General features: G+C 61.7%; 47 protein-coding genes and 1 pseudogene (1 of these 48 only partly in view). 12 read left to right on the top strand and 36 right to left on the bottom strand.

Annotated elements, in window-relative coordinates; all coding sequences use genetic code 11:
* Window positions 1-15 precede the first annotated feature (15 nt).
* The gene (locus J2X19_RS08920; protein ID WP_310372545.1) at window positions 16-489 is read left to right on the top strand and encodes a hypothetical protein; all 474 of its coding nucleotides are present in this window, start codon (window positions 16-18) and stop codon (window positions 487-489) included.
* A 251-nt stretch (window positions 490-740) separates the two neighbouring features.
* On the opposite strand, the pseudogene J2X19_RS08915 reads toward J2X19_RS08920, so the two are convergent.
* From J2X19_RS08915 to J2X19_RS08890, 6 genes and pseudogenes are all read right to left on the bottom strand, one after another.
* Window positions 741-942 (bottom strand): annotated as a pseudogene (locus tag J2X19_RS08915) (IS21 family transposase); the annotation flags it as partial.
* Window positions 943-989: 47 nt separating this feature from the next.
* Entirely contained in the window at window positions 990-11,228 is a 10,239-nt protein-coding gene (locus tag J2X19_RS08910; protein ID WP_310372543.1) for a LysM peptidoglycan-binding domain-containing protein, read from the bottom strand.
* A 20-nt stretch (window positions 11,229-11,248) separates the two neighbouring features.
* Complete coding sequence (locus tag J2X19_RS08905; RefSeq protein WP_310372541.1) at window positions 11,249-12,631, bottom strand: endonuclease/exonuclease/phosphatase family protein; 1,383 nt, start codon at window positions 12,629-12,631, stop codon at window positions 11,249-11,251.
* Window positions 12,628-16,290: a hypothetical protein gene (locus tag J2X19_RS08900; RefSeq protein ID WP_310372539.1), complete on the bottom strand. Its 3,663-nt coding sequence runs from the start codon at window positions 16,288-16,290 to the stop codon at window positions 12,628-12,630. The genes J2X19_RS08905 and J2X19_RS08900 overlap by 4 nt, the downstream gene beginning before the upstream one ends.
* Window positions 16,291-16,294: 4 nt before the next feature.
* Window positions 16,295-17,140 carry a hypothetical protein gene (locus J2X19_RS08895; protein WP_310372537.1) on the bottom strand — a complete coding sequence of 282 codons (846 nt, stop codon included), beginning with the start codon at window positions 17,138-17,140 and terminating at the stop codon, window positions 16,295-16,297.
* Window positions 17,141-17,204: 64 nt separating this feature from the next.
* Window positions 17,205-17,540, bottom strand: coding sequence for a hypothetical protein (locus J2X19_RS08890; RefSeq protein WP_310372535.1), 336 nt, complete (start codon window positions 17,538-17,540; stop codon window positions 17,205-17,207).
* Between the two features lie 658 nt (window positions 17,541-18,198).
* Between J2X19_RS08890 and J2X19_RS08885 the strand changes: the two genes are divergently transcribed.
* Window positions 18,199-19,221, top strand: a complete 1,023-nt coding sequence (locus J2X19_RS08885; protein ID WP_310372533.1) for an RES family NAD+ phosphorylase — start codon at window positions 18,199-18,201, stop codon at window positions 19,219-19,221.
* A gap of 190 nt (window positions 19,222-19,411) precedes the next feature.
* On the opposite strand, the gene J2X19_RS08880 is transcribed toward J2X19_RS08885, so the two are convergent.
* Window positions 19,412-20,029, bottom strand: a complete 618-nt coding sequence (locus tag J2X19_RS08880; RefSeq protein ID WP_310372531.1) for a pYEATS domain-containing protein — start codon at window positions 20,027-20,029, stop codon at window positions 19,412-19,414.
* A 358-nt stretch (window positions 20,030-20,387) separates the two neighbouring features.
* Between J2X19_RS08880 and J2X19_RS08875 the strand changes: the two genes are divergently transcribed.
* Entirely contained in the window at window positions 20,388-20,894 is a 507-nt protein-coding gene (locus tag J2X19_RS08875) for a hypothetical protein (RefSeq protein ID WP_310372529.1), read from the top strand.
* A gap of 92 nt (window positions 20,895-20,986) precedes the next feature.
* Here the strand turns inward: J2X19_RS08875 and J2X19_RS08870 are convergent, their stop codons facing one another.
* Together J2X19_RS08870 and J2X19_RS08865 are read right to left on the bottom strand one after the other, a co-directional pair.
* Window positions 20,987-21,727: a hypothetical protein gene (locus J2X19_RS08870; RefSeq protein WP_310372527.1), complete on the bottom strand. Its 741-nt coding sequence runs from the start codon at window positions 21,725-21,727 to the stop codon at window positions 20,987-20,989.
* 701 nt (window positions 21,728-22,428) lie between these two features.
* A complete protein-coding gene (locus J2X19_RS08865; RefSeq protein ID WP_310372525.1) occupies window positions 22,429-22,734 on the bottom strand; it encodes a hypothetical protein in 306 nt (101 codons plus the stop codon).
* Between the two features lie 629 nt (window positions 22,735-23,363).
* Between J2X19_RS08865 and J2X19_RS08860 the strand changes: the two genes are divergently transcribed.
* Together J2X19_RS08860 and J2X19_RS08855 are read left to right on the top strand one after the other, a co-directional pair.
* Complete coding sequence (locus J2X19_RS08860) at window positions 23,364-24,011, top strand: DUF6988 family protein (RefSeq protein ID WP_310372523.1); 648 nt, start codon at window positions 23,364-23,366, stop codon at window positions 24,009-24,011.
* A 494-nt stretch (window positions 24,012-24,505) separates the two neighbouring features.
* On the top strand, window positions 24,506-24,958 hold the full coding sequence (locus tag J2X19_RS08855) for a DUF4231 domain-containing protein (protein WP_310372520.1): 453 nt from the start codon (window positions 24,506-24,508) through the stop codon (window positions 24,956-24,958).
* A gap of 504 nt (window positions 24,959-25,462) precedes the next feature.
* Here J2X19_RS08855 and J2X19_RS08850 read toward each other — a convergent pair.
* Window positions 25,463-26,521, bottom strand: coding sequence for a tyrosine-type recombinase/integrase (locus tag J2X19_RS08850; RefSeq protein WP_310372518.1), 1,059 nt, complete (start codon window positions 26,519-26,521; stop codon window positions 25,463-25,465).
* Window positions 26,522-26,666: 145 nt separating this feature from the next.
* Between J2X19_RS08850 and J2X19_RS08845 the strand changes: the two genes are divergently transcribed.
* From J2X19_RS08845 to J2X19_RS08830, 4 genes are all read left to right on the top strand, one after another.
* Entirely contained in the window at window positions 26,667-27,641 is a 975-nt protein-coding gene (locus J2X19_RS08845; RefSeq protein ID WP_310372516.1) for a DNA-binding protein, read from the top strand.
* A 196-nt stretch (window positions 27,642-27,837) separates the two neighbouring features.
* Window positions 27,838-28,161 (top strand): hypothetical protein, encoded by a 324-nt coding sequence (locus J2X19_RS08840; RefSeq protein ID WP_310372514.1) that lies wholly within the window; start codon window positions 27,838-27,840, stop codon window positions 28,159-28,161.
* A gap of 152 nt (window positions 28,162-28,313) precedes the next feature.
* Window positions 28,314-29,864 (top strand): AAA family ATPase, encoded by a 1,551-nt coding sequence (locus tag J2X19_RS08835; RefSeq protein ID WP_310372512.1) that lies wholly within the window; start codon window positions 28,314-28,316, stop codon window positions 29,862-29,864.
* Between the two features lie 20 nt (window positions 29,865-29,884).
* On the top strand, window positions 29,885-30,703 hold the full coding sequence (locus tag J2X19_RS08830) for a hypothetical protein (RefSeq protein ID WP_310372510.1): 819 nt from the start codon (window positions 29,885-29,887) through the stop codon (window positions 30,701-30,703).
* A 246-nt stretch (window positions 30,704-30,949) separates the two neighbouring features.
* Here the strand turns inward: J2X19_RS08830 and J2X19_RS08825 are convergent, their stop codons facing one another.
* The 10 genes from J2X19_RS08825 to mltG form a co-directional block, all read right to left on the bottom strand.
* A complete protein-coding gene (locus J2X19_RS08825; protein WP_310372508.1) occupies window positions 30,950-31,570 on the bottom strand; it encodes a PIN domain-containing protein in 621 nt (206 codons plus the stop codon).
* A 10-nt stretch (window positions 31,571-31,580) separates the two neighbouring features.
* Entirely contained in the window at window positions 31,581-32,768 is a 1,188-nt protein-coding gene (locus J2X19_RS08820) for an ImmA/IrrE family metallo-endopeptidase (RefSeq protein WP_310372507.1), read from the bottom strand.
* Entirely contained in the window at window positions 32,765-34,147 is a 1,383-nt protein-coding gene (locus tag J2X19_RS08815) for a hypothetical protein (protein ID WP_310372505.1), read from the bottom strand. Before J2X19_RS08815 ends, J2X19_RS08820 begins: the two co-directional genes overlap by 4 nt.
* Complete coding sequence (locus tag J2X19_RS08810) at window positions 34,147-34,719, bottom strand: hypothetical protein (protein WP_310372503.1); 573 nt, start codon at window positions 34,717-34,719, stop codon at window positions 34,147-34,149. The genes J2X19_RS08815 and J2X19_RS08810 overlap by 1 nt, the downstream gene beginning before the upstream one ends.
* A gap of 1,623 nt (window positions 34,720-36,342) precedes the next feature.
* Window positions 36,343-37,002: an ankyrin repeat domain-containing protein gene (locus tag J2X19_RS08805; RefSeq protein WP_310372501.1), complete on the bottom strand. Its 660-nt coding sequence runs from the start codon at window positions 37,000-37,002 to the stop codon at window positions 36,343-36,345.
* Window positions 36,999-37,793 carry a TatD family hydrolase gene (locus tag J2X19_RS08800; RefSeq protein WP_310372499.1) on the bottom strand — a complete coding sequence of 265 codons (795 nt, stop codon included), beginning with the start codon at window positions 37,791-37,793 and terminating at the stop codon, window positions 36,999-37,001. The genes J2X19_RS08805 and J2X19_RS08800 overlap by 4 nt, the downstream gene beginning before the upstream one ends.
* A gap of 35 nt (window positions 37,794-37,828) precedes the next feature.
* Window positions 37,829-38,188, bottom strand: a complete 360-nt coding sequence (locus tag J2X19_RS08795) for a PilZ domain-containing protein (RefSeq protein ID WP_092754429.1) — start codon at window positions 38,186-38,188, stop codon at window positions 37,829-37,831.
* Window positions 38,189-38,208: 20 nt separating this feature from the next.
* Window positions 38,209-39,222, bottom strand: a complete 1,014-nt coding sequence (locus J2X19_RS08790; RefSeq protein WP_310372495.1) for a DNA polymerase III subunit delta' — start codon at window positions 39,220-39,222, stop codon at window positions 38,209-38,211.
* Complete coding sequence (gene tmk / locus J2X19_RS08785) at window positions 39,219-39,872, bottom strand: dTMP kinase (RefSeq protein WP_310372494.1); 654 nt, start codon at window positions 39,870-39,872, stop codon at window positions 39,219-39,221. The genes J2X19_RS08790 and tmk overlap by 4 nt, the downstream gene beginning before the upstream one ends.
* Complete coding sequence (mltG, locus tag J2X19_RS08780; RefSeq protein WP_310372492.1) at window positions 39,869-40,852, bottom strand: endolytic transglycosylase MltG; 984 nt, start codon at window positions 40,850-40,852, stop codon at window positions 39,869-39,871. Before mltG ends, tmk begins: the two co-directional genes overlap by 4 nt.
* Window positions 40,853-40,898: 46 nt before the next feature.
* Here mltG and ygfZ point away from each other — a divergent pair, with 46 nt between their 5' ends.
* Window positions 40,899-41,804 carry a CAF17-like 4Fe-4S cluster assembly/insertion protein YgfZ gene (gene ygfZ, locus J2X19_RS08775; protein ID WP_310372490.1) on the top strand — a complete coding sequence of 302 codons (906 nt, stop codon included), beginning with the start codon at window positions 40,899-40,901 and terminating at the stop codon, window positions 41,802-41,804.
* On the opposite strand, the gene J2X19_RS08770 is transcribed toward ygfZ, so the two are convergent.
* From J2X19_RS08770 to pgm, 9 genes are all read right to left on the bottom strand, one after another.
* Window positions 41,790-42,230, bottom strand: coding sequence for a GNAT family N-acetyltransferase (locus J2X19_RS08770; RefSeq protein ID WP_310372487.1), 441 nt, complete (start codon window positions 42,228-42,230; stop codon window positions 41,790-41,792). The two genes, ygfZ and J2X19_RS08770, sit on opposite strands and share 15 nt — an antisense overlap.
* A complete protein-coding gene (locus J2X19_RS08765) occupies window positions 42,227-43,156 on the bottom strand; it encodes an alpha/beta hydrolase (RefSeq protein WP_310372485.1) in 930 nt (309 codons plus the stop codon). The genes J2X19_RS08770 and J2X19_RS08765 overlap by 4 nt, the downstream gene beginning before the upstream one ends.
* A 77-nt stretch (window positions 43,157-43,233) precedes the next feature.
* Window positions 43,234-44,058: an HDOD domain-containing protein gene (locus J2X19_RS08760; RefSeq protein ID WP_116607883.1), complete on the bottom strand. Its 825-nt coding sequence runs from the start codon at window positions 44,056-44,058 to the stop codon at window positions 43,234-43,236.
* 190 nt (window positions 44,059-44,248) lie between these two features.
* A complete protein-coding gene (locus J2X19_RS08755; protein ID WP_310372483.1) occupies window positions 44,249-46,606 on the bottom strand; it encodes a Tex family protein in 2,358 nt (785 codons plus the stop codon).
* A gap of 105 nt (window positions 46,607-46,711) precedes the next feature.
* Window positions 46,712-47,491 carry an ABC transporter ATP-binding protein gene (locus J2X19_RS08750; RefSeq protein ID WP_310372481.1) on the bottom strand — a complete coding sequence of 260 codons (780 nt, stop codon included), beginning with the start codon at window positions 47,489-47,491 and terminating at the stop codon, window positions 46,712-46,714.
* The gene (gene modA, locus J2X19_RS08745) at window positions 47,488-48,222 is read right to left on the bottom strand and encodes a molybdate ABC transporter substrate-binding protein (protein ID WP_310372479.1); all 735 of its coding nucleotides are present in this window, start codon (window positions 48,220-48,222) and stop codon (window positions 47,488-47,490) included. Before modA ends, J2X19_RS08750 begins: the two co-directional genes overlap by 4 nt.
* 23 nt (window positions 48,223-48,245) lie before the next feature.
* Complete coding sequence (gene modB / locus J2X19_RS08740; RefSeq protein ID WP_310372477.1) at window positions 48,246-48,920, bottom strand: molybdate ABC transporter permease subunit; 675 nt, start codon at window positions 48,918-48,920, stop codon at window positions 48,246-48,248.
* Between the two features lie 40 nt (window positions 48,921-48,960).
* The gene (locus J2X19_RS08735) at window positions 48,961-49,308 is read right to left on the bottom strand and encodes a winged helix-turn-helix domain-containing protein (RefSeq protein WP_310372475.1); all 348 of its coding nucleotides are present in this window, start codon (window positions 49,306-49,308) and stop codon (window positions 48,961-48,963) included.
* Window positions 49,309-49,318: 10 nt separating this feature from the next.
* Window positions 49,319-50,965, bottom strand: coding sequence for a phosphoglucomutase (alpha-D-glucose-1,6-bisphosphate-dependent) (pgm, locus tag J2X19_RS08730; protein ID WP_310372473.1), 1,647 nt, complete (start codon window positions 50,963-50,965; stop codon window positions 49,319-49,321).
* A gap of 198 nt (window positions 50,966-51,163) precedes the next feature.
* Here pgm and J2X19_RS08725 point away from each other — a divergent pair, with 198 nt between their 5' ends.
* Complete coding sequence (locus J2X19_RS08725; RefSeq protein ID WP_310372471.1) at window positions 51,164-51,901, top strand: DUF1223 domain-containing protein; 738 nt, start codon at window positions 51,164-51,166, stop codon at window positions 51,899-51,901.
* On the opposite strand, the gene J2X19_RS08720 is transcribed toward J2X19_RS08725, so the two are convergent.
* Entirely contained in the window at window positions 51,898-52,122 is a 225-nt protein-coding gene (locus J2X19_RS08720; protein WP_116607891.1) for a helix-turn-helix domain-containing protein, read from the bottom strand. The genes J2X19_RS08725 and J2X19_RS08720 overlap by 4 nt on opposite strands.
* A 9-nt stretch (window positions 52,123-52,131) precedes the next feature.
* Entirely contained in the window at window positions 52,132-52,626 is a 495-nt protein-coding gene (locus J2X19_RS08715) for a hypothetical protein (protein ID WP_310372468.1), read from the bottom strand.
* A gap of 110 nt (window positions 52,627-52,736) precedes the next feature.
* Here J2X19_RS08715 and J2X19_RS08710 point away from each other — a divergent pair, with 110 nt between their 5' ends.
* The gene (locus tag J2X19_RS08710; RefSeq protein ID WP_310372466.1) at window positions 52,737-52,940 is read left to right on the top strand and encodes a hypothetical protein; all 204 of its coding nucleotides are present in this window, start codon (window positions 52,737-52,739) and stop codon (window positions 52,938-52,940) included.
* A gap of 8 nt (window positions 52,941-52,948) precedes the next feature.
* Here the strand turns inward: J2X19_RS08710 and J2X19_RS08705 are convergent, their stop codons facing one another.
* The 5 genes from J2X19_RS08705 to J2X19_RS08685 all read right to left on the bottom strand — a co-directional run.
* Complete coding sequence (locus J2X19_RS08705) at window positions 52,949-53,860, bottom strand: SDR family oxidoreductase (RefSeq protein ID WP_310372665.1); 912 nt, start codon at window positions 53,858-53,860, stop codon at window positions 52,949-52,951.
* A 20-nt stretch (window positions 53,861-53,880) separates the two neighbouring features.
* Window positions 53,881-54,810, bottom strand: a complete 930-nt coding sequence (locus tag J2X19_RS08700) for a glutathione S-transferase family protein (RefSeq protein WP_310372464.1) — start codon at window positions 54,808-54,810, stop codon at window positions 53,881-53,883.
* A 30-nt stretch (window positions 54,811-54,840) separates the two neighbouring features.
* Window positions 54,841-55,047, bottom strand: a complete 207-nt coding sequence (locus J2X19_RS08695) for a hypothetical protein (protein WP_116607896.1) — start codon at window positions 55,045-55,047, stop codon at window positions 54,841-54,843.
* Window positions 55,048-55,161: 114 nt separating this feature from the next.
* The gene (locus tag J2X19_RS08690; protein WP_310372462.1) at window positions 55,162-56,337 is read right to left on the bottom strand and encodes an acetyl-CoA C-acyltransferase; all 1,176 of its coding nucleotides are present in this window, start codon (window positions 56,335-56,337) and stop codon (window positions 55,162-55,164) included.
* A gap of 12 nt (window positions 56,338-56,349) precedes the next feature.
* Window positions 56,350-57,671 carry the 3' portion of a 3-hydroxyacyl-CoA dehydrogenase NAD-binding domain-containing protein gene (locus J2X19_RS08685; RefSeq protein ID WP_310372460.1) on the bottom strand. 778 nt of this gene lie beyond the right edge of the window, so 1,322 of the gene's 2,100 nt are visible here — the last part of the coding sequence; its start codon lies beyond the right edge, outside the window; it ends in the stop codon at window positions 56,350-56,352.

Here is a 57,671-nt window from a genome sequence, read left to right as displayed (position 1 = left end):
ATTGGAGAAGCTCAGATGGTCACAGTTGCGCGCGCGGTCCGCGCCTTGAAAACGGATGCGCAGGTGGTGGGCAACGTTGGCCTCTATTACGTCTGCTACAAGCTTTCGTTGCTGGGATGGAACGTCATGCCAACCGCCAGAAACGCCAGGGGTGTCGATATCATTTGCTACGACAAAGATGCTCGCAATTACATTGGCATCCAGGTCAAAACACTGAGCAAGCGCAATGCTGTGCCGCTTGGAGTGTCGGTGGACAGGTTGATGGGCGACTTTTGGGTCGTGGTGAACCAAGTCGCGACGGCGCCGCAAGCCTTCATCCTTACGCCAGACGAGGTCAAGGCTGGTGCTCACGGGACTAAGTCTGGCAAGCAATCCTACTGGTTGGAGTGCAAGGACTATGAGCTGGACGGTTTCAGGGAAGCATGGGGGCGCATCGGCACCGGGCACCCGAGCTCCGAGCTCCCGGCGATTGCTTCGCTTGAAACCTAGTCACGTCTTCCGCAGATCCAGGGGCCAGCCGATGCGCCACTGGGATTCGACATCCAAACTTTTGGCGTAGTTGCTCCCTGTACAGGCTCACCTATCCCATTCTCGATCTGCCAGGTAATCTGGTCCGCACGAAATCTGGACGGCAATCACCATGGGTTTCCAAGAGGATCATAGTTATTGAAGCCAATCCAATTCTGACCACCAGGGGGCGCGGCGGAATTCTTTGACTGGGTCGTGCCGTAAGTCCAAGGCTTGCTCGATATTCGAGGGGACTGATCCACCGCACCTTTTTCCCAGCCCGATGCCACGTTGCAGAAGCCCGGGTCAAGTAGGTAGTGGCTGCACATAGCCGAGAAGCGCGGGTTGAAGATATGCCCCTTGCCCTTCTTGACCTTGCCCACCCCCTGTCTTCATGTTGTCGTAGATGCCGCGCCCTGCAACACCACTCAACGCATGCCCAAAGTGAATTTCCCCAGCCGTGGGTCCCCTTCAAAAGTTACTCAAGGCAATGGCACCATCGTCGCAGTGACGGTGAATTTTTCAATCTGCAGCATCGGCTGGAGATTGCCGTGACCCGCCGGATAGATGGTGAGCGCCATGTCGATCGTCGCGCCGCCGTCCGTGGTTGGAACTGCCTTGCTCCGCCAGCCGTCCGTCATCGCGGCGAGTGGCTTCACGAAGGAAGGCGCTGTGGTCGCGGAAATCGCGGCCGGTGTATGCAGGAGAAGCGTGACCGGAACGACGGTGCGCGGCAGTTTCTGTCCTGGGTTGAGGTGGTAGGAGTAAGTCACTGTCGCCGCCACCTCGACGTCGGTCTTGCCGGTCGTGCCGAAGCCGAGTCCGGTAAAGAAGGCGTCGAGATACTCCTGGTAGCTCGGTCCCTTCGCCTTCAGTGTGTCGATCGAGAATGGGGTGTTGAAGGCCAGGCTCGCCGCGATCGGGCTGGTGAACTGCACCGCCGGGGTCGAGAAGATGAATGCCTCGTTGGTTGCCGCCGGCGGCGCCGCATCGGGCAGCAGAAGCAAGTTGCGCCGGATCCACAGGGTCGCGTTGCCGTTGCGATAGCCGAAGATGTTGAGCGCGGTCATCGTGATAGAGCGCGACGGGATCTTAACCGCTTCCTGATGGGTCATCAGCGGGGTCGGGCCCTCGCCGCTCGGGAGGATCCCCTGGTAATTGAAGCGGACGCTATCCGCGCCAATCCCGGCGCTCACCACCGGCCGCCACTGATCGGGCAACAGCTGGACGAATGGCAAGGGCAGGGTGACGCCGCTCCCAGTGATCGTCATGCTGCCAGCATCGAACGTCGCCGACTGGTGGTTGATCTTGAGCTCGTTGATCGCGACGGTGGCGTTGGCGTTGGGCGCGTCCGGCACCAGTTTGATCTGGAAGGCGATCCGCACCTCTGGCTGCTTTACCGTCGCCAGGCTGAGATTCTCCGGCGGGTGGACCCAATCGTAATAGGCGGTTTTGACCCCGGCCAGGGTCTGTAGGAACCATTGCACGGGCACCGCCGCCGCTTTGTCGGCGACGGTGCCCGTGCCGGTGACCGCTTTTAGCGCGGCGGCCATCGCCACCGAGACCGCCGGATAGACCTGCACGAACTGCGCGAGCGCCTGATAGAGGGCGGTCGCGGTCGGGTCTTCAGGGCCGCCCGGCGCATTGATGGTGCCGCCGGGGACGTTGAGGTCGATCTCGGTCGCGATCGTGTCCTGCGCGGCGAGGCCGTAGGTGAAGTCTACTTGGTAATTCCATTGCGCCAACTCGGCCGGCACGCTGGTCATCGGATGGGTGGCGGTGGCGCTCTGGCCGCGCATCGTCGGTGGTTGCGGCAACGCTCGCAACAGCACCGGCGCGTAGATCGTGTCGCCGTTATTGAACGGTACGCTAAGCAGCGGGTCCGGCAAAGCCACCGACGGCGGCTGTATGAAGCCGATCCAGTCGCTGTCGGTATAGTCGTCGATCCCTGGGATAGAGCGGATGTTGTGCTCGACATGGGTGATGTCCCAGGTTAACTTCAGCGGCAGATAGGAGGCGCCGCTGACCTGGGTTTTCGAATCTAGCAGGAAGGCGAGCCGGGCCGGATGGGCTGGGTCGAGCGGCAGCCGCCCGCTCGATACGGAGAAGGTCGCGTTATCGCCTGCATTCCCGCCGCCGGCCAGCGCCGCGCGCGGCTTGCCGAACAGCTTGACGGCGTTGCCGCTCACCTTACTCGCCTGGAAGACTGCGATCGCGGTCGTGCTGAACGCCGGGCCGAGTTGGTTAAGCAGCGCCTGGCGCAACGTGTTCCCGGCGGCGATGGCGCTGTCGTCGTCCGGTTTCGGCCAGCCACCAGCGGCTGGCGCGGTGCCGACGGGGGCCGGCTTGGGGGACGGCTCGATGATCGCCTCGACCGTCTCAGCGATGGTCTCGGCGAGCGCCTTCTTGATCGCTAGCAGCTGACCGAGCGTGCCGGCATCCGACAGCGGATCGGCGACGCCGGTGCTCAGATCGTAGAGATAAAGCGCAGCGGCGAGATCGGGGGCGAGCGCAGTGTCGATCGCGTCTAGCACCGACTGGAACCAGACGTTGGGATCGACCCCGGTGAAGTGCTGGCTGACGGTAGCGCAGGCCGGCGGATAGCACGTGCCGTCATAACTAGCATAGAGTTCGATGTTGGCGCTCACCAGCGACCGGGCGAGCGGGCGCGGTGCATAATAAAGCGGCAGGTCGCTGAGCACGAAACCGAGTCCCTGGGGCGACGCCGGCAGTTGCGAGGCGGCGAAGCGCACCGCCCATAGGCTCTGCCTTCGCTTGTCGCCGATACCGGCTGCACCCGCTGTCGCGGCAGAGGTTCCGAGGCGCATCGTCCAGCCACCGGTATTCGAGACAAACATCGCCTCGAACAGCTTAGCGAAGTTGGAATAGCCACTGCCGGAAGTATCTAGAGGGTCCGGCATTGGCAAAAGGTCGACCGACGAGGTTTCGCCGCCGGCGAGTCCGGCTAAGGCGGAATCGACTAGCAGTCCCGGCCGGCTGAGCGTCAGGGTCAGCGCCAGCGGCAGGATGTTGCCGGCGGCGATGCCGCTGGCAACATCGATCGGGATCGCCAGCAACGGCAATGCCGGCACTGCCGGGAACTGACCCTGCCGGCGCAGGTCAAGATAGCCCAGCGCCTTGGCGACGAAGTGGCGAAACGGCTGGGCCTGGCTGTCGCTAAGCGCGAGATCGGGCTCGGCAAGCAGGCTGTTGTGCAGTGTGAATTGCACTGCCTGGCCGCTTGCCCAGGGAATGCCGGCCGCGCTGTAATCCTGGTTGAGCTGATACCAGATCCGGCAATAGACCGGGTAATCGGCAATTGCCGCCGCCTGGCCGGCGGGAATCTGCTGGGCGACGCCGTTGATCGTTCGCCGCACCAAGGTGACGTCGTCGTAGATGGTGGTCGAAAGCGCCAGCGCGATGTCGAGCCAGCCGCTCTTTTCGTCATTGCGATAGAGATAATGGATCAACAGATTGGGCCAGGCGGCCGGCCCGATCAGCTTGTCGCGATAGAGCAAAGGAACGATTTGCCCGGTTGCCGGACCGGAATAGCCCGGTGGCGGTGACCGGAACTGATCGACCAGGATGTTGCCAAACAGGTCTCGCCATTCGAGATCGAGCTGGGCAAGGCTGCCGACGCCGATATACGGGTTGGCGCTTCCGGGCGGGATGCCTGCACTGCCTCCGGCGGGGGCGGTGTTGCTGGTAGCGACCTTGGTGAGGCCGAGCACCTGGCGGTAGCACAGCGGTTCACCAAGGAGGCCGGCGAGAGCTTGGCGGCGGCGCACCGGATCGCGTTGCGCTTGGCGGCGCGCAGCGGCAAGACCGACGGTGCCGGGGTTCATCGAATCGTCATGATGTTGCGGACCGACCGGCGGCCCTGCACTTCCGCCAAAGAATTGGTTTTTCTGCACACCTGCCGCCAGCATCGAGTAGAGCTGCTCCAACGTCGACGCGACCGGATCGGAAATATCCGAAATATACGGAGCCGGCGGCCGGCTCAGCTCGATGGTGATGTTGCCGGACGCATCGCTGGGATGGACGTCGAGCCCCTGCGGATCGATCATCAGCACCGCAGCCGAATCGATCGCGCTGGGAAACGTGAAGATCGGCGCAGCCGCGGCGCCGATGGCGAGATCGTCAACGTCGAGCCCGAAGCCAGCAGCGACGCTCTGCAGGGTGTCGCCAGCGGCGGTAACGTAGTCGCTCGGCGGGACGTAGTCTGCGGTGCCGGCCGCCGCAGTCAGATGCGTGACTCCGTCGATCGCGAGAGTGACTCCCGGCACCAGCGGGAAGCCGGCGTTGAGCTCGGCAACGCGGCCGATACTGAGTCCGTAAAGCGAGGCGAGGTCGGCGAGTGAAGCATCGGTTGCTGGCTGCGCCGCTACCGCCGCGCTTCTCGCCGCCAGCGCCACCTGTATGCCCGGCCCGGCATTGGCGTCGTCGGTCAGCAGCGCGTTAACGAAGCCGGTCAACCGGTCGAGGGTTAGCGCGCCGCCGCGCGGATAGGTGACGAGAATGCAAAGATCAGCCTTGCCTGTCGAATCGAACGCCAGCTCTGGCAGCAGGTCATAGCTGAGGAAATAACCACCCGAGCGAACCGTCGACAGCTCCCACAGAAGTCGGACGACCTGCGCTGGCGGATTGGCGACATTTCCGACCGGCGGACGCGCCGCCAGTGCCGTCGCGACGTTGGATATCTCGCCGGGATTACGCTGTGTCGACAGGTTGGTGCGGGTGAAGAAAGCGGGACTAGTGGAATCAGACGGCGCCAACAATTGCCTGCTCGCGCCGCTGCCCTGCGGATAGGCGAGGAACAAGCCCGAGATCGCCTGTCCAGAGATCGGACCGGCCAGCGCCGAGACCAGTCGTTCGAGCAGCGAGGCAGAAGCCGCGTTGAGTGCAAGCAGCTCGTAGGTGTAGCTGCGCGTTTTGGTCGTCGGCGACCCTGCCGGCGCCGGTGGCAGCCGCTTGACGCTGAACTCGACGCGCGTGGCCCAGGCGTAGCCATCCAGCCCGGTCTGGACCAGTACTTTCGAAATCGGATCGGTGATTAACGCCACCGGCTGCAGTAGCGGCAAGTAAGCGAGCTGCGTCGGCAACGCCATAGCCGCCGCGTCGAATGTGGTTTGACGCGCCGCCACCTCGGCAAGCAGGCTCGCCGGCACCATCCACAGCATCGGCAGCGCGCGAGCGGTACCGGGCTGCTGAAGCGTGATCGCGGCGATTTCTGCCGGGTTGGCACTGACGAAGCCGACACCGGCGGTGAGCGCAGACAACTGCGGCGTCCGCGCCACGGCGGGCAGGATGCGGAACGTCGTCACGGGATTGAACGCACCCCTCCGTGCATACGTCAACAACGGGGCGAGATGATCGAGCAAGGGAGTCAGCAGAGGGATCGTGCTGTTATTGCTGCCGGTATCGTCGAAGGTTAGGAACTTTCTTGCGAGCAGCGTAGCGTCCGCCGACATCACCAGCTCATAGGCCGTGGGCGCGGGAGAGGAGGGCACCGCCGGAAACTGCTGCCCGGTCAGTTGGTAGAGCCCGTAGCGGTCCTGTGCAGCGTTGAGCTCAGTGAAGTCGGCGGACAGGGTAAGCCCGCCCACCGGAGTCGAGACCGGCAGTCGCAGGCCCGCAGCGAGGAAGCGCGAAAGCATTCCGGCGGCCTGGGCGAGCTGGTCGTCGGCGACGATCTGCGCCCAAAGGTGGGCGAGCGGAGCCTTGGTGATGCCGGTGAGCGAGATTGCCGAAACCCGGTTGGTGTCGAACAACGTCGCTGCCTGATTCGTGGAATTGGCTCCGAGTGATGACACCGTGACGCCGTAACGCGCCGCTAGCCCAGCCAGCGTGTCCCCGGCGATGGTGTCGATCGTCTCCGGCAGGGCGAGCGCCACGCCGGAGACGAGGCAGGCTTGGCTGCCGATCGCCGCCGCCAGCCGTGCCGACGTCCAAACCGGGGCTGTCCAGTCGCTCTGGTCGAGCTTTGCCATGAGATCGATAAAACTGATCCCTGCCGGCGTTGAGTAAGAACCGTCATGGATCGGGATCACTGTGCCGGCGGCGACGATGCGTGCATTGAGATTGCCGTCGATCAACGAGGCAGCTGTGATCTGGCCGTCCGACTTGAAGCCGGCAGCGATGCTTTGCAGCGTGTCCCCGTTGAGTATCGTGTACGCTGGCGCGGCCAAGACGAAACGGCTCCCGGCGAGGAGCGGCTTCGCGCCGTTGGGCAGCACGACGTCGTCGGAGTCGATCGGGGTGCCGTGGGTCTCGCACCAGACGAGGATCGCCGCGATCGTGTTGCCGTTTTCCAGCGCATATTGGTAATGCGCGAAAGCGTCGATTGCCGCCTGCAGCAGTTGGCGGCCGATCAGCATCATCGCGTCGACGAACAGCATCGCCGACATCGATTCGGTGGTCAGCGGCTCGCCCGGGCGCGGCGGCGCGGGCGGGGACGCACCCGCCTGCTGGAGCGACGCGCCGAGCGTCGTGAACAGCGCCGAAATGCCCTTGCGATACTCCGGTGTAACCATCACCCATTGCGAGAAGTCGATCTGCGTCGCTGCCGAGGCGTCGACCTGGACCGTCGCAGTGAGTCCGTCGAACACCGGGAATGGTACCGAGCCAGGGAGGGGCCCGTTGAGCACGGTGAGCCTCACTTTGAAGGAGGAGAGGAAGGTCAGCCAGTCACAGAAGTCGAGCGGCGGGTCGTCGAGGTTGGCGAGCAGGTTCAGATAACATTTCAGCTCCTCAACACTCACAGCTGTCGCATCTTGAATCGAGAACTGGTTGACCAGCCACGGCAGCATATCGCGGCAGAGTTTCTCGAACGAAGTTGTTACTTTCGCCATGGCGCTGTTGTCGGCCGCCGAGGGCGCGTCCATCATCAGCAGTGTCACGAACGCGCCAGCCTGCTGCGTAAAGTCGGTCTCCCCCTCGGTAGCGACTACCGTGTAGGCAGCGGTGGCGTAGAGCATGAGCTTGATGTCGAGGCCCGGAGGGCGCACCACCGGCTTGGCCCGGCCTCGACCGCGAAGCTCCGGCATGATCGGCGCCCGCGTGGCTTGCAGCAGTTTCTGGTCGCCGCTCGTCCACACCCATGGTGCGGTACCCTCGTCGACATAGATCGAGAAGCTGGCGTTGGCTTGGGTCTGGAAATGGAAGTGGAAGGTGATCGAAAACAGGCCGAGGTCGATTCTGACGCTGAGGCTGACCGATACCGAGGCATAAGCGGCGATCTCGATCGGCTGGAACGATGCGTAGGTAAGGGTGATTGAAAGGGTGATGTTGACCGACAGCGACGCCTTGATGATTGCGAAGTCGACCGATCCATACAGCAGGCCAACGATCCCGGCCGTGCCTGCGATCTTGAAAAAATAATCATGCTGGACGCTGGTCGGCGGCGGCGGTAAAGGACCTGGTGGCGGAGCGAGCGCATATGGGTGCCAGGCGGCGATCACGCCTTCGATGATCGCAGTGGCGGTGAGTGAGAATCCTGCGCTGAGCGGGCCGGCTGTGAAGCTGTAGCCCAGGCCGATCTGGAAGCCGATCCCGACAGCGATTACCGGATTAAAGGTGCCGAGCTTGGTGACCGGTGTGACCGTCGAGGTGGCGCCGCTCAACTTGCCGAAATAGACGCCGCCGCCGCCGGTTACCGGTATCCCCGCGATGATCACCGAGAAGGAAAAGGACCGGGTGAAGTCCATCTTGTACGGGAAGCCGATGTCGATCATGAAATCGCCATTGGTGTAGATCTGGACGCCGATGTCCGGCAGCACCACCGACACCGCCCCGAAATTGAGGTTGCGCACGGCGTCGGGAAAGCGCCAGTCGACCTGGTACATGCCGATCTCGTCGGTCACCTTTTTATAAAGGATGTCGATCGCCAGCCCGGCGAGTGCTTTGGCCTTGGTACCGGCCATTTTGAGGTGGAGGCCGTAGAGGTCCGAGTCGTGGAAGACGAAGCCGAGGTCAATGGTCCTCTCGAGGATCAACATCCGTGCTGCGATCAGCCAGTCGCTCGAGCGGTCGTAATAAGGCGTCCCCTGCGGCGACGTGCTGGTGCCGACTGGGCTGGTCGGCGTATCGGTGCTCACCGCATTTTTTTCGAGATTGGCGAGAATCGTCGTGACGTCGGGCGCGTCCTCCATGCCGACGATCTTCACCCGCTGCCCCATCGCGAACAGGACCAGCTTGAAGTATTTGTCGCCCTGGCCGGGGACGCTGATCGTCTGCAGCTGGTCGACGGCGACGCCGGGCGGCCCCCCGGTGGCGTCGCTATCCTCAGCGGAGGCGACGATCAGCGGCGCCGGCAGGATGAACGAGGTGCCGATCAGTTGAAGCAGCAACTGGTGCTTGCTGAGCGCATTGGCGCGGTAGCGGGTGAGGCGCAGGCCGCTGATCGAGGCGAAACCGAGATCGAGCGGCGGGCTGGAGAGCGGGTAGATTGCCATGATCAAGCCGGAATCGACGCCGAGATCGAAGGTGACCCGGAGCCCGTCCAGCGGAATGTCATCGAGCAGGTCGAACGGCGCGGGCAGGGTGAAATAGGGGTCGAGCTCGGGAATCGTCTTGACCAACGCCGTGATCAGGCTGCCGAGGCTCCAGCCGGTGAGGGTGAAGGTGAGGCTGTTCTTGTCCGCCTGCGTTGTATTGTAGGTTGCGGTGATGCCTTCCCAGGTGACCGAAAGCTGGGTGTTCCCGCTCTTGAATTCGTAACTGATGATCATTTGGGCACTGAATAACCCGATCATTGCAACGACACTGCGCGAATAGCGCTGGTCTACCGGGGCCGACGGCTTCGAGCCGTCGAATGCAAGGACGATGTTGGCGGCCGGGTTGCAGGCAATGCTGCCGATGGAGACGTTCCAGATGAACCCGCCCGAGACGTTATAGACTTTCTCCGCATCGGAGTCGTCGTCGGGAATGCTCGCGGTAAGGGCGAATGTCGTCAGACGCATGTCACCCGGAATGAAAGGCCCGAGTCCGACATCGCTGAGGAACTGGTCGGCAAGGTCGCTGATAAGGAGGGTTTGGGTGAGGCTGGTCGAGAGCGACCAGCCGTCACCGGTCTGGTGGCTGACGCTGGTCAGCATGTAGGCCGGGCCGATCGACACCACACCGCTGAACGATGCGTCGTAGAGCGTGGGCGGCGGCGGCGTGCCATGGCTGGGTGTTGCGGACAAGGAGATCGACGCCTCCTGCAGCGCGAGCAGGGGTTGGCCATCGATGGTCAGGAAGGAAAGGCTGGCATCGATATCGGCCGCGAAACTGTAGACACCGCTCGATCCGTCATAGAGAAAGACAATATTCGAGAGGCTGGCGGCGAGCCCACTTGGAAGCTGGATGCGTTTCAGTGACACCGCATCGACGAGAGTGCCTAGCTGAATCGCCGGGCCGTCGTAGGACGCCTCGAACTTAAGGTCGGAGTCGATTTCGATGTGAAAGGTGCCTCGGAAGACCGTGGGCATTATCTGGCCGGACGCGGTGAAGGTCGCACTCCGGCTCGGGCTCGGCACCAGCGGATCCGAAACTCTCCAGACCAGATCCAGATCCGTCAATACCGGCGCCAGTTGGTTGTCGGGATCGGTGAACGGCGTCCAGGGCAGCATCGCTGGATTAGCGCCGATCGAAACCGTGATCCCGGTCAGTGAAGGAGGGTTGGTGAGGCCTTCCAACATCAGGCTGCGCAATACGACGCTGGTCAGGAACCCCTGGACCTGGGCGGGAACATCGCTGAAATAGGAATGGCCACCGACCAGCGCGGCGATCCCGCCGGGGCTTAAGAGACCAGCCGCGGGGTTCGGTTGGAGCCCAAAGAGGAATTGGATTCGGTCGCTTGCGTCGGCGGCGGGAGCCTGCAGCCCCTGGCTGACGTCCGGCAGGACGGCGACGCTCAGCGTGTACCCGATCGTCACCCCGCTGGCCTCCGTCACGGTCAGGTCGAGCGAGAACACTATGTTCGGAAAGCTTTGCTCCGGTGGGGCGCCAGCCTGCGTTTCCGACGTGGGTGCGGTGTCCGCGGCCGGGAAGCACAAGGTAAAGGCGGGCTTCGATACGTTAAGGGAAAAGAGAGTGAGCGAGCCGGTCGAAGCGAGGGGTGCGGTAAGGGAGCCAGTTGGATAGAGCGTCGCTCCACCATCCATCGCCGAAAAATCGAGTTTGCCGGCGATCGGAAGGTTGACGCCCCTGCCGGGAAAGGCGAGGCCCTGGATCAGCGCGACGATATCCTTGAACTGGCTTGGCGGGACGAGATGCGCTTCCAGCGTCTGGATCGCGCCGCCGACGGCGGTGTCGAAGGTGAAACCGACCTCCAACAACTCAGCCCACAGGAAAGGCCAGCCGGCCGTGAACGGCGAAAGATCGCTCCACGACCAAGCGGAGGGATGGGCCACGACCTGCAGCCGCAGCGTCGGCGTGGCGCCGCTCACCAGACTGAAGGTGAGGACGGCGTTGGTAACCGCGGCGTTGATCAGCCGCAGCGAAACCGGCGTAACCGTGAATCCCACGGCTGTTACTGGCGAGACGGAGCCCGCCGTATAGCTGATCGGCAACCCGCCTGCGCCGCCGGTCTGGAAAGCCTGCGCCAGATCGATATCGAGTCCGGCTGGTACGTTGACCCCGTTGCCGAGAGCGCTAGCGATGAAGTCCCGCGTCAGGGGGCGACCGGGCGCGGCCGCTTTCAGTGCCTCGGCGAGCGGTTGAAGCGGATTATTCGCCATGGCGGGCTCCGGAACCGGGATCAGACATCAGCGCAGACCGCGAAATGATCGCTGGTGTCGTAGATATGGGCATAGTTTGGGGAACTGATGAGGTTTGAATTCAGGCCAAGTGCGAACCCCGGAGCGGTGCCTTCTAGCGCGGCGCCCCAGGGAAAGTTAGTGAACGGCGCCGCCAGTATTGGCGGCGGATTGATGAAGTGCCGGGCAAAATTGATCACACCCAATGGCAGATTATTGGCAACCGCCCGACCGAAGGGATCGGTGTAGGGCGTGCCGACGACCGTGTTGGCGACCGTCGACGGATAGCCGGCCGCTGGCGCCGCCGCTTGTTCCACCAGAATGTTGTCTATCGAATAGAAGTTCTGGAAGCCGGCCGCGCCGAAATATCCAAGTCCGGGATATTCACGCGTCGTGCCAATCGCACTGAAGAAGTTAGCGGTCTGATCCCATTTGTTTTCGACGGGATTCCACCTCCACGGCTGCTTGATGTGAGTGGTGGCATACCCCTTGTAGGAATCGAGATGATTGGCCGGGACCGGCCCCTGCATGCGCAGCGCCGGAACGAATGTCGCGGGAAGCCCGTAGGGGTTGGCGGGTGTCCCGTCCGCGTTGAGCAGCGGCATGTTGAAGTCGCCGAGAACAATGCGGATCTCATTCGCCCCCAGCGCCCGCTGGATCTCCTGTGACGCGGCAAGTGTTGCCAGAATTGCATCAGGTGCACCGGGCGGGGGATGGACGGCGATGAGCGTTAGATTGCGAACCGCGCCGGCGGCGTCGGTCTCGCAGAACGTGCACATATAGGGCTGTCGCCGGTTTATGAAGTCGATGGTCCAGCCGGCCATCCCCGCCGCGGGCGCCATATGGAAGTCGATGCAAGCCGCGAGCCGGTTTTCCTCGGCACCGGGATTGAACAGCCCCCCGGCCGGGACAGTGCGCGACGGAACAAGAAGAGCCGCCGCAGCTCCCACATAGGCATTGCCTGGCGCGGGCACGCCTGCCCCCGGCGGAGACGAGTAGGCGGGAATGGTTCCGCTGGACCAGTAGGGACCGGTGAAGATCCGTGTGCCGGCGGCCCCGATCATCCCCCGATAGAAGATGGCTACCGCCTCTGCGCTTCCTATCCTGCCGACCACAAGAGGTGGGACGAGGCGCCAGTCTCCCGCAATTCCCCTCAGCCAGGCCAGCAGGGTCGTGCACACGTCCAGACCGGCACCCGACGTCAACATACCTGGAGGGTAACTCCTGCGTGCGGAGACTTCACCAACGACGAGGATGTCCGGCTGAGCCGCAGTGATAACACTTCTGATCAGGTTCCGACGTGCCACGCTCGATAGAGGGTGCTTGGGATCGGCAATCTTGTTCGTCCCGAATTTGCTGATATTCCAATAGACGATCCGGGTCATACCGACGCTCCTTCGCCGGTCGGGGCGGGGAACTTGGTCACGTCCAATTTTGCATCGCCGGTGGCAGTGTAGGCCGCGTACCAGCCGAGGCTGCCGCTGCCGTCTGGATCGCCGAACAGGAAGAACTGGATGGTGGCGTCTGGAATCTTCTTGATGCCGAGGAAGGTCGCGCCAATATTGGCGAGCTTGAGCGTGAACTGACCTGGCGCCGGCTGCTGCAGGCTGATCGCGCCGGTGCTGATCTTGAACACACCCTGGAGGCTGAATACGCTGGCCCCCGGCGCCGTGCCGGGCAGGCGCAGGCCGACAAATGCGGCCGGGTCGGCGCCGGCCACCGGCGACCAAGCAATGAGCAACTGTGAGCTGAACCCCGCTGCGGCGACCAGCGCGCCGGGCCCGCCCATGTTGATCTTGTGGACGATGCCGCACCAGCCGCCACTTAGCGCCGCGATCTTCGCGCCTTCCGGCTCGACTGTCAGGAATCCGTAGTCGAGCGGAGTCTTGCCGGCCGGCGCGTAGATGAAGCTCTGCAGTTGCAACGCGAAGCCGCCGAACAGGCCGCCATTGCGAGGCGCGCTGCCGCCGAGGTCGAAGGCGAGGTTTGACGGGTCGAACGCGAAATCGATCACACCCGGATTGGATTGCGGGCTGCGCATCGTCAGCTGCAGGTTGGAATATGCCAACCCTACGCTCTGCGAGGCGCCGCTGGTGGGCGAGCCGAACGAGAAGATGTCATAGGGATGAATCCCCTGCGCATCGGTCACTGTCGCGAAGTCGAACACGCCCCAGAATAGGAAGCGGCTGGTGACCGTCGGCACGCTGGTGCCGGACGGCCAGGCGTAGGGCGCGACCCCCAACGTGTTGAACTGGATGCGGCTAACGGTGATGCCGTTGAGCGCCGGCGTGGCGAAGGTAAAAAGGGTTGGGTTGCCTTGGTCGAAAACGTAGACCGTCGTGCCGTTCTGGATGACTGCGCTTCCGTCAAGAACGATGCCGTTTGCGCTCTGGGTGGCGCCCTCGAACGCCGTGCTCGCGACCGGCGCTCCGAACAGCTGGTTGATGGTGAGCTGGATGCGGCTCTTGAAGCCCGTCATCCGCGCGTTGACAAACAGCGCCTGGAGAAGGAGCACGCGGAAGGCGTACGGATCGTTGGTGTCGATCATCAGCGGCGCGTCCGGATTGCCGCCTGAGGCGATATTGGCGACGTAGATCGGATCCTGATAGTCGATCAACCCGAACAGGCTTGAGACGCCATCGATGATGAGAGTCTGCGCCGCGCCCGTGTCGGGATTTGGCTTCACCCGGCTCTGCGTCGCGCCGAAATGGTGGGCGTAGAACTTATTTGGGTTAATACCCGCAGCCAGCCCCTGGATCTGCTTCGGGAGAGCGGAAGTGGCAAGCGACGCCTTAAGCGCCAGAAAGCCCTTCCAGTCAGCCTGCGTCGCGATCGCGGCGATATTGGCGTAGAGCGGGTTTGGAGGGGTGCTGGCAAAGGGGCCTGTTCCGTTGCCCTGGTCGATTGCGTCCTGGAGATAGGCAGCAAGCCAAGTCGAAAGCCCCGTGAAGCAGAGTGCGGCGTCAGTATTGGCTATCCGCGAAAAATCGTATGCATCAGTCCATTTGTTGGGATTTTTGACCCAATCGATGAGCGCGCCGTCGCAGTATTTAAGGATCAAAACGTTGCAGTAATCGGTAGGCTCTATGCCCTTGCCGACCTCGACGCTGAATTGCCAGTCTTCAATGTCGAGATTCTGGGAGAAACGCGCGAGCGGCGTCGCATTGACCGCTGCGACGAACAACTGGCTGGTTTGCATCGCCTCCTGGACCTGCTCGGTCGGGCTGAGGATGCAGAAGGGCGTTAGCGGCGCGGTTGGATCGCGCGGCTGATATTGCGCGAATACGATTTTAGAGAAGTCGGTGGCGCCCGGCACCGCCTTGACCTCGGCGAGCAGCCCTTGGCGCGTAGTCCTCCATTCGCCTTGCGAATCGACCGCCCCCGACATCCGTCCGAGACGTCGCGTTCGCCGCGCGGCGCGAACAGATGTGCCGGTGCCGCCCAGCTTCTCCTTGCGAGTCGCCGACAGGATCTGGCTTTCGAATTCGCTGACCGCCGTGACTGGGCTGGTCCAGCTCGGATCGGGCGCGAAATTGGCGTAGGGCGCGATTGGCACGAAAAAGCCGGCGCCCTGCGGCACCGCGGTGCCCGGCGGCGTCGGTTTCAGCAGAGGCGCATCGTTTGCCGGCGTGCCGCCGTAGTAGGCGCCACCGTCGGGCTCTGCCAGATAGAGCGGCGAGGATGAGGCCGGACCGATGATATTCACCCACGATGTCCGGTAGACGTCGGTGAGTCGCGTCTTGGCTACGTTGCCAACGGTGAGATCGGTCAACGTCGCCGCAGGGAAAGGGAAGACCGGAGCGTAAGCCGGATGCGCGACCTGGAAGCGCAGCCTGCTACCGATCTCGGGATTCTCAACATCCCAGCTCGTGAAGTTAAAGCGCTCAGATCCGAACAGGCCGGCGAGTAGGGTTTGGTCTGGCGTCCCCTGCTTCACGGCATCGACGACGATGCCGAACTCTCCGCAGGGAACTAGCTGAAAGCAGTCCTTGGGGTTCATCACCGGGCCGATTGCGGGCTGCCGTGACATGAACGCGAACCCGCCGGCGAAATCGGATGGTCCGGAAAACGGACGGGCGCCGGCGCCACCGAGCGGCGTCAGGCTGATAGTTCTGCCCTCAACGCTACGAAAGAAAGTGGGCCAGGTCGGGGCGAGGTCGTCCAGCGTCATGCCGGTGCGAACCTGGCCGCCGTCGAGCGTGACGGGGCCATTCGTCGGCAGATTGAGGTTGAGCAGATTGATGGGATCGATCGCGGTCGCGAAATTCGTCGTGCCGGTCCCGAGCGCGTCGGGATCGACCAGCGGGAATTCAAAAGGGACGTCGTTCTTGCCGTCAAACGCCCAAAAGCGAATATTCGGTTTCAGGACAGCAAACGTCACTGCGGCCGTCATCTGCGTAGTTAGAGTAAACGACCCGGATCGGCTACCGACGATCGGCACGACTGTTTTGACAGGTCCGCCGCTCAGACTAGATTGCACGATCTCCAATCCCGCATTGGATGGCGGACTCGTCCGAGCGTCGGTATAGCCGATGATCGGCCATTGAGCAAAAAAGGTGATCGCCTGGAGCGTCGCATCCCAGCAGACCAATGCGGTCCAGTCGATGCTGAAGGTGAACCGGTCATCCGGCCCGAACGAAACGCTGAAATTCGAGTTGGTCTTGACGGCTCCTTCGAAGTTCGCGGCAAAGTGGATCACAAACCCGCTGTCGCCGGGAGGGGGCAGTGGATCACTCGCCGCCGCGTCCGCAATCCAGATCAGCGCGCGCGGCTTGACACCGCCCTGCTGTTTGAGGATCGTCGCGACCCCGTCGACCAGGCCCCCGATTCCAGTTGTCGGCCGGGCCGCTGCGAACAGATAGCTGCCGTCATATTTGAAAAACGCGTCATGGAAATCGATCGACCTATTGGCGGGCAGCGGCAACGAATGTGGCCACGGGACATAGCCGACCCAGCCGTAATCGGGGCCGTTCGCGTCCGCTGACCGCTCGTAGAGTCCGGGGGCGTCCTGGCAGAGGGTGAGGGTACGAGTCGTGTCGGCCATACAGCTACCTGAGCACCGGGAGGCCGGATGCCACCGGAACGTCCGTTGACGGCGGTCCGGGGGAAGGCGCGGGCCAGCTAAACAGGACGCCGCTCGCGTCGATCGAGCTCGTCCCCGTCGTGATTCTCAAATCCTGCGCAACCAGACTACCATTGGTCACCGGCGACGGCGGGGTCAAGCTGAAGCGTGCGCCCGCCCGGATGATCGTCTCGCCCATACGCACGTCCTGGTTGAGCGAGACGCTCCCGGCCAACCGGACCGGTACGCTCAGGAGGAGTTGGCCGCCGATGAAGAAGGTCAGGGTGGCCATCTGGCCGACGGCCTCGTCAGGCAAGACGTCGATCTGGACGGAAAGGTTGGCTGTGAGGAAATGTCGGTCGCGCAACAGCACCGTCCGCGACGGGCTGCGCCATTGCACGAGGTCGCCACGAAACGCACGGGCGAGAGCGGGCGGCCCCGACTCCCGCCGCGCACATGCCGAACCGTCAGCCAGGGACTGGACGACGCCGTCGAGATAGAGGGCGGAAACGCCCGGCGCCTCATTGAGGCGCAACATCAGTGTGCCCTCGATCCGGCACGGCCCGGCGGCAAGGCTGAACGGAGCGGTGCGAGTACGGTAGTCGAGAATGACACCGTTTATCGTCGCATCCCCCACAGCCACCGAGACGGAAACCCGCGCTACCTCGGGATCGACAAAGATCCGGAAGACGACCGGATCGACGTCGCGCCGCACGCTCGCCCCCACGTCGACCGGCAATCCAGGGGGAACGCAGGTCGCGCAGATCAGAATCGGATTCTCCGCCGCAGCTGTGAGAGCGGCTGTTGTCGCCGCGAGCAAGGCGACGAACATGAGACCGCATGAATCGTATACCGGGAGCCGCGCGAGCATCACCTGGCCCCGGTTCGGCTCGAGACTACGTAATATTGTTGAAACCGGCGATTTGCAGACCGTTGAGTGGTAGGCTGGTACTGCCATTGCCGACGGAGCCCGAGAACTGAACCAGCGCGTTCGGGGCGTCCATATTCAGCGACACGGACGCGCCTGCTTCGATGATCGCTGTACCGTAGTTCAACGTCTGCTCGATCGTCGCCATTGGGCCGTTCCCGGAGACTTGCACCGGGAAACCCATTTGCTCGCCATCGAACGTAAAGACTATCGCCATGGTCCCAAGCGAGTCTCCTGCCCAAGTTGTCGTTGCAAGGATGTTGAAGCTTAATTCTGTGGTCTGAGGATTGGCTGAGGTCGTCATTTGAATCTCCCTGTGATGTCATGACCTACATCACAGCTTGTGAAGGGCCGATGTTGATCCTATCGATTCCCACCAATTGATCAATTACTGCGTCATCAAGTTTGATGACGGCCATTTCGGATCAGTATTGCTTTGGATTGACGGTATAAAACAGTCCAAGTTTTACGCCGCACCCCCGCACCTGTGCGGGGATGGATCGTGTCAAATGACGCTATGCACGCGTCCAAGTCGCACTTGGTGCGATCCCAACTTCATCACTGCCCACCCTATGGACGCTGAATTTATCTGCCTCACCTGTCTTCAGGACTCCCACTTGCGGCGCGAGCTACCCGAGGAAGATGAGAGTTGTGATTTATGTGGCTCGCCTGGGCCTTCGGTCCGGCTCGACGAGGTTGCATCCAGATGCGACCAGGTCCTGGATGCCCACTTTGAGACTACCAACGGCGACGAATCGATTTGGCTCTATGACCGTCCTCCGAGTGGGACTGACCTCGAGGAAACGCTTGCGGGGCTTAAGGTGGTCGCAGATGAAGCCGTTGAGCAGCTGGCGGAAGCATTGAGGGCTTGCTGGTTCGATAGGGACACAGGGGAAAGCAAGTATTCGGAGGATGGCGACGTGTATCCCCGTTTTAGGCCGAGGTCGGATATGGGTGGCTCCATGAGCCAAGCCTGGGAACGCATCCACGATAGCCTGCAGCATGAGGCTCGGTATTTGAACCCAGCAGCCTCCCAACTGCTGGATCAGGTGTTTGGCGAGGTGCATGCCGACCACACAGTTGCAGGCCTGCCCGTTGTGGTCGATGCCGGCCCTGGTTCTGCTATTGCGCAGCTGTTTAGAGCGCGCGCCTTCCAGGCGGATAAGCCCCTCATCGAGGCATTGGAGCGGCCTGAGCTGCTGCTCGGCACGCCGGAACAGGGGAAGGGGAAGGCCGGGAGGATGAACGCTCACGGCCAGCCTACGTTCTACGGTGCGAGCACGGTCGATGTGGCAGTTGCGGAGGTTCGCCCCCCGGTCGGTTCTAAAGTGGTGACCGCGGCATTCGAATTGACCCGGCCCTTGAAGCTAATCGATTTTCGCCAGCTCGGGAAGCTGAAGGTGGACCGTAGCCTGAGCTTGTTCGATCCTCGAAGCATTGAACGAGCTCAACGTCGGGACTTTTTGAGCCAGCTGGTAGACACTTTGGTGCAACCGGTGATGCCGGACTCCCGGGATCGGGACTACCTTGCGACGCAGGTTCTAGCCGACTACTTGGCGACACATCGGGAAGGTCCCATCGATGGAGTCATTTACGACTCAGTGCAGGGGCGGGTTTGGCCTTGGGAGCCAGGCAGGAACGGCGAAACAGCTACTGTGGGTTTCAACGTAGCGTTGTTTCCCAGGGCATCTCAGGTGAAGGGCGCCGACGGCAGGCAAACGGCTCATGCGGCGCTTTACAAATGGGAAGACGACGGCCCTGGTCGTTATCTTGCACCCGCGATCATAGCTATACCCGAAGCTGCAAAAGTTCGAGAAGAGCCGTGGACATTGGCGCCGGGAAACACCTCAAAGGCCAGACGGCTTGATGCCTTGGAACTGGTCCTTCCTTCGATCGAAGTCCACGAAGTCAAGGCAGTTGCAGTAAAAACCTATTCACGAGAGGTGGAGGTCAGTTCTCCGCAAGGAGGAAGTGCATTCCCCTGAGGTCGGCGTCGGACTCAGATTGCTGGCTTGGGCGTGACAATGCAGGACGTGTGGGACTATGTCACCGCGCCCTCAAAAGATCCGGCCGATTGTCCAGAGCAGAGCTAACTGGCTATTTGCAGGGACTTTGAGTGACTTGGCTCATCAAAACGACGTCTATTCCGCCTCCCGTGGTGACTACTGTTTGAAATCACGGCGAACCGGGTTGCTGGCGATCCCTTGGATTGAAGGGTTTCGCGTCACCGCGACTGACCATCGTTTGATAAGTGCCTTTCAAGGGCGGAGAATCATCCGTGAGATCAATGAAGCGAGAAAGGCGAACTGGCTCTGCTTGCCCTCGGACATGCACCTCTGCACGAATAAGGGAATGGCCATTGGCAAGCTCTTTTAGCTCGAAATTCGTATCAGGAGAGCCGCCAGCTTGAACGGGGTTGGGGTACGCATCCTCTAGTCTATAGACCACATATTCGACTTGCAGCAGCGCCTCTGTTGTACCGAACACAATGACGTGAATCTGATGCATTGGGGAGCCGAACTCAATATCTCTTTCGGGAACTCTCCGACTTCGGTGAATCAATGCTAGATGGTCGTCCGTTAGTAGTTCGCCAGTGAGCGGTACCTTAAGTTGCCCCACCGCTTGTCCTATCGAAACAATGCCGATCTTGATCTCGTCTCCCCGTTGGACTCGGGCGACTGTGGCCACCAGGATGGACCTAACCAGATCCCGATATGTGAACATGAGACCACCAACGAGGATCGGCCAAGCAAGCGCAACTACAACGTCCATCCAGGTTTTTGGTTCAGCCATAGTGCGAGCCTTTTATTGATATCCGACGTAATGTAGACCGCAGAACCGGCGGGATAAGCTGCGCGATGCGGGATATTATGAACACAGCTTCCTACTGAAAGTGGCTTGCAGCTTACGTTCATAACGAATTTACTATACAAAATGCAGGTATTAAGATCCCATGAAACCCGGTAAGCATGTACTCGGGAAACTTTGATTGCGCAGAGGTGAAATCGAGACGCTCAAAGAGAAAGATTGTGGCTAGCTGGTACGCTGGCTGGCGTATCGCAACTCGCTTTGGAGAGCGCGCCCACCGGCGGCTTTGGGCCCAAAGCCAAATTTCAGTCGTAGCTGATACAGTCACGCAATGGACACCTACATGTTCTTCAAAGACTTTGCTGGGCCGGGTGCAGCAGTTATCGCGTCTGGCGTTGCGGCTTGGATCACTTGGAGGTTCCAGCAGCAACAGGTAGCCATTGCCAAGCAGCAGGCGGCGACCGCGCGAGCCGCTGCTGAGACCGCGCGCAACAAGCTGCGTTATGACATATGGGAAAAGCGGTTCGAAAAGTACAAGGTCGTGGACGAACACATGTCTACAGTGGCACTGTGGAGGCCGGGCGAGAAGCTGGATTTGCTCGCCTACCTTTTACAGGTGTACGACGCGCGTTGGCTATTCGGGCCAGAGGTTGAGCAGTGGCTGCAACAAGACTTGAACAAAGCCTATAGCCAGCTCTACGTCGTGATGCTCGAGCTTACGAACCGGCAAGACCTGACGGACGGCGAAAAGCAACAGGTCTTTTTCGCCGCGCATATGGACTATCTGATGCCGATGTATGCTCAGCGCGACGAAATTTTTAAGCCGTACCTGAGCATGCCGTTTCAATGAAGCGAGGAGCTGCTCCCCTCCCAAGCGCGGCAAGTAAGTGACTTTAACCTTCGGGCTTTTGTAGAGCTGATGGGCTTCGCTCAACGGCCTTTTCACTTTTGGGCAGCTTCCTCGGCGTGATGCTTGCGGATGCGCGCGAGCAGTTCCATGCCTACCTCCGTGTATTCTTTGAGCTTCCGATCACGGTCGGCACGCCACACCTCGAAGTTGATCGGCGCATACTTCTCAGTGAACGGGTCAAACACCCGAGTCATCAACAAGAAGTTGTGGAAGAGGTTCACGTAATGCGCATCGCCCTGGTCCTGTGACTCGGGTACCTGGAAGTAGACGAAGTTCTGGATGATGCCGCGACTATCTTCATGTGGGCGGCGCTTCATACGATGTATGAACGAGCTCACGTCGGCATGCGCTCCGTATTGGCTGCCGATGTCGTGCAGTTCCAAAAGACCGGCAGCAAGCGGATACTTTGTCGGATCGCCTTTTCTAGCTCTTTCGATGCGCGACTTAATGGTTTGGAAATGCCATTCGCGCGCCAAATACATTGGCAACTTTTCGGGGAACAGAATCAGCTCATAGGCGGTGAGAGTTGCATCCACCGCTTTGCGCGTGTTGCCCATGCTTTCGCTTAGGTGCAATCGCAGCAGGTTGCTCAATGCAGCCAGGTATTGGACATGCACGAAGTGGTAAAGCTGCGCGACCATATTGGCCGGGGTGTTGTCGATGTGCAGCCCATTAATGCAGGTGCGGATGACCTGATCAACGATCGTATGTTCTATCAACACTGCCTCGTGAAGCTTGGCGCTGATCTTCGCATTCTCGGCCTCGGTCTCCATGTACTCGAAGATGTTTGGAGGGACTGGACCGTCTGGCATGCGAGATCATATCTCGTTGCTGCGTATTTCTTGTCGGGAGCGATTGCTTCTGTGCGTTCTTCCAGTTCGCCCCCCGCATGCTGTGGGATGCGGTCTTAAGGAGACCTGGGCGGCGAGGCCCGCGGAAGTTGCAAGAGGCGTCGCATGACGGGGCAAGTCTGGGCCGGGCCTAAACTACAGTTCCCGGGCTTGAGGTCATTTGCCCAGTGAACCTTTGGCGGTCGTCACGTCAAGGACGCACTTCGAGTCTTCGATTTGCCTCGCTGGCTCGACAGCGAAGTATGCGGTTGAGTCCACCAGTCCTTGTTTCTTTATCAACGCCTGACCCTCTGTGGTTGTGGCGCGAATCATCGCTGCGCTCGCAGGCTTTGCCGATGCGACAAGGTAGTCGATGCCGCCCACTTCGTTGACGACATGGCCCACACGAATCGCGGCAGGTGTCGGACCGGACACAGCACATAAGCGTTCAGTTCCAGCTGGTGAAAGCACCCGAGGGGAACCCAAAACAGTCGGCTCGCCTGTTGTGTCTCGTTCTCGTCGAAAGTCCAACCCTGAAAAAAGGTGGCTAGGTAAATTCGAGTCCCGGCACGGGGTGGCGCCAGGTAGCGGGATCTCGAAGCCTTTTCCTTCTCCAGCTCGGAAGTCAACTTACCTGAAGCAAATCAGTCGTCACCAGTTTTGACGAACCTGTCGCCATAGACCTCAACGTATGCCGACGAAACTTCCAACTTCCGCTTCGTCGGGTTTGTGGCTCGGACATCGATTTTGATAGGGAGGAATGCTGTGCCTTCAATGACATGAGGGGCACCCGCCTTGGTCACATCCAACACTAGTTGCAGGTACCCGCGGGTTTGTTCCGGCTTGAGGACTTCCGCGAAGTAAAAGGTCCACAATGCCCAACCTGCGGCAACCAGAACAGCCACGATTTCTAGCCATTCCTTAAAGATTGTTCGAAACGAGCTTGCCATAGTCTCCCCAATTAGGTGCCTGGTTTCCGGCTTGATGTGCCCGCTCTGGAGGCCGGTTGCAGGTAGGCCCGGCCTCCAAACGGCACAATCGCATGGTTGATATTGAACAACATGAAGCCCCCACCCACAAATAGGGTCAGGCGAAGCCTCAACTCGGGCCGTAGTTAGCAAGCCCTTCGACGCCTATTGGAGCGCCTGGCGCAGTGAGACCAAGCCATGACGGCAGGTGACCCTTGATATCGTTCTTACCTCAATTGTGATCCACGGGGTCAGCGGTGTAGAAATCACTACGCTTCCCCACAAAGTTGAAGTGACCGGGCTGCTGCCTGCCGATTCTGATTCCAGCCCCCGGCCTCAATGTAGAGAACAACCGGCACAAATATGCGCGTGGAGCGGACGTTTACCCGGGCCCTTTGTAGCCCCCGCACTAGGGCATCAGTGAAGCATTTTCCGGTCTCTTTCGAACCAAGAGATTCGAAGGTCTCGTCGGCGTCAGAGGCATGGGCCGCGTATCGCAATAGGTGAGCTCCTACGGGGACATGTTCAAATTGAAGTGCCGGAATGCTGCAAGTTGCATTCATTGGGTGCACTGCGAAAGTGCACAGCATGCTAGCGCCATTTGAGACTTTATGGATAAGCAAGAGCAAGCCAGTTACGCACTGCTCGGTCAGTTTCTTGACGGATGCGCTGCGCTCGACAAGGACGTAGAGCAGCTGCTCGTTGCCGGGTGGAATATGTCGTCCTCCCGGCATGCCATCACCATGGGGTTTTGCCGCGCGGCGCTCGAGCACGCTGTCAGCCAGCGCGTACTAGTAGGGGCTGGTCACCACGGAACGGCTTTGGCCTTAATGCGGCTGCACTTCGAGACAACGGTCCGGGCCGCGTGGGTGCAGATTGGCGCCACTGAAGACTGGGTGAAAAACTTCACCGAACCCGTGCCCATCGGCAGCTTGAAGGAGCCGACGTTGGGTCCTCCCATACCTTCGATGTTGGATGCGATTGAGGCCCGTGCGCCCGACATGGCACGTGAGGGCCGTAGGCTCTACCAGACCGTCAAAGTCATGCACTCGTTTGTTCATGGTGGAGCCCACCTTGTGGTCCATGCGCTCCGCGGGTATCCACCAGAAAAGCTAGTCGATGTAATGCGCAACCGAAATCTCCTATGTCTCATGTTGTGCAATGTCATCGTTGTCACCTCTGGCAAGAAGGACCTTGAAGGATCCGTCACCCGCTTGTCGCGCGTGCACTCGGAAGTCATGCCGCCCCCGCTGGCGTGAGAGGTATAGATCTTGGCTCCAAAGTCCACCGCTTCGCGAACCTGACTCTTTTTCATGCGCTTGGGTGCTCGAGGAGACCTGCAATGATGCGGAAGTGAGGCTTTGGCTTAGCCATGCGGCCGGGCTAGTGCAAGACGCTGGATCGCACCAGAGCGTTGGTACGCACGATCAACCAAGCCAAGCGGAAAAGGATCTGGACCAAGGTGGAACAAATTCCTACCAAACAGGCGGCCAAGCCCAAGCATTCTCGGTTGGCGAAGAATACAGACACCCGTTGTGAGCCTTGAGCGGGCCCAACTGCCTGTCAATGCGCAGTCGGCGTCCCACAAATGGGGGACATTCAAAACGCAAAACGCACCGAGGTCAGGCAGAATTTAGCGTGCGCCATACAAATGAACGACGCGCGATTCCAGTTTTTGTAGCCGAGGCGAAAGCCCTGTCCCCGTTAACACGTTGCGGTCGATATCCCACAGGGGCCTTTTGGAGGTACAACTATGTCCGAACCAGAGTCGCAGCGTGACTATCTGCACCGGCAAATTGCTGAGCGCTTGGCACGCCTGGATTCAAGCACAACCTGGTACCGCAAGACGCATTTCCGGGGCCAGATGGCGACTGTCGTACTGTCTGCGACCATCACGATCGTTGCAGGACTAAAGTCGATCGACTTTGTCGACTCGATAGCGAGTAACTTGGTCTTAGTTCTTGGAGCTTTGGTCACGGTCATCTCTACTTGGGGCGCATTCTTCTCGCCCCGCGAATCCTGGCATCTCAACAGCGTGACGTACGGGAAGTTTCGCTCTCTTCAGGCCAAGTTGGAATTCGTCGAACGAGGAGATGACTTCAAAGGACACGAAAATGGGGTACTGGAAGAGGGCTTTGCAGAATATCAACGGATCCTGGACGAATTCAACGAACAGTGGCAAAAACTACGGTCTAAGTCGAAGTGAGATTGACCACCTGGTCGCCCGCCCGGAGCGTGCTTCCCTGCGACGCCACTCCAGCCAAGCACTTATGCGGCCTGCAACTCGAATCCCGGTGCCGCCTGGCCTGGCCAAAGCTCGTAATGCACAAAAGCCCCCGCCACACCACCAGACCGAGGACTGGCGGTAATTCCCAGCGCCCGGGGCGGCAGCAATACTGATCTCGCCGATCTTGTTTGCGGGCCCTAGATCTGCAACCACGCACTCCACCGATTTGTTGCCGCCTTAGACGAGCGGCAGTGATGAATGCAGTCCAGGCATCGCCAAGCATTCTGTCACCAGACTGTCACCGTACATCGAAAACAAAAAAGGCTGTTATCTTTTAAATAGCAAGCTTTGCAGTGCCCATAAGGCTTGAAATTGGTGGGGCCTGGCAGATTCGAACTGTCGACCTACGGATTAGGAGTCCGCAGCTTACACAATCGTCGCACTGCCACGTGCCCCAGTGCGCACTCGACCAACCTCGGGGCGCTATTTCAATAGCCGCGCGGCCGCGCTGGACAAAGTCGCCTCGGTCCGAAAATACCCCAGCACCGTCGCGACACTGTGATGCCCCGTCATCGCCATGGTCTCCGCCAGCGGCACCTTCTGCCGCCCGGCCTCCGTCACAAACCCCGAGCGAAGCGAGTGCGCAGAGAAATCTCCCTCAACGCCTGCGAGGGCACAGCGCATTTTCACAATATCGCGCACCGCCGCAGGGGAGAGCGCCTCACCCACGTGACCGCCCTTGCGCACCCGCCTAAATATCGCCCCTGACGTGATGCCACTTGTCTGCAGCCAGGCTTCCAAGGCGTCCGCCGCCGGGCCGAGGACCGGCTTGGTGTTTTCCGGCTGATCGGCGCCCGACTGGTTGGTCTTGGAGAAGGCGAGGGTATAGCTGAACCCGTCCGGGATGCGCTTCAAGAACTGCATGTCGGCCCCAGCGACCTCCGAACGCCGGCGGCCGCCGCTGGCCCAGGCAAACAGGAGGAGGGCGCGGTCGCGGATACCGCGGGGCGAGTCATCGCAGGTGACCAGCAAAGCCTGCAACGGATCCTGGGTCAAGGCATCTTTCTTCTGCGGCAGGGCGCCACGCTTGGCGTAGGCCTTTCGGGTCCGCGACAGCAGCTCGCGCACCTTGGGGTCATGGCAGGGGTTCTTTAGCTCGCGCAGTTGGTGCGCCTTGGACAGCACCGCGATGCGGTGCACCAGGGTGTTGTGCGTCATGGCGCCGAGACGGCCTTTGTAGCCGGCTCGGACCAGCGCCTGGTCAATTTCGGATGGCAGTTCTGATACCAGGCCTTTAGCCGTAGTCCGCTCGGCGTGGTCAACGATGAACTGCAGCACGCATGCCGTTGGTAGCGGTAAGCCAATCTGGCCACCATAGCGCATGCCGTACCAAGCCGCCCAGTAGCGCAAGGCACCGCGGTAGCTGGTCAAGGTGTTCTGCGATTCGCCTTCGCGCAGTAGATCCTCGACGGCGCGCTGGGTGACATCCGTCAGTTCAGTGGGCTGTAGAGCCGGTGTTTTACGGAGACTGGGTAGGCGCATGCTGCTTCAAAGTGAATTATTGTTATTTAACACACATAGTATGTATGATCTATTACATAAATCAATGATAAGTCACGATAACAATCTCTTATCGTGGCTAAATATAAAACGGAGTAGGGTGATGTCACAGAAAAGTACACGGGGTGTGCAACAGGACGACGTTTGGACGGCGGCCGACGCCTTGCTCGCCGAAGGCCTGCGCCCGACCATCGAACGGGTGCGCCTGAAAATGGGCCGCGGCTCGCCGAACACGGTGGGCCCGCTGTTGGAGACCTGGTTCGCCACGCTGGGGCCGAGACTGGGCGTCGGCGAGGCCAAGGAGGAGGCGGGCGGTCTTCCAGCGGCGGTGCAGCAGGCAAGCATCAAACTCTGGGAGGCGGCCTTGTCGCAAGCACGCAAGGAGGTCAACATAGCGGCGGCAGCAGCGCGGCAGGTACTTACGGACGAGCGCGCTATCTTCGAATCCCGGGTGGCCGAACTGGCCCAGCAGGAGGCGGTTTTTGCGGAACGGCAGGCGGCGGCCGAGCGCGCCCTGTTGGTCGCGCAGGAGCAGATGGCGGATCTGGCGGCCCGGCTGCGGGAAGCCCAGACCGTACTGGCCGAGCGGGGCCAGGACATCGAGGCACTGCAGTCCAAGCTGTCAGCCGTGGAACAACAGCGGGATACAGAGCGGCGCCGCACCGAAGAAGAACGACAACGCCACGCCGAGGAGCGGATCCGGATCGACGAGCGCACGGCCGCGAATGAACGCCGGCTGATGCAGGACCTCGATCGCGAGCGACAGGAGGCCAAGCTGGCCAAGGCCGCAGTGGCAGCTGCAACGCAGCGGGCCGAAGCAGCCTCCCAACAGTCGGAACTGGACAAGCGACAGCTAGGAGAGAAGTTGCGGCAAACCGATGCGGAACTGCGCTCCTCTCGCCAGGCGCTGGCCTCCACCCAGGAGCGCGCAGCGGAACTGCGCGCCCTGCTGGACGCCCAGGCGGCAGCCAGCGCAGCGACCCTCAAGCAACTGGATGTGCTCCTCGCACACCAAACTCTTCCTGCATCCGTCAATGCGCCCGAACAGGTACGGATACCCAAGCGTGCCCCAAAGCGTAGCGCGGAGACTGCACAGAAATGACTCAAGTCAATCTTCTACGGACCATTCTCCAATATGAGATCGGCTTCAATCTAGGCAACGGCAAGAATCGGCGGCGGACGTTCACGCCGTTCCGCTAGTTGTCCACCATTTTGATGATGGCTGCAGAATTCGGCATATCGAGGTGCGGCAACATACGGCTAGAAGCAGACCTACCCGCCTCCTTTCTAATTTCATGATGCCCACCGTTGAAAGCCTGAACTGGCGGCTGCCTTGGAGGCCGCTAAATCACCCTCTGGACCTTCCCGCCCTCCAGCGACAGTTGAAGCGAGAGCTGGCTGATGACCACCCACTTTGGGGTAAGAGTGCCGAAGTCATCGGCCGCCGTGTGGACAACGATGACGGCTTGGTGTGCTGTTCTGACGGCACCCTGGCGACGCACCTCGATTGGGCAAAGGAGACACATGTCAAGCCATGGGATTACCCCTCTGCTCTCTCACATGAATCTGCCGCCGCGCTGCAGCGGGCAATCGACGCCGACGCGGCAGACTACGATGACTAACTGGACCGCCACAGTCGGCCACAAGCGGTCATCGATAAAAGTGCATCCAAGTTGGGCCGCCAGGATGTTGTCCATAAGTTTTGCACCGGCAGCAGTCCGTTGAGATTGAATGCCTACGACCATAAAATCGACGGCCTATCCGAGACCACAGTATGCAACTGACCTTTAAGAAACTGGGTGTGCGCGAGCGCGCAAATAGCAATTTATTGAATGTATTCCAATTGACATCCGGGGATTGGGATGACTATTCATTCAAAACGAGCTTCACCTTGACAGTTGTCTTGCAGGGAGAACGGTTAGAAATAGGGACCCTAAAGATTGGCTATAAAAGCCAGCCGCACGGTTGGACTCGGGAAACCATGCCGGAGACCTTCAATCAATTACCCGAAGGATGGTTTTCTCTGGGGCAGGATGTCGAGTATTACCAGAGTTTGAAAGAAAAATTGCCTGGAGACATTCGTCTGGAGCTACTTCGAGCACTGCGAGACGTTGTCGTAGACGATGGACTGCACGCGGCTGTTGAATCGGAAAAGGTATTTAAAGACTCGCTTACACGTGGCGTCAGTCAATCTGTTATTAATGGACAGTTCAAGCGAGTGCTCATAGGGGAGGCGCAGCTTTCCGATTTCAAATTTTCGTTCAAGCAAGCCGCCGATGAGAGGCATGCTGCAGTAAGCCTTCAGTTTGAGGTCGCTGCTGCGTCCCATCCTCCCACCAATATTCACGTCCTCATCGGCCGAAACGGGGTTGGAAAAACGACCCTTCTAAATAATATGGTGAGCGCACTTGTCGCTCATAGCCCACCGACAAAGCCATCTTGCGTGTTCATTGACCGCAGCTTTATCGAGTCCCCGCTCCACAAGGATTACTTTAGTAGCGTCATCTCCGTTTCGTTTAGCGCGTTCGACCCATTCGTTCCTCCGAAGGATAGGCAGGATAGAACTGAGGGACCCGCGTATTGTTATATTGGAATGAAGACGGTCCGAGCCGGCGGCGCAAACCAACCGACACCGCCAAAGACCGATGCAGATTTGGTCGCGGAGTTTGTTCAGAGCTTCAAGCTCTGTATGAGCCAGCCAGAAAAAAAAGCTCGATTCTACAAGGCAGTCTCGCGACTTGCATCTGATTCGAACTTCGAAGAGATGGAATGGGCTAACCTCGCTGAAATCGATGAAGATGAGGCGGTTGAAAAAGCGGCTGCTAAAGCTGGCCGCATGAGTTCAGGGCATTCAATAGTGCTCTTGACGATGACTAAGCTGGTGGAAATGGTTGAAGAAAAGACCCTCGTGCTTCTGGACGAGCCGGAGAGCCACCTCCATCCTCCCCTTTTGTCTGCGTTCACACGTGCGCTGTCCGAGCTCCTGTTTAGTCGTAACGGTGTTGCTATTGTTGCCACGCATTCGCCCGTCGTGCTCCAAGAAGTGCCGAAGTCTTGCGTTTGGAAAATGACGAGGAGTCGACTGGAGGCGCGGAGCGACAGACCCAATCGCGAAACTTTTGGGGAGAACGTCGGTGTACTGACTCGAGAAGTTTTTGGTCTCGAAGTTTCTAAGTCTGGGTTTCATGAAATGCTCGAGTCCGCAGTAAATGCTGGTGGAACGTTTGACAGCATCTTGGCCAACTTTGACGGACAACTGGGCGATGAGGCGCAGGCGATTTTGCTGTCGTTGCTACGCGGAAAATCGCTGGAGCTGCCCCGATGAGGTGTCTGCCGAAGCCGACAATGAATAGAGCGACCGTATATGCAGACTGTGTTGGAAGTCTGTCAAACGCAGTGTTGTCAGCAAAGTTCACTGAAGCAGCACTGGCAGTTGAAGAAGCGTCTGAGCTGTATGCGAAGCGAGCCGGGATCAGCGAGCTACACCATTTTCCGGCTGCAGCGTGGGGAAATGACGACCAAATCGTTCTGGCCAACTTGACCAAGAAAGATTTTGTCGACCTTTACGACGGCCAGATGTCAAAAGGCAAGGGTGGCGGACGAAGCCACTATGACCAACTCAGAATGACAGAGCTGGGAATCTGCCCACTCTGCGGCTTTGGTCATGTCTCCACGTTAGACCATTTTGCAGCTAAGGCTCGGTATCCCGTGTTCTCGGTTCTGCCGATAAACCTGGTGCCCGCGTGTACGGACTGCAATAAAAAAATGGGGGCGGGAGCAATTGGGGTGGAAACCACCATGCCACACCCCTATTTTGAAGAAGCACGGATAGAAACTGAAACTTGGTTGCTATGTGATGTGCAAGATACCAATCCCGTTACCGTCGCATATCGAGTGGAAACCCCTGCCGACTGGAGTGAAGGATTGTGCAAGCGGGTGCGCCATCATTTCAGTGAACTGGAACTTGCAGCCAGGTACGCGGTGCAGGCGGGTAGTCACCTTGCCAGCGTGAAGGATTTTCTTGCAGATTTGACGCCGGCCGATTTGCAGACGTTCGTCGGCCGTAGAGTGAATAGATTCCCACGTCCCAATGAATGGGAGGCGGCTCTCTACGCGGGTCTCTTCCGGTCGCAATGGTTCATGCAGGACGGGTATCGTCTGTGAACCCAAAGTGGTCAAATGTCTATGGACCGTAACAAGCAGTGGTTTGAAACATTGAGCCAAGCCCGGACCACCATTGCTACCTGGCGGTAGGACTACAACTAGGCCAAGCCGCTGGCCCGCTGACGTACCGGCGCTGCGAGCAGCCGACCAAGATCACGGCGCTCCTCGAAGTACCAACGAATGGCATCATTGGACGTTGATGCGGAATTGAGATTCTCGTTGCAACCCCAAAAGCAGGCTAGCGAGTTATGAAGGCTGGGGTGCGGCCGACGGTCTCTGCAGACGCTTTCTCGCCTGTTCCCGAATGAACACCGATAAGGATGGACAGCCAGCGGCTCGTTGGTCTCCTATCTGGCTGACGACCCAATCCATGTGTTCGTTGAGTACGCGCATGCGCGCCCCGACCAATGCGCTGTGTATGGCATCCGCGACGCCAGTGGGGCCAATGGCGCGCGCCACATTCTCACAGCCGAAAAGGTCCATGGTGCAGCTAAGCGGTATGTAGGCATGCCGCTCGCCTGCTATTCGCCTTGCTTTCCGCTCGTCAATGAGCGCTCGCGCATCGGCTTCTTCTGCATATGCAAGGGTTGCTGCCTCGCCGTCGTCCAATGTCTCGCCAGCAGCGCCGACCACGAGAGATTCAAAGCGAAGTAACCCTTTAGGGCCAAGCGTCACCACGTCAAGCAGCTTGCCCTCAAGCAACGCATCAAGCGTGGCAGTATCCTTGCGTCCGCGTCGCAAGCCACCTCTTATTTCGTCGACGACGATGTCGACAACAGCGATGCGGTGCGGAAGCGAGTCAAGAATTGTTGCGGCGCAGCCTGAGGCATTCAGGCTGATGATGACGCTGGCGTCGACAACCAGCATGGATGGATGCTCAGATAAGGAGGGTGGGAGCGCCATCGGCCTCTACCTCCAGTAGGTCTACCTCTTCGAGCATTTCACGAAGCTCGATGCGGTCAAGATGAAGAAGTCTGGCCAGCTGTCCCTCACTTAGCAGCTCGCGTCGGTAAGCTTCAGCCGCCAGCAGGTTAATTCGGATACTCGTGGGCTTGTCGGCCTCAAGCTTTTGCCGGTCGGGCGTGCGAAGGTCACCCAACACCTGAGCAGCTTGCTCGTCGGTGATGCCACCGTTGGCGGCGAACCACTCCCAAGTCCCCTTTTTGGTCAAACCAAGCTCCTCAAGGCGACGAACCACGGCCTCGCGTGAGACCCCGAAGAAGTGCGCCATCACGATGATGTGCCGCCGGGTCAGGTGGGTGGAGCCCGCCGTCACTTCCTGGAATTTTTGCCTAACTGCGCCACCAGGTGTCAAGAAGGCTCTGCCGAAAGCATTGGCGTAGCGCTCTTCCCGCGAGCTCTCCGGCTCGTCGGCATGTAGCACCTCGGCGTCATGTCGCACGGAGATGAAGTGGCCCAGCTCGTGGCCGCCCGTCTGGTTTCGTCTTTCGCGCGGATGGTTCGCGTTGAGAAGGAAGCATGCGCCAAGAGTATCGTCGTGCGCGAAGACGCCTGACACCGATCCATCAAAGCGTCGCACGTAGACCCGTATGCCGAGCTCCATCTCCAGTAGAGTCACGATGTCCGCGATTGGCGCAAAGCCCAAACCGAGGCGTTGCCGCAGCTCCTGCGCGTCCTGCTCAGCTTGCATGCGGACGTCGCCTGGAAGGATGGGGCGCTCTGGTGGGTAGTTCCTGGCCCTTTTGACACCAAGCAGGTTTTCCAGCTCGACCTCGGCACGTGCCAGGTTGGCGAGTAGCTGGGTAGCTTGACTTGCAGCAACGTCTTCCGCGCCGACCACTTTGCGAAAACGTGGAATCAGGTCCACGTGAACTGCTTCACGACGTAGTAAGGCGTTCACGGACAAGCTGTAGAGCTTGGCGAGCTGCTGCAGCTCGTCAATCCGGAGGCGCCGCTGACCTTGTTCGATAGCAACCAGCGTCGTCCGTGCCACAGAGATGGCATCCGCTGCGTCCTTCTGAGTTAGGCCCTTTGACTCGCGCGCTAGTCGCAGCCGCTCGCCCACGTCGACGGCTGAGACAGTACTCAGGGGGGAGTCGCTCATGGTCGTCCCACCCACGCAGTAACGAAGGAGTTGGGCCCCAAGGCATCAAGAAAATTCATCCATTCACTCTCATGTTGATTTAGTAGTCGAGTCATCGCACTTCGGGTCGCGTCCACCGCCATTCCACGGGAGCGACTCAGTTCGGTCACAGCCAGGTCAATCGCCACCTTGTCCATCGCCGACTTCTGCAAGCCCGCAAGATGATCAAGGTGCAGCACGCCTGCGATGGCATATTCGAACTTGCTCTTGGTGATGTGCTCCGTAGCCGAGCCAGCACCTTCTTTAAAGGTTGGAGACGCGAGGTCCTTCCAGATGTAGGTTTCTCGGTCCTCGGTCAGCCCCGCAGCGTGCACGCTGAGCCTACGCAGCATGCAGGCCGCGCAGATGCCGCATTGACGCAACTTTCCAGCCACCGACGAGTGGCGGGTCTGTTGCCAACAAGACCTAGTCTTGCTCCAATGGGAACCATCGACGCATTCTTTGACGAAGGCTGCGAGAGTTTCTCCCTTGGTGCTCCACAGTCGAGGGAAGTCAAAGTGGACGCGGTGATCGAACAGCGCAAAAAAGAACCTCTCCATCCGGTCGGTAAACAACGGGTAGGAGCGATAGTCCTCGTAGCCTTGGCCGACGGGAACCAGCACAGGGCCGATTGAGCCTTGGCCGCTTTCCGTCACGATGATTTTCTCTGCTTTTACGAGGTAGGCAGCGATGCCGCTCATCGTTGCAAACTTGAAGCCTCGGGAGCGGGCGCTCGATTCGACGAACTCGCCCGTCTTCGGTTTCACATCGTATGGAATCGAAGTGAAGGGCTGCTTCTTGCCGGACAGCGTGATGGGTGGCTCAAACTTCTTGGTGCCGAGCCGCACGCGGATGAGGCCGTCGCCGTACACACGATGCATCAGCCCCGCGACCGCGCGGGAGTCGAGGCCCTCGCTGAAAGCAATGATCGCTCGCGTATCGCCAGGTACCTCAAACGAAAACTGCTGCGGAACATTGGCGGGCGCCTTGCGAGCGACGAACGAAATCTGCCAGCAGTCACCAGTCAAGAAGTCCAGCGCTGCTTTGAGCGCGACATTGACAGATGGCGCATTCCAACGATCCGGGTCGTGGACAGGCACGAGCAGTTCGAAAGTTCGTCCCCAGTGGTGAGCTTGCCGTCGTTGGATTCGGTCGCAGAACTCCACCGCTGCGGCAACCACCAGCGCGTCGAAGATGACCGGTTCCCACTGCACGAGGCAGTAGCTCTCCAGATGGCTGGTCGAGAATGCCAAGTCGGCGCCGATTTCGCACGCGGTGCAACCTGGCCGCGCCTGGCCGCCTTGCTCAATTACATCGACGCGCAAGACGCGCGAAGCGAGCTTTTGGTCGTCGCGCTTCATCAGAGTGCCACTCCATCGTCTAGGCCCGTGTGTTTGGAGATGACGCTGCGCTTGCTGGAGCGCTTATCAAGGCCGGCCCATCGACGTGCAAGGCCCTCGAAGTCCGCGGCACCTATGGCCTGAGAAATGCGCTGACGCACCTGCTGGGTGAGGCGCGATGACGCCGTCCTGCAATAGTGCTCTTCCATTTGCCTGCGGGCGCGGGACGCGTAGTCCCAGACCGCGCGTTTGATGGCTTCAAGGAAGCCCACCTCACCGGAGAGGCCCTCGGTGAGAACGGAAGACGCATGTGCGGTCAGCTGCCGAGCAAGACCATATCCCGCCGCGCCGCCGGCTGCTGCCTCAATGCGTTTGAGGCGAGCGTCGTTGAAAAGGTCCGGCGCGCGCTCAAAAAACACCTCGCGTAGTTCGTTGACTACGACCGTCGGTACTTCCTTCCGCCACGTACCTTCGAGCGCGGTATTCGCTGCGGCACAGGTGTCCACGCTGTCGAAGTTCTCGTTCTCAGCGTAGCGAGCTAACCGCTTCCAACCCCGCGACATCGGCAGACTCTTGTACGGACCATCACTCATGGATACCTCCAATGTCAGATATTTTCACAAAATAATCTGACAATGTCAAATACGTGCTAATGTTGAGGGACTAGGAAGTATCCACAGGGGCGGCGCGGCCGTGAAATCACTGTTTGCGGAGTGGCTTTCCCACGCTGCGGAGCATCAGAAGGAGTGGTAAGGCAAAGCTCGCGGGTTGTTGCAAGCGAGATTAAGGGAAAAACCTAATGTTGCGGCGGCGCGGCCGGCTGCTTTGGGCCCATTTGGGACTTTAAAACCGTTGGGAAGCAGTCGTTTGTGGGTAAGCGGGCAGGGCGCTGGCAAAGTACGAGTATTCGCGTTCTGTACGCCAAGTCCATGGCTAGGCTTTGACTGAATACTGACGTTGCAAGGCAAACACCTGCTCCGCTATACACAAGACCGCGAATCTGGAAGCACGGCTACCCACAACAATGCAGGCCTGGTACGAGAGAGTACGGCCGAAGCCGAACGACTGCTTCAACCCGTACGGGTCCTCTGAAATATGGGGCTGCGAGGCCGAGCATGTTCGGTTGTGCTTCCCAGGGCCATTGACCATCTGTTCACCACGCGGTATGGGGCGTTGGCCATGGGCTAACCAGTCGTTGGGCAGCACCCAGCTAAATGTCAGGGCTCGTGGCCAGCTGCCATCCAGGCAGCATTCGTGGTGACCAGAGATCTCCAAAGGTATTGGGCTCCGACCAGATGTACACCACAAGGGTGGCCGTTGGCCCGTCGTTACCCTCAGCTATGGCCAAGTACAAGGACTGGCTAGAGCCAAGCCTGGTTCATGGTCAATGGCACTGCAGTCAGCCAGCAGTGCTAGTTTCTCTTCGTCGCATTGCAGCGGCGCTGACCATGACATATTTTTAGTGACCGAAAAGCAGCCATTAGTCGCCCACAGATACATTGTTTGACCAGAAGTCATTTCCCCAAGAGTGGCGCTGGCCATGAGTTGTCATAAGGTGTGAGTCCGTGACCATGATTCACCCACAGACCTTGATTCGTCGTGGTACTGGTCAGCGCCACTCCTGGTTTATGGTCAATGGCAGTGCAGTCGGCCAGGCACTGCAGTTGGCCAGCTCCCATTCGGCGTGAAAACGGGTCAGAAAACCCCAACGAAGCGCGGAGCGTCTTTGCTTGGGGTTTCTGTCGGCTCACTCAAGTCAGAATAGTGCGTCACGAAATCAGCGCCCGTGGTCACCGGAGTAAGAACATTGCGTCAAGAAAACTGCACAAATCTCACAAGTAAGAACATTCTGTCAGTATTAGTTGGACGCAAAGGTCTTACTTCAGTCGCTAGGCCGGCCGAGTAAGAACATTGCGTCAAGAAATCTGGCGTTTGGGGTGGTACTTTGTGTCGGGTGACTTTGGCCAGGGTGGTACTTTGCGTCGGGTGACTTTGGCCAGGGTGGTACTTTGCGTCGGGTGACTCAGCCCATAGAAGCGGGAACAAAATTTAGAAAAAAGTAGGAACAAAATTTAGAAAATGAACGGCCTGCGCAGGCAGCTACGAATTCCATAGCTAGCGTTTGTTTACATAATATACATCGTATGAAGTAACTGCTTTGCCAAGCACACCGAAATTGGCCGCTCTTCGGGCCAAGCCATCCAAGGTTCCAGCCTCTACCAAGTCCCCTTAGGCCGCCGGGTACGCATGGCAGCGGTCAAAACTTCTACGGCATCGGGTCGGCTGGCATTCTGTGCAAAGTCCAAGGCCGTCAGGCCGCGCTGGTTCTTGAGCGTGGCGTCGGCGCCTTCTTCCAGCAGCAGTTTGACTGCGGCTGTGGTGCCGTACTGTGCGGCCATCATCAAGGGCGTGGTGGCATTGGGCGATGCGGCGTCGATGTAGGCGCTGTTCTCCAGCAGCAAACGGATCACCTCGATATGCCCGCGCGTAGCGGCGTAATGCAATGGCGTCCAGCCGGTCTTGTTGACGTCGGCACCTTTGGCGATCAGCTTTTGGCAGATTTCCAGTTCGCCGGCCAACGCAGCAATCATCAGCGGGCTTTCGTCCTTGGCGGTGCGGGTCTCTACCTCGATCTTGGGCCAGTCCAGCAAAGTGTTGGCGGCTTTCAGGGATTCGCTTTTCAGCGCAAGGTACAGGCCCGACTGGCCTTGTTCATCACTGGTGTTGCCGTCAAAGCCGCGCTTTAGCAGGCTTTGAATCGTGCCCGCGTTGTCTCTTTTGATGGCAATGAAGAAGTCTTCAAAAGAACCCGCATGGGTCAAACTAAATCCTGCCAAAACAACTAGATAGACTAGTTTCTTCAAGTGAAGTCTCATACCAAAACTCCGTTGAACAGGCGGTCAAAATTGGCACTGGTGGTGTGGGCAATCTCTTCCACGCTGGTGTTCTTCAGTTGCGCAATCTGCTGGGCCACAAAGGGCACGTAGGACGGATTATTGGTTTTGCCACGGTACGGCACGGGCGCCAGGTATGGGCTGTCGGTCTCGATCAGCAGCCGGTCCATGGGCACAAAAGCCGCCACATCACGGATGTCCTGGGCATTCTTGAAGGTCAGAATGCCGGAAAACGAGATGTAAAAACCAAGGTCCAGCGCCGCCCGGGCCACCGCCGCGGTTTCGGTAAAGCAATGGAATACGCCACCGGCAGAGCCCGCCGAGCCGTCTTCGCCCTCTTCCTTCAGGATAGCTATGGTGTCGTCCGATGCGCTGCGGGTGTGGATCACCAGCGGCTTGGCCACCTGGCGCGCGGCGCGGATATGGGTGCGAAAACGCGTACGCTGCCATTCCATATCGGCCACGGTGCGATCACCCAGGCGGTAGTAGTCGAGCCCGGTTTCGCCGATGCCGACCACACGGGGCAGCGCCGAGCGTTGCAGCAGGTCGTCCAGGCTGGGCTCCTGCACATCTTCGTTATCGGGATGTACACCGACGGTAGCCCAGAAGTTGTCGTAGCCGGTGGCCAGGGCGTGCACGTCGCCAAATTCCTCCAGCGTGGTGCAGATGCACAAGGCACGGTCTACGTGGGCAGCCGCCATGGCGGCGCGGATGGCGGGCAGCTGCGCGACCAGGTCGGGCATGCTGAGATGGCAATGGGAATCGGTGAACATAGCAACCGCTCAATAGCGGCGAAAGCGGTAAAAAATCAGATCGTTTGCGTTGGCCGGTCAGAGGCCAAATGGGCACCCAAAATCTCTTCGATCTTGAGCTTCAGCAAACGGGCTTTTTCCTCTTTGGGAAACTGGATGCCTACGCCCTGGGTACGGTTGCCAGCAGCGCGTGCCGGTGTGACCCAGGCGACGCGGCCGGCGACCGGATAGCGTTGCGGATCGTCGGGCAGCGACAACAGCACGTACACATCGTCGCCCAGCTGGTAGTCGCGCACGGTCGGAATGAACATGCCGCCATCGGCAAAGATCGGGATGTAGGCGGCATACAGCGCGCCCTTTTCCTTGATGGCTAACTGGATGACGCTGGGGCGGGGCGAGGCATTGTTACTGCTCATTGGCAAGCACCATGAAAGCGTTAAAGACGCGAGTTTAGGGCGTTTTGTGCGCGGCCCACCAGCGATTCCAGCAGCAAACCTGCATTAAATGGGTGTTCTACGACGCGCGCGGTGGCATTCAGGTCCTTCGCCCACTGGCTCAGCGCCGCCAGCGAGGGGGCGGCGGGCAGGTCGGCGGCAGCATAGAAGCGCGGCGTGGCGCCCACCCGCACCAACTGCAGGTCGTGGCAAAGCTTTTGCAGCGCGTCGACCACCTGGGCCGGGCCCCAGTCGGCAAACACATTCAATGCGCCCTGCACCACCGCGCGCGGCACGGCCGACCAGCTTTGCGCCGTCCGCCCGGCCCGAGCCCATTGCAATGCATTTTCAGGACGGCTGCCGGCCGCGGCCAGCAACACCTGCGCATCGGCTGGCGCCACGCCTTCGGCCGCCAGCCAGGCGGTGGATTCGACTGCATCCGGCCAGACCATGTTGTGGCCCATGCAGCGGCTGCGGATGGTGGGCAGCAACTGGTGGGCAGCGCCGGTGGCCAGCACAAACTTCACGTCGCCCGGCGGCTCCTCCAGCGTCTTCAGCAGCGCATTGGCGGTGATGTGGTTCATGCGCTCGGCCGGATAGACCAGCACGGCCTTGCCGCGGCCGCGGGCGCTGGTGCGCTGCGAGAACTCCACCGCGTCACGCATCGCCTCAACGCGGATTTCCTTGCTGGCCTTGCGCTTCTTGTCGTCGATGTCGGACTGGGCTTTCTCGCCCAAGGGCCAGCCCTGCTCGATCATCATGGCCTCGGGCATCAGCAGGCACAGGTCGGCATGGGCATGCACATCGATCGCATGGCAGCTGCCGCATTGGCCGCAAGCGCCCTGCTCTGTCGGCGCATCGCACAGCCAGGCGCGTACCAGCTCCAGCGCCAGACCATACTGGCCCAGACCGCTAGGCCCTTGCAGCAGCCAGGCATGGCCGCGCTGGGCCAGCAGGGTGCTGCGTTGCCGCTGTACCCATGGGGGCAAAACACCGGTGGTTAAGGCTTCGCTCATGCCTGCTCCAGCCAGTGGCGTTGCACCATGGCGGTAGCAATCTGCTGCCATACCGCGTCGCGGTCAACCGCGGCGTCGATGCGCGCAAACCGCTGGGGTGCCTGGGCCGCGCGCTTGGCGTAGCCTTCGGCCACGCGGCGGAAGAATTCGGCCGGCTGCGACTCGAAACGGTCGGGCACACGCGCGCTGGCCAGCCGCTCGGCGGCCACTTCGGGTGCCAGATCAAACCACAGGGTCGCATCCGGATTTCGAATGAAATCGGCCCCCAGCGCAGGTACGGATTGCACCCACAGCTCTAGATTTGATAGCACACCCCAGTCGAAACCACGGCCGCCGCCCTGGTAGGCGAAGGTGGCATCGGTGAAGCGGTCGCAGATCAGCACCTCGCCGCGCGCCAGGGCCGGCTCGATCACCTGCTGCAAATGGTCGCGCCGGGCGGCGAACACCAGCAGGGCTTCGGTCAACGGGTCCATGGCGTCGTTCAACACCAGGGCGCGCAGCTTCTCGGCCAGCGGCGTGCCACCGGGTTCGCGGGTCAGTGTGACCGCCCTGCCCTGGGCCCGAAACGCGGTCGCCAGTGCCTCGATGTGGCTGGATTTGCCCGCGCCGTCTATGCCTTCAAAGCTGATAAAAATGCCGGGCTGCTTCATTGCTTGCGTTGGTATTTGTTCACCGCCCGATTGTGCTCTTCGAGGCTGCTGCTGAATTGGCTGCTGCCGTCGCCGCGCGCCACGAAGTACAGGGCCGAGGTCGGCGCCGGCTGCACCGCGGCCAGCAGCGACTGGGTGCCGGGCATGGCGATGGGCGTGGGCGGCAAGCCGGTGCGCAGATAGGTGTTGTAGGGTGTATCGGCCTGCAGGTCGCGCTTGCGCAGATTGCCGTCGAAGCCGGCGCCCAGGCCGTAGATCACGGTCGGGTCGGTCTGCAATGGCATGCCGACGCGTAGCCGGTTGTTGAACACGCCGGCCACCATCGCGCGGTCGCTGGCCTGGCCGGTTTCTTTTTCCACGATGCTGGCCAGGGTCAGGGCCTGCTCGGGAGTTTGCGCCTGGCTGCCGGGCTGGCGCAGCGCCCAGGCGGCGGCCAGCTTTTTGTCCATGGCGTGCATGGCCCGGGTCAGCACGGCGAAATCGCTACTGCCCTTGGAATAGGTATAGGTGTCGGGAAAGAAGCGGCCCTCGGGGTGCACACCGGGTCGGCCCAGTGCGGCCATCACCGAGCTGTCGCTGAGTGCCGAGCTGTCAGGCTTGAGCTGCTCGGCCTTGGCCAGGGCGGCACGCACCTGGCGGAAGGTCCAGCCCTCGACCAGCGTTACAGCACGCAGCGCTTCGTCGCCACGCACCAGCTTGCGCAGCAGGCTGATGGGCGTGGTGCCGCTGCTGATTTCATAGCTGCCGGCCTTGATCTGGCGGGCGTCGCCCGAGACCCGGAACCAGGCGTACAACAGAACCGACGGGGTTTGCACACCGGCATCCGCCACCGCCTGGGCCACGCCGCGGGCGCTGGTGCCGGGCTCAATCGACAGGTCCAGGGATGGCGCAGCCAGCGCCAGCGGCTGGTGTAACCACCACCAGGCCGCACCGCCGCAGAGGCCGGCCAGCACAAGCAAACTTAGAAACAGACGACGCACAACCTTACAGCCTCTACGAAAAATGATGGGGCATGATAATTCAGCAATGACTTATTCCCTGAACGGCTCTGCCCCCCTCACCGCCCTGGGCGTGATCCGCGCCGAAGGCGCCGACGCGGCCAAGTTTTTACACGGCCAGTTGACGCAGGACTTTGCGCTGCTCGGCCAGGACCAAGCCCGCTTGGCGGCGTTCTGCAATGCCAAAGGCCGCATGCAGGCCAGCTTTATCGGCTTCAAACGCAGCCCCACCGAGATCCTGCTGATTTGCCACCGCGATCTGCTGGCGCCGACCTTGAAGCGGCTCAGCATGTTTGTGATGCGCGCCCAGGCCAAGCTCAGCGACGCGACGGCCGACTTTGCCCTGTACGGCCAGGTCGGCGAGGCTGCCGGCACGCCGCAGCCGGCCTGGAGCATCGCCACGGCCGGCGACGCGACGACGATTTCGCTCTACCCGGCGGACGGCCAAGCCCGTGCCCTGCGGGTCGCGCCCGTGGCGTTACCTGCGCCCGCCGGCCCGGCGCTGAGCGAGGAACTGTGGCTGTGGAGCGAGGTGCGCAGCGGCATCGCCACCGTGTCGCAGCCTATCTTCGAAGCCCTGGTGCCGCAGATGCTGAACTACGAATCGGTCGGCGGGGTGAACTTCAAGAAGGGCTGCTACCCCGGCCAGGAGATCGTGGCACGCAGCCAGTTCCGCGGCACCTTGAAGCGGCGCGCGGCCATCGTGCATGCCGACGCGGCCCTGATGGCCGGGCAAGAGGTGTTCCACAGCGGCGACGCCGAGCAGCCCTGCGGCGTGGTGGTGCAGGCCGCCGCGGCCCCCGAAGGCGGCTGGGACGCCATCGTGTCGCTGCAGATTGCTGCCATGCAGGACGGCACGCTGACCGTAGGCAGCGCAGCCGGCCATGCGTTGACCCTGCTGCCCCTGCCCTACGAGCTGCTAGCGGATATCTAAAAACATCTCGATGTGCGGAATGCCGACCTCGGCATAGACCGCACCGCGCGGGGTAAAGCCCAGCCGCTCATAAAAACCCTGGGCACTGGTCTGGGCGTGCAGGCAAACTTCAACGTCGCCGCGCTCCCGGGCCGCCTGCACCAGGGCTTCCAGCACCCGCTGGCCCAGGTGGCTGCCGCGCAACGTCTTCAATACCGCCATCCGGCCTATGCGCGCCACGCCGGGCGACTGCGGCAGCAAGCGCCCGGTCGCCACCGGCTCGCCTTGCGCGTCGTAGACCACGGCGTGCACCGCGTCCTGGTCGGCCACGTCCCATTCCATCTCGGCGGGAATGCCCTGCTCTTGCACGAAAACGGCATTGCGCACCTGGGATGCGGCGCTGCCCAGCGCGCTCCAGGGGCCGACTGACAATGTGGTGGTGCTCATAGATCGAATGCTTGGCGTAAGGCCTGGGCCGCGGCCTGGTGGGCTTGGCGGGCTTCGGGGATGGCGCGGCCCATCTTGATGAACTCGTGGGTCACGCCGCGGTAGATGTCCAGGTCGACGGCCACGCCGGCCAGGCGCAGCTTGTCGGCATACATGAGGCCTTCGTCGACCAGCGGATCGCATTCGGCCAGGCCGAACCAGGCCGGGGCCACGCCGTCCACATCGGGCGCGTTCAGCGGCGCAAAGCGCCAGTCCTCGTACTCGGCCGGATGCCGCAGGTACTGGCCGAAAAAGAAGTCGATGTGCTCGCGCTCCAGCACCAGGCCGCTGGCGAAACGGCTGTGCGACGGCGTATCCGCATGGGCTGCGCAGCCCGGGTAGAACAGCAGCTGCAGCGCCAGCGGGATGCCGGCATCGCGGGCCAGAATGGCGCAGACTGCGGCCAAGGTGCCACCTGCACTGTCGCCTCCCACCGCCAGCGGGCCGGCAGCGGGCTGGGCGGCCAGCCAGGCCAGTGCGTCCCAGGCGTCGTGTACCGCGGTCGGAAACTTGTACTCGGGCGCCAGCCGGTAGTCCAGCGAGACCACGGCGCAGCCGCTGAGGCGGCTCAGCTCGCGGCACAGCACGTCGTGGGTGGCCACACTGCCCACGGTGAAGCCGCCGCCGTGCAGGTACAGCAGGGTCGGCAGGGCGTCAAACGACGGGGCGTAGCGCCGCGCATGCAGCGCGGTACCGTCGCGGGTGGGAATCTCAAAGTCTTCCACCCGCGCCAAGGCGGCCTTGGGCACTTCCAGCACGCCGGCGCCCTGCTCGTAGGCATCGCGGGCCTGCTGGGGTGTCAGCAAATGCATGGGCGTGCGCTGGGCCCGCGCCATGCGCTGCAGCACCGAGCGCATCTGCGGGGTTAATGGCGCATCAGATGGCATAGCAAATTTCTTAAGGATTTCGGGGCTCTGGCGCAGCTAGTATCTGCGCAGGCAGCTATTGAATAAATAGCAAAAGCTTAAATGAACGCACCCAGCTCGGTCTTGGCCGACCAGTCTATCGGGTCTTGCTGCAGCACCATGTCGATGTCCAGGCCCAGGGCCAGGCCGACCTCGCCGGGGTAGCTTACCGCCAGGCCGTTCTCGTCCATATCGATTTCATTGGCCCGGGCCCGCCAGGTGGCCAGGTGCACCAGGCCGGCCAGCGGCTCGTACACCTCGTCATGGAACGGGTTGATCTGCGACTGCAGCGCGTCGACGATGCGGTCGGGGAACTGCCATTTGCGCGCAAACCCGGCGCCTACCTCGGCATAGCAAAAGCCCAGGCGCTTGTGTTCGATGCGGGCACGGCGCAGGTCCAGCGGCAGCAGCTGCTGGTTCAGGGCCAGCATGTCTTTCGGCATGCCGATGTGCATCACCAGCTCGCCCACGCAATGCACCAGGCCGGCGGTAAACGCGGTGGCCGGGTTTTGCCGCACCATGCCGGCCAGCGCGCGCGTGAGCTTGGCCACATTCAGGCTGTAGCGCCAGAACTGCTGCAGATTGATGCCGGGCACCGATTTGAAGCTCAGGCCCAGCGCCGCCGCCTGTGCCAGGCTGCGCAGATGGTCCAGGCCCAGAATCGCCAGCGCCTCGGGAATGCTGCTGACCTTGCGCGACAGCTGGAACATGGCGGAATTCGCCAGGGTCAGCAATCGCGTCGTCAGCACCGGGTCGGTGCCGATCAGCTGGCCCAGCTTGCGCAGATCGGGTTCGGGCCGCGCCAGCTCGCTCAGCAACAGAGCTACCGACTTCGGGATGCTGGGCAAGGCCGCTTCCGAGGCTAGCAGTTCTTTTAACTCCATGGGGGCAGGTTCCTGGCGTGGGGATGGGGAATGGTAAGGCAGAAAACCGCCCTACTCCAGCTTCCAGTTCGGGCCAGGACCCTCTCCTTCCAGAAACAGCGCAGAACCGGCTTTGCCGGGCTGCTGCTGTTGCCCCCTGCAAGGGGGTTGGCGGAAAGTGCATAGCACTGTAGCCTGGGGGTGTGTACTGTTACCGACCGCCCTGCAGTTTGGCAAAAGCCGAGGCCATGGCCGACTGCGGCGCAGGGCTGTTGTCCCGACGCGGCTGCTGCTGGCCGCGGGCTGCGCCCTCGAAGCGGTTGTCGCGCGGGCCATCGCGGCGTGCGGGGGCCGCGTCCAGCTTCATGCTCAAGGCAATCCGCTTGCGCGCCACATCCACCTCCACCACCCGCACCTTGACGATGTCGCCGGTCTTGACCACCTCGCGCGCATCGTTGGTGAACTTGTGGCTCAGTTGGCTGACATGCACCAGGCCGTCCTGGTGCACGCCCAGGTCGACAAACGCGCCGAAAGCTGCCACGTTGCTGACCGTGCCTTCCAAGACCATGCCTTCGACCAGGTCCTTGATGTCTTCCACGCCGTCGTTGAAGCGCGCCACCTTGAAGTCCGGGCGCGGGTCGCGGCCCGGTTTCTCCAGCTCACCCAGAATATCCTTGACGGTGATGACGCCAAATTTCTCATTGGCAAACAGCTCGGGCCGCAGGGTCTTCAGCATCTCGGCGCGGCCCATCAGCTCGGTCACCGGCTTCTTGGTCACTTCAATGATTTGCTCGACCAGCGGATAGGTTTCGGGGTGCACGCCGGTCATGTCCAGCGGGTTGTCGCCGCCACGGATGCGCAAAAAGCCCGCGCTCTGCTCGAAGGTCTTGGCGCCCAGGCCGCTGACATCCATCAACTGTTTGCGGTTCTTGAACGCACCGTTGGCCTCGCGCCAGCGCACCACGGCCTTGGCCACGGTCGCCGACAGGCCGGAGACCCGGCTCAGCAGCGGCACGCTGGCGGTATTCAGGTCCACGCCCACCGAGTTCACGCAGTCTTCGACCACGGCTTCCAGGCTGCGCGCCAGGTCGTTCTGGCTCACGTCGTGCTGGTACTGGCCCACGCCTATGGACTTGGGGTCGATCTTCACCAGCTCGGCCAGCGGGTCTTGCAGGCGCCGGGCAATGCTGGCGGCACCGCGCAGGCTCACGTCCACATCGGGCATTTCCTGCGAAGCAAATTCGCTGGCGGAATACACGGACGCGCCGGCCTCGCTGACCACCACACGCTGCATCGCGGTCTTGGGCGGGCTGTTCGGATCAACGTGCTTCTCCAGCAGCTTCATCAGGTCGGCGGCCAGCTTGTCGGTTTCGCGGCTGGCCGTGCCGTTGCCGATGGCGATCAGGTTCACGCCGTGCTTGATGCACAGCTTGCCCAGGGTGTGCAGCGAGCCTTCCCAGTCCTTGCGCGGCTCGTGCGGGAAGACGGTGGCGGTTTCCACCAGCTTGCCGGTGGTGTCGACCACGGCCACCTTCACGCCAGTGCGGATGCCGGGGTCGAGGCCCAGCACCACGCGCGGGCCTGCGGGCGCGGCCAGCAGCAGGTCACGCAGGTTGTCGGCAAACACCTTGATAGCCACCTTTTCGGCGTCTTCGCGCAGCTTGGCGAACAGATCGCGTTCGGTGGACAGGCTGAGCTTGACCCGCCAGGTCCAGGCCACGCATTTGCGGATCAGATCATCGGCGGGGCGGCCCTGGTGGCTCCAGCCCAGGTGGATGGCGATGCGGCCCTCGGCCAGCGAAGGCTTACCGGGTTCGGGTTCGACCGGCAGCACCAGCTTGGCGTCCAGGTATTCAAGGCCACGGCCGCGGAACACGGCCAATGCGCGGTGCGATGGCACGCGGCCGATCGGCTCGTCGTAGTCGAAGTAGTCGCGGAACTTGGCGATGTCGGGGTTGTTTTCGTCCTTGCCAGTGGCCAGCTTGCTACGCAGCAGACCTTCATTCCACAGCCAGCCGCGCAGGTTCTGGATCAGGGCAGCGTCTTCGGCCCAGCGCTCGCTGAGGATGTCGCGCACACCGTCGAGCACGGCCTGCACGGTGGTGAAATCGTCGCCGTTTTCACCCTTCTCGGCTTTCACAAAGGCCTGGGCTTCATCGGCCGGCAGCAGCGCGGGGTTGGCAAACAGCTTGTCGGCCAGCGGCTCGATACCGTTTTCACGGGCGATCTGGCCCTTGGTGCGGCGCTTGGTTTTGAACGGCAGGTACAGGTCTTCGAGTTCCTGCTTGGTGGCGGCGGAGAAGATCGCCACGCGCAAGGCGTCGGTCATCTTGCCCTGTTCTTCTATGCTTTTCACGATGGCCTCGCGGCGGTCTTCGAGTTCGCGCAGGTAGCCGAGGCGGGTTTCCAGCTCGCGCAGCTGGATGTCGTCCAGGCCGCCGGTGACTTCCTTGCGGTAGCGGGCGATAAAGGGCACGGTGGCGCCACCGTCCAGCAGCTCGACGGCGGAGCGGATTTGTTCTTCTCGGACTTGGATCTCGGTGGCCAGCTGGCGGATGATTTTCTGCATGAACGGGAACTAATAAGGCAAGGGGCGTGAGTTTGCCACAGCCACCCTAGCCCATATTTTGTATATAAAAAGCGACTCTAGCGCAGAAGACACCTGCGCTAACAGCTATTTATTCAATAGCAAACTGCGTACCTTGTGTTGCAAAGCCGTTGGCTCTGCGGGGCCTGTTCCGCCCAAGTCTTGCCGCGCCAGGCTGCGGCAGCTGGCGTCCATCAGACCGATCTGCTGCACCACCTGCCCTTGGTCGAAGACAAAGGCCACGTCGGCCAGCGCCAGCACGTCTTCCACGTCGTGGGTGATCATCAGCGCTGGAATGCCCCACTGCCGGCGCGCTTGGGCCAATTCTTCGCGCAGACTCAGGCGCAGGCTGGGGTGCAGCGCGGCAAACGGCTCGTCCAGCAGCAGCACCTGCGGCGCGCAGGCCAGGGCCCGCGCCAGGGCCACGCGCTGCTGCTGGCCACCGGACAGGCTGCTGGGCCGGCTGTCGGCCATGGCGTTCAGGCCAAAGCTGTCCAGCAGGCTCTGCACCTGGGCTTGCTCGTCTGGGCTGAGGCGGCGTTTGCGCCAGGAGGTCAGGCCGAAGCCTATGTTCTGGCGTACCGACAGGTGCGGAAACAGCGCGTAGTTCTGCGGCAGGTAGCCGACGCGGCGTTGCGGCGTGGGCACATCGATGCCGGCCGCGGAATCGAACAAGGTGCGGCCATCAATCCGGATATGGCCACGCGTGGGCCGCAGCAGGCCGGCAATCGCCTGCAAGCTCAGGGTTTTACCCGCACCCGACGGGCCGTACAGCGCGGCAAACGGCACATCGCTGGCAAAGCGCACCGCCAGGTCGAAGCGCCGGCGGCCGTCGGCCACCGAGAGTTGGATGTCTACATCGATCACGGTTTACCGAAGCCGTATTTGGTCAAGACTTGCTGGGCCGCATCGGTGAACAAGAAGGCGATGAAGCTCTGCGCCACGGCCTTCTGCTTGCTGTCGCTGACCACGGCAATCGGGTACGACACCGGCGCGTGGTTGGCCGGCGTCAGCACGATCTTCAGCTTGTCGCCCAGCAGCGTGGCATCGGTGCGGTAGACGAAGCCGGCTTCCACCTCGCCGCGACTCACGTAGTCCAGCACCTGGCGCACGTTGTCGGCCTGCACGAACTTGGGCTCCAGCACGGTCCAGAGCTTTGCGCCTTCCAGCACCTGCTGGGTGTAGCGGCCAGCAGGCACGGTGGCGGGCTTGCCGATGGCGATTCTACGCACGGCAGGCTTGGCCAGGTCTTGCAGGCTTTGGATGCCCGTGCCTTCTTTGGATGGCTCAACCAGCACCAGGCTGTTCGTGACAAAGTTCTCGCGGCTATCGGTGTCTATCAGCTTCTGCGCCGCGCCGCGGTCCATGGTGTCCTGGTCGGCGCTGACGAACACGTCGACCGGCGCGCCCTGGCTGATCTGCTGCAGCAGCACGCCAGAGGCAGCGAAGTTGAAGCGCACGGTGGCGCCGGGCTGGCTGGCTTCGAACTTGGGGCCGAGCTCCTTGAACGCATCGGTCAGGCTGGCGGCGGTGGAGACGGTGATCTGCTGGGCCCCCACAGCAAACGGCAGGAGCAAGATCAGGCTGAAAAGACGCATCACGGGTTTCCTTAACGTGAAAGTTAACGCAAAGAGAAAAAACGGTTCGACAACACCAGCACCGCAATCGACAGCGCCGAGGTGATCAGCACCAGCAGCAGCGCCAGATCGTCCTGCCCGGCCTGCACCGCGTCGTAGATCGCCATCGACAGGGTCTGGGTTTGCTGCGGGATCGAGCCGGCCACCATCAGCGAGGCGCCGAACTCGCCCATGGCACGGGCAAAGGCCAGCAAGGTACCGGCCAGGATGCCCGGCCAGGCCAGCGGCAGGGTCACGCGCCAGAACACCGACCAGGCCGACTGGCGCAGCGTGCTGGCCGCGGCCTCCAGCGTGCGGTCCACCCCGGCAAACGCGGCGCTGGCCGACTTCAGCACCAACGGCAGCGCCACGATGCTGGACGCCACGACAGCGCCATGCCAGCTGAAGATGATGGTGTAGTCCAGGTGCTCGCGTAGCCAGCTGCCCAGCGGACTGCGCCGGCCGGCGGCGACCAGGATCGCATAGCCGATGACGGTGGGCGGCAGCACCAGCGGCAGCATGCAGGCAGCCTCCAGCAGCGTGCTGCCGGGGAACTTCTTGCGCGCAAAAATCCAGCCCAGTGCCACGCCCAGAATGGTGGCCAGCAGCGTCGCCACCGCCGCCACTTTGAGCGACAGGATGAGCGGAAACCAGTCCATGGAGGCGAGCAATGCAGGCATGGCTCGCATTGTATCCAGCCAGATATAGCGATAGGGAGCGCTAAGGCGCGAGCAGTTCCTGGAGTGCGGCAATGTCCGCGGCGGCGGCGGTCCGTGCGGCCTGCTCTACCGCACGGTAATGCTGGACCAGCTTTTCGCCCAGCGGCGACAGCGCTGTACCGCCACCCTGCACGCCGCCGGCGGCCGTGCTGACGGCGGGCGATGCCAGGGCGCGGTTCATTTCATCGACCAGCACCCAGGCGCGCCGGTACGACATGCCCAGCTGCCGGGCGGCGGCCGAGATGCTGCCGGTATCGGCAATCGCCTCCAGCAAGGCGACCTTGCCCGGGCCTATGGCAATGCTGTCGTCGCGGTAAATGCGCAGGCGGAACTGGGCTTTGGATGCCATGCGCGCGGCGTCAGCCCTTGGCCAGCGCCAGGTCTACGATCTTCTGGGCTTCCTTGATGATGTGGCGCAGGTGCACCTCGCCCTGGAAGCTTTCGGCGTAGATCTTGTAGATGTTCTCGGTGCCCGAGGGGCGCGCGGCGAACCAGCCGCTTTCGGTCATCACCTTCAGGCCGCCCAGGCTGGCGCCATTGCCCGGCGCATTGGTCAGCACCTTGGTGATGGACTCGCCGGCCAGCTCGGAGCTGGTGATCTGCTCGGGTGTCAGCTTGCCCAGCTTCTTCTTTTGCTCGGGCGTAGCCGGTGCGTCGATACGGTCGTAGGCGGGTGCGCCAAAGGCTGCGGTGAGCTTCTGGTAGGCCTCGCCGGGGTCAAGGTCGGTGCGGGCGATGATCTCGGCCGACAGCAGGGCCGGCACGATGCCGTCCTTGTCGGTGGTCCAGACGCCGCCATCGCGCCGCAGGAAGGACGCGCCCGCGCTCTCCTCGCCGCCAAAGCCCAGCGATCCATCGTTCAGGCCGCTGGCAAACCATTTGAAGCCCACCGGTACCTCGTACAGCTTGCGGCCCAGCCGCGCGGTCACGCGGTCGATCATGCCGCTGCTGACCAGGGTCTTGCCGACACCGGCCTGCGGGCTCCAGCCCGGGCGGTTCTGGAACAGGTAGTCGATGCACACCGCCAGGTAGTGGTTGGGTGGCAGCAGGCCTACGCTCTTGGTCACGATGCCGTGGCGGTCGTGGTCGGTATCGCAGGCGAAGGCGATGTCGTACTTGTCCTTCAGCGTGATCAGCGAGGCCATGGCGCTCTTGCTCGACGGGTCCATGCGGATGCGGCCGTCCCAGTCCACCGTCATGAAGCGGAAGCTGGCGTCGACCTGGTCGCTCACCACGTCCAGCCGCAGCTTGTACTTCTCGGCGATGCGCGCCCAGTAGTGCACGCCGGCGCCACCCAGCGGGTCCACGCCCATGCGCACACCGGCAATGCGGATAGCTTCCATGTCGATCACGTTGGCCAGGTCGTCCACATAGTGCGTGAGGTAGTCGTGGCGGTGCGTGGTGTTGGCCCGCAGCGCCTGCGCATACGGCATGCGCTTCACATCCTTGAGGCCGTTTTCCAGGTGCACATTGGCGGCTTTTTCGATCCAGCCGGTGATGTCGCTGTCGGCCGGGCCGCCGTTGGTGGGGTTGTATTTGTAGCCACCGTCTTCGGGTGGGTTGTGCGATGGCGTCATCAAAATGCCGTCGGCCAGGCCCGAGGTACGGCCCTTGTTGTAGACCAGGATGGCGTGGGACACCGCAGGCGTGGGCGTGTACTCATCGTTCAGCGACAGCATGACGTGCACGCCGTTGGCGGCCAGCACCTCCAGCGCGGTGGCCGCCGCGGGTTCCGACAGCGCATGCGTGTCAATACCCAGGAACAGCGGGCCGTTGATGCCGCTCTTTTCACGGTACTGGCAGATGGCTTGGGTGACGGCCAGCACATGCTGCTCGTTGAAGCTGCTGCTGAACGCGCTGCCCCGGTGGCCCGAGGTACCAAACGCCACGCGTTGGCTGGCCTCGGCGGGGTCGGGGCGCAGGCTGTAATAGGCGGTCACCAGCCGAGGCAGGTTGACCAGAAGTGATAGCGGCGCGGTGTGACCGGCCAAAGGACTGAGGCGCATGGATAAGACCTTTTCTTGTTAAGAGGTTTAGTCGCTTAGGACCATCAGGTACACATTATTGAACCACACAGACCATGGCAAAACGAAGCGGTTTGCCCGCGCACAGGGCGCATCAATGCGGCTTTTTTGCATCAGTTTGTAAGGTACGGGCCGCGTGCGCGACCAAGGCGTATTTGGGTGTATAGATGTGGAGCTTGTATGCTGAATACTATTAAATTTATAGCTGCTTGCGCATTATGCATAAGCGCCGGTGCCGTTTTTTCTTCAGAAAATGCCTGCACGCTGCAATCCGGCAAGAACCTGCTGCCGGTGCTGGAGCTCTACACCTCCGAAGGCTGCAGCTCCTGCCCGCCGGCCGACCAGTGGCTAAGCCAGCTCAAAGGCCAGCCGGCCGTGGTGCAGGCCTTCCACGTAGGCTACTGGGACCAACTGGGCTGGGTCGACCGCTTTGCCACGCCCGCCCACACCGCGCGCCAGCGGCAGATCGCCGCCTGGAACCAGCAGGGTTCGATCTACACACCGCAAGCGGTGCTGAATGGCAAGGACTGGCGAAATTGGGGTGGCAAGCTGTACGGCAAGCCGGCCGAGCCCGGGCTGGCCAAGATCAACCTGCGCCAGCTGGCGCCCGACCAGTTCGAAGCCCTGGTGGCGCCGCTGGCCGGCGCGCCCAGCCGCTGGTCGGCCTACTGGACGGTGACCGAGCACGGCCACAGCTCCAAGGTCCAGGCCGGTGAAAACGCCGGTGAATTCTTAACGCACGACTTCGTGGTGCGCCAGTACGTGGTGGCAGGTGTCTACCCCAGCGACAGCACGGCAGCGCAGAAGCTGGTATTCCGCAGCATTGCCGGCACGCCCGGGCATGCGCGGCAGCTGAATCTGGTGGTGTTCGATCCGCAGACCGGCAAGACGCTGCAGGCGATTACAGCGCCCTGCTAGGCAACAGGTTCGGAACTATCGGGCTTGGACACCAGCAAGTCGCCAGGCTGGCACTGCAGGTACTCGCAGATCCGCTGCAAGGTGTCGAAGCGCACCCCTTTGACCTTGCCCTGCTTGAGCAGCGACAGATTGGCCTCGGTAATGCCCACGTACTCGGCCAGGTCCTTGGACTTGACGTTGCGCTCGGCCAGCATGACGTTCAAACGAACGGTGATGGGCACAGGTCCGTCCTAAACGATTTGCGCATGCTCGTCGGCCAGCGCGGCCGCCTGCGCCATCACATGCGCAATCTGCCAGACGATGCCGGCAAACAGCAAGAGCAGCAGGTGGTCCGAGCTGAACTCCAGCACCAGCGCACGGCTGGCTGTCGGCGCGCTCATGGCGAGCAGCAGGCTGCGCAGCGTGGGCAGCACCAGCCCGGCCACCGCCGCCAGCATCACTCCGGCGGCAAAGCCGCGCAGATGGTGCGCCGTGGACTGGCTAAAGGTTTCGCCGCGCACAAAGCCCTGAAAACACCGGCGCGCGTGCAGCAGGCCATAGGCCAGCCCGCATACCGGCAGCATGCCGACCACGGTGAACAGCCAGCCCGGCGATCCGGCCAGTGCCGCCCACAGGCCGTACAGCGTGGCCAGTGGCAATACCAGGGCCAGCGCCAGGCAGCTGTAGGCCAGAGTCTGGCTCAGACGGGTCCCGCCGTGCGCGGGCAAGCTGGGAGTGGAGTCCATGCGAAGCCTCTTGTCAAAAACGCCATACTGCCATATATTTCTGTAAAACAATAATTTATTGTTTCAATTTATTCATTATCGCTGGCTCTGCGCTGGCCGCAGGTGACTCCATGCCGAATTACGCCGCCATTGCCTTGCTGGCTGTTTGCCTGTCGGGCTGCGCCGATATGCCTTGGGAACGCAGCCTGTACGAGGGGGTGCGCAGCTCGGCTGACCAATGCCGCGCGTCGGCCCGGCCGAGTAATGCGCCCTGCCCCACAGTGCCCGACTACAGCCGCTACGAGAAGGAGCGCAGCCGCGCCAAGGGTGGTTGAAAAAGCGATTAAGCCTTGGGCTCGCCGCGTAAGGCCCGCCTCAAGTCCTCGCCCAGCGACGGCTTCTGCGCAAACGGGCTGCTCGGGTTGCGCGCCTGCAGCAGGTCGTCCATGCGGGTCTGCACCGCCGCCAGGGCCTGCGGGTGGCTGTAGATGTAGAACTGCCGGTCGCGCAGCGCATCGAAAACTTTTTGCGCCACCTCGGCCGCCGTGACCTTGCCCGCATCCACCGCGCTGTTCACCATGGCCTGGCTGATGCGCTGGCTGCGGGTGGCCGTGCCGGCCGCCAGCTCGGCCGGCCGGTTGCGCTGGCTCTGGTGGATGCCGGTAGGCACGAAATACGGGCACAGCACAGAGGCGCTGACCTGGTCGGTCACCAGCGCCAGGTCCTGGTACAGGGTTTCCGACAGCGCCACCACCGCGTGCTTGCTGACGTTGTAGACGCCCATGTTCGGCAGGTTCAGCAGCCCGGCCATGCTGGCGGTGTTGACGATGTGGCCGCGGTAGGCCGGGTCGTGCTGCGCGGCCTGCAACATCATCGGGGTGAAGACGCGCACCCCGTGCACCACGCCCATCAGGTTCACGCCCAGCACCCATTCCCAGTCGGCGGCAGAGTTTTCCCAGACCAGGCCGCCGGCCCCCACGCCGGCGTTGTTGAAGACGAAATGCGGTGCGCCAAAGCGCTCCAACGTGGCCTGGCCCAGCGCATCGACGGCGCTGGCTTTCGACACATCCAGCTGGAACGACAGCACCTCGGCGCCCAGCGCCTGCATTTCGGCGGTGGCGGCTTGCAGCGCATCGGGCTGCACATCGGCCAGCACCAGCTGCATGCCCAAACGGGCGGCGATGCGCGCGCATTCCAGGCCTAGGCCCGAGCCGGCGCCGGTCAGCACCGCGGTCTTGCCGCGCAGCGTGTCCATGGATTCCATCGCGTCCACGCCTAGGCGGCTTTGAGCACGTAGCCGATGCGCGGAAAGTGCACATGCACCGTGCCGGCCCGCGCGTCGACGCGGCGCAGGGTCAGGTGCATGCGGGTGGCGGCCACCAGCTCGCCCTCGCTGGTCTCCAGGCCAAAGCTTTCGGCATGCACGCTGACCCGGCTGCCCAGCGGAATGCCGTGGTCGTCCTGGAACACCTCGTCGGCCACCGGCAGCGGCGTGCTGCGGGCGGCGATGGCAATTGCGTCGGCAGAACTCAGCCTGCCGGCCTCGGGCTGCTGGAAGCCGGCCATGCGGTCCATCCAGGCCAGCACGCTGGGCGTGGCGTCCAGAATCCCGGCCAGGCTGGACACGTTGACCCGGGTGAACCACAGCGGCGCATAGGCGGCAAAGTCGGCCATGCAGGGCACGTTGCCGACCAGATACGGCTGGTCTTCCAGCATGGTGGCTAGGCGGCGCAGATACGAGCGGTAGGCCGTGGTCGCATCGCCCACGCGCAAGCGCGGCGCGCTGCCCACCATCTTGGCGCGGTCGTCGGCAAAGGCCTGGGCGAAGCCGGGCGGCGTAGTGCCGAACATCTGCTCGCGGCCTTTGGGCTGGAAGTTGTAGGCCATGGCGGTACTGAACAGCGTGGTATCGGCCCACTGGGCCAGCACCCGGGCCAGGCCCTTGTGGGTGGGCGGCGACAGCGAGGGGGCGGGCTGGCGGTGCTCCAGCACGTCGCAGATCAGCGCGGTGTCGCAGTAGATGTCGGCACCGATCTGCAGGATCGGGGTCTTGCGGTAGCCGCCGGTCAGCGCCTCCACGTCCGGCTTGGGCGCAATCGGCGGAATATTCACCGACTGCCAGGGCAATTGCTTGAAGCCCAGCACGCTGCGAATCTTCTGTGCGAACGGCGAAGTTTTGTAGTGGTGCAAGACCAGGTCAGCCATGGCAGTCTCCATCGTGGTGTATTCGTTGGCTTATTCGTTATTCGGCCGCACCCGGGAACGCACATACACCAGCACCGCGCCCAGCGCCGCCGCCACGCCGCCGCCGATCACCAGGCTCAGGCCCAGGTCGTCGTCGACGCGCCGGGTAAACAGGCCCAGCACCAGGCTCAGCAGCCCGCCGTAGAGCAGGATCCAGACAGCGTTTTCTAGCCGGGAGATGGTTTTGGGTGTCAACATGCGGCCACTGTAACCAATGCGCGGCCGGCTGTGAAATATTTACAAGAAATAGGCCGCTGGCGCAGGTACTACCAGCGCCAGCAGCTATCTATTTTGTAGTGTTTTGGCCTCGACCTACAAAACCTCAAACACCCCGGCCGCGCCCATGCCGCCGCCTATGCACATAGTCACGCACACGCGCTTGGCACCGCGGCGCTTGCCCTCGATCAGCGCGTGACCGGTCAGGCGCTGGCCGCTCACGCCATACGGGTGGCCGACGGCAATCGCGCCGCCGTTCACGTTCAGCCGGTCGGCTGGAATGCCTAGCTTGTCGCGGCAGTAGATCACCTGCACCGCGAAGGCTTCGTTCAGCTCCCACAGGTCGATGTCGTCCACCTTCAGGCCCAGGCGCTTCAGTACCTTGGGGATGGCGAACACCGGGCCTATGCCCATTTCGTCCGGCTCGCAGCCGGCCACCGCAAAACCGAGGAAGCGGCCCAGCGGCTGCAGGCCACGCTGACTCGCCAGGGTTTCGTTCATCACCACCACAGCGCCGCCGCCGTCAGAAAACTGGCTGGCGTTGCCGGCCGAAATCAGGCCACCGGGCAAGGCCGAGCGCAGGCCGGCAATGCCTTCCTTGGTCGTGCCGTCGCGTATGCCTTCGTCCTGGCTCACCGCCACTTCCTTGGTCATCAGGCCGCGCACCTTGTCGGCCACGCCCATGGTCACGGTGATGGGCGCGATCTCGGCGGTGAACAGGCCGGCAGCCAGGGCCGCCACGGCCTTTTGCTGGCTGGCTGCGCCGTATTCGTCCATCTGCTCGCGGCTGATGTTGTAGCGCTGCGCCACCTGCTCGGCGGTCTGCAGCATGTTCCAGTAGATCTCGGGCTTGTTTTTGACCAGCCAGGGGTCGTTGAGCATGTGGATGTTCATCTCTTGCTGTACGCAGGAAATGCTCTCCACGCCGCCAGCCACGTACACATCGCCTTCGTTGGCAATGATGCGCTGGGCCGCCATGGCAATGGTCTGCAGGCCGGACGAGCAGAAGCGGTTCACCGTGACGCCGGAGGTCGTCACCGGGCAGCCGGCGCGCAAGGCAATCTGGCGGGCGATGTTGGCGCCCGTCGCGCCTTCGGGCGTGGCGCAGCCGATGATCACGTCATCGACTTCGGCGGCTTCGATGCCGGCGCGCTGGATCGCGTGCTGCACCGCGTGGCCGCCCAGGGTGGCGCCATGGGTCATGTTGAAAGAGCCCTTCCAGCTTTTGGCCAGAGGGGTGCGGGCGGTGGAAACGATTACGGCGGCGGTCATGTTCTGTGTTCCTTAGTTGAAGGTTTTGCCTTCGGCGGCGAGCTTGGCCAGCAAGGGCGCGGGCGTCCAGAAAGCGGCATCGTCCAGCGGGTTCTGCGCAAAGCGCTGCATAGCCTGCACCACGTTGAACAGTCCCACCTGGTCGGCGTAATGCATGGGCCCGCCGCGGTAGATGGGGAAGCCGTAGCCCGTCAGGTACACCATGTCGATGTCGCTGGCCTTGGAGGCAATGCCCTCCTCCAGGATGTGCGCGGCCTCGTTCACCATGGCATACACCAGGCGCTGGACGATTTCTTCGTCGCTGATCTTGCGAGGCGTGATGCCCAATGACGCGCGGTGATCCACCACCATTTTTTCCACCAGCGCACTCGGCACCGCATCGCGCTTGCCGGCCTGGTAGTCGTACCAGCCGGCGCCGGTCTTCTGGCCAAAGCGGCCCAGTTCGCACAGCAGATCCGCCGTCTTGCTGTACTTCATACCGGGCATTTCCACATAGCGGCGCTTGCGAATCGCCCAGCCGATGTCGTTGCCGGCCAGGTCGCCCATGCGGAACGGGCCCATGGCGAAGCCAAACTTCTCCACCGCCTTGTCCACCTGGGCCGGGGTGCAGCCCTCGTCCAGCAGAAAGCCGGCTTGCCGGCCGTACTGCTCGATCATGCGGTTGCCGATGAAGCCGTCGCACACGCCGGACACCACCGAGGTCTTCTTGATCTTCTTGCCCAGCGCCATCACCGTGGCCAGCACGTCCTTGGCCGTGGCCTTGCCGCGCACCACTTCCAGCAGCTTCATCACATTGGCGGGGCTGAAGAAATGCGTGCCCACCACGTCTTGTGGGCGCTGCGTGAAGCTGGCGATCTGGTCCAGGTCCAGCGTCGATGTGTTCGACGCCAAGATGGCGCCGGGCTTCATCACGCGGTCGAGTTCCTGGAACACGGATTTTTTGACGCCCATGTCTTCGAACACGGCTTCGATCACCATGTCGGCATCCCCCAGGTCGTCGTAGCTCAGGGTGGTGCTGAGCAAGCCCATGCGCTGGTCCAGCTTGTCCTGCTTCAGCTTGCCCTTGGCCACCTGGGCTTCGTAGTTCTTGCGGATGGTGGCCAGGCCGCGCTCCAGCGCTTCGGGCTTGGCTTCCAGCAGCTTCACCGGAATACCGGCGTTCAGGAAGTTCATCGCAATCCCGCCGCCCATGGTGCCGGCGCCGATGATGGCGACGCTGTTGATAGCGCGTTGCGCAGTATCTGCGGGCACGTCAGGTATTTTGGAGGCTGCACGCTCGGCGGCGAAGATATGCCGCAAGGCCCGACTCTCGGGCGTCCACATCAGGTTCAAGA

This window comes from Rhodoferax ferrireducens, from assembly GCF_031458075.1.
Taxonomy (GTDB): Bacteria; Pseudomonadota; Gammaproteobacteria; order Burkholderiales; family Burkholderiaceae_C; genus Rhodoferax_B; species Rhodoferax_B ferrireducens_A.
The sequence above is the reverse complement of the archived record's forward strand: the minus strand, read 5'-3'. Positions and strand labels throughout refer to the sequence as shown.

Excerpts from the sequence above, each read along its gene's own strand:
- J2X19_RS08920 (WP_310372545.1), top strand. The coding sequence starts at position 16 with ATGGTCACAGTTGCGCGCGCGGTCCGCGCCTTGAAAACGGATGCGCAG.
- J2X19_RS08910 (WP_310372543.1), bottom strand. The coding sequence starts at position 11,228 with ATGGCGAATAATCCGCTTCAACCGCTCGCCGAGGCACTGAAAGCGGCC.
- J2X19_RS08905 (WP_310372541.1), bottom strand. The coding sequence starts at position 12,631 with ATGACCCGGATCGTCTATTGGAATATCAGCAAATTCGGGACGAACAAG.
- J2X19_RS08900 (WP_310372539.1), bottom strand. The coding sequence starts at position 16,290 with ATGGCCGACACGACTCGTACCCTCACCCTCTGCCAGGACGCCCCCGGA.
- J2X19_RS08895 (WP_310372537.1), bottom strand. The coding sequence starts at position 17,140 with ATGTTCGTCGCCTTGCTCGCGGCGACAACAGCCGCTCTCACAGCTGCG.
- J2X19_RS08890 (WP_310372535.1), bottom strand. The coding sequence starts at position 17,540 with ATGACGACCTCAGCCAATCCTCAGACCACAGAATTAAGCTTCAACATC.
- J2X19_RS08885 (WP_310372533.1), top strand. The coding sequence starts at position 18,199 with ATGAGCCAAGCCTGGGAACGCATCCACGATAGCCTGCAGCATGAGGCT.
- J2X19_RS08880 (WP_310372531.1), bottom strand. The coding sequence starts at position 20,029 with ATGGCTGAACCAAAAACCTGGATGGACGTTGTAGTTGCGCTTGCTTGG.
- J2X19_RS08875 (WP_310372529.1), top strand. The coding sequence starts at position 20,388 with ATGTTCTTCAAAGACTTTGCTGGGCCGGGTGCAGCAGTTATCGCGTCT.
- J2X19_RS08870 (WP_310372527.1), bottom strand. The coding sequence starts at position 21,727 with ATGGAGACCGAGGCCGAGAATGCGAAGATCAGCGCCAAGCTTCACGAG.
- J2X19_RS08865 (WP_310372525.1), bottom strand. The coding sequence starts at position 22,734 with ATGGCAAGCTCGTTTCGAACAATCTTTAAGGAATGGCTAGAAATCGTG.
- J2X19_RS08860 (WP_310372523.1), top strand. The coding sequence starts at position 23,364 with ATGGATAAGCAAGAGCAAGCCAGTTACGCACTGCTCGGTCAGTTTCTT.
- J2X19_RS08855 (WP_310372520.1), top strand. The coding sequence starts at position 24,506 with ATGTCCGAACCAGAGTCGCAGCGTGACTATCTGCACCGGCAAATTGCT.
- J2X19_RS08850 (WP_310372518.1), bottom strand. The coding sequence starts at position 26,521 with ATGCGCCTACCCAGTCTCCGTAAAACACCGGCTCTACAGCCCACTGAA.
- J2X19_RS08840 (WP_310372514.1), top strand. The coding sequence starts at position 27,838 with ATGCCCACCGTTGAAAGCCTGAACTGGCGGCTGCCTTGGAGGCCGCTA.
- J2X19_RS08835 (WP_310372512.1), top strand. The coding sequence starts at position 28,314 with ATGCAACTGACCTTTAAGAAACTGGGTGTGCGCGAGCGCGCAAATAGC.
- J2X19_RS08830 (WP_310372510.1), top strand. The coding sequence starts at position 29,885 with ATGAATAGAGCGACCGTATATGCAGACTGTGTTGGAAGTCTGTCAAAC.
- J2X19_RS08825 (WP_310372508.1), bottom strand. The coding sequence starts at position 31,570 with ATGCTGGTTGTCGACGCCAGCGTCATCATCAGCCTGAATGCCTCAGGC.
- J2X19_RS08820 (WP_310372507.1), bottom strand. The coding sequence starts at position 32,768 with ATGAGCGACTCCCCCCTGAGTACTGTCTCAGCCGTCGACGTGGGCGAG.
- J2X19_RS08815 (WP_310372505.1), bottom strand. The coding sequence starts at position 34,147 with ATGAAGCGCGACGACCAAAAGCTCGCTTCGCGCGTCTTGCGCGTCGAT.
- J2X19_RS08810 (WP_310372503.1), bottom strand. The coding sequence starts at position 34,719 with ATGAGTGATGGTCCGTACAAGAGTCTGCCGATGTCGCGGGGTTGGAAG.
- J2X19_RS08805 (WP_310372501.1), bottom strand. The coding sequence starts at position 37,002 with ATGAGACTTCACTTGAAGAAACTAGTCTATCTAGTTGTTTTGGCAGGA.
- J2X19_RS08800 (WP_310372499.1), bottom strand. The coding sequence starts at position 37,793 with ATGTTCACCGATTCCCATTGCCATCTCAGCATGCCCGACCTGGTCGCG.
- J2X19_RS08795 (WP_092754429.1), bottom strand. The coding sequence starts at position 38,188 with ATGAGCAGTAACAATGCCTCGCCCCGCCCCAGCGTCATCCAGTTAGCC.
- J2X19_RS08790 (WP_310372495.1), bottom strand. The coding sequence starts at position 39,222 with ATGAGCGAAGCCTTAACCACCGGTGTTTTGCCCCCATGGGTACAGCGG.
- tmk (WP_310372494.1), bottom strand. The coding sequence starts at position 39,872 with ATGAAGCAGCCCGGCATTTTTATCAGCTTTGAAGGCATAGACGGCGCG.
- ygfZ (WP_310372490.1), top strand. The coding sequence starts at position 40,899 with ATGACTTATTCCCTGAACGGCTCTGCCCCCCTCACCGCCCTGGGCGTG.
- J2X19_RS08770 (WP_310372487.1), bottom strand. The coding sequence starts at position 42,230 with ATGAGCACCACCACATTGTCAGTCGGCCCCTGGAGCGCGCTGGGCAGC.
- J2X19_RS08765 (WP_310372485.1), bottom strand. The coding sequence starts at position 43,156 with ATGCCATCTGATGCGCCATTAACCCCGCAGATGCGCTCGGTGCTGCAG.
- J2X19_RS08760 (WP_116607883.1), bottom strand. The coding sequence starts at position 44,058 with ATGGAGTTAAAAGAACTGCTAGCCTCGGAAGCGGCCTTGCCCAGCATC.
- J2X19_RS08755 (WP_310372483.1), bottom strand. The coding sequence starts at position 46,606 with ATGCAGAAAATCATCCGCCAGCTGGCCACCGAGATCCAAGTCCGAGAA.
- modA (WP_310372479.1), bottom strand. The coding sequence starts at position 48,222 with ATGCGTCTTTTCAGCCTGATCTTGCTCCTGCCGTTTGCTGTGGGGGCC.
- modB (WP_310372477.1), bottom strand. The coding sequence starts at position 48,920 with ATGCCTGCATTGCTCGCCTCCATGGACTGGTTTCCGCTCATCCTGTCG.
- J2X19_RS08735 (WP_310372475.1), bottom strand. The coding sequence starts at position 49,308 with ATGGCATCCAAAGCCCAGTTCCGCCTGCGCATTTACCGCGACGACAGC.
- pgm (WP_310372473.1), bottom strand. The coding sequence starts at position 50,965 with ATGCGCCTCAGTCCTTTGGCCGGTCACACCGCGCCGCTATCACTTCTG.
- J2X19_RS08725 (WP_310372471.1), top strand. The coding sequence starts at position 51,164 with ATGCTGAATACTATTAAATTTATAGCTGCTTGCGCATTATGCATAAGC.
- J2X19_RS08715 (WP_310372468.1), bottom strand. The coding sequence starts at position 52,626 with ATGGACTCCACTCCCAGCTTGCCCGCGCACGGCGGGACCCGTCTGAGC.
- J2X19_RS08710 (WP_310372466.1), top strand. The coding sequence starts at position 52,737 with ATGCCGAATTACGCCGCCATTGCCTTGCTGGCTGTTTGCCTGTCGGGC.
- J2X19_RS08705 (WP_310372665.1), bottom strand. The coding sequence starts at position 53,860 with ATGGACACGCTGCGCGGCAAGACCGCGGTGCTGACCGGCGCCGGCTCG.
- J2X19_RS08700 (WP_310372464.1), bottom strand. The coding sequence starts at position 54,810 with ATGGCTGACCTGGTCTTGCACCACTACAAAACTTCGCCGTTCGCACAG.
- J2X19_RS08695 (WP_116607896.1), bottom strand. The coding sequence starts at position 55,047 with ATGTTGACACCCAAAACCATCTCCCGGCTAGAAAACGCTGTCTGGATC.
- J2X19_RS08690 (WP_310372462.1), bottom strand. The coding sequence starts at position 56,337 with ATGACCGCCGCCGTAATCGTTTCCACCGCCCGCACCCCTCTGGCCAAA.